General features: G+C 51.5%; 52 protein-coding genes and 1 pseudogene (1 of these 53 running past the window's edge). 33 read left to right on the top strand and 20 right to left on the bottom strand.

Going from position 1 to position 57,671, the window contains the following annotated elements:
• From murC to lpxC, 6 genes are all read left to right on the top strand, one after another.
• On the top strand, window positions 1-1,253 hold the 3' portion of the coding sequence (murC, locus tag J1778_RS19815) for a UDP-N-acetylmuramate--L-alanine ligase (RefSeq protein ID WP_217151556.1). It extends 223 nt beyond the left edge of the window; only the last 1,253 of its 1,476 coding nucleotides appear in the window; the start codon falls outside the window, past its left edge; its stop codon occupies window positions 1,251-1,253.
• The gene (locus tag J1778_RS19810; protein ID WP_217174619.1) at window positions 1,246-2,166 is read left to right on the top strand and encodes a D-alanine--D-alanine ligase; all 921 of its coding nucleotides are present in this window, start codon (window positions 1,246-1,248) and stop codon (window positions 2,164-2,166) included. The genes murC and J1778_RS19810 overlap by 8 nt, the downstream gene beginning before the upstream one ends.
• Window position 2,167: 1 nt before the next feature.
• Window positions 2,168-3,004 (top strand): cell division protein FtsQ, encoded by an 837-nt coding sequence (gene ftsQ, locus J1778_RS19805; RefSeq protein ID WP_217174618.1) that lies wholly within the window; start codon window positions 2,168-2,170, stop codon window positions 3,002-3,004.
• Window positions 3,001-4,257 carry a cell division protein FtsA gene (gene ftsA, locus J1778_RS19800; RefSeq protein WP_009634688.1) on the top strand — a complete coding sequence of 419 codons (1,257 nt, stop codon included), beginning with the start codon at window positions 3,001-3,003 and terminating at the stop codon, window positions 4,255-4,257. Before ftsQ ends, ftsA begins: the two co-directional genes overlap by 4 nt.
• Before the next feature lie 71 nt (window positions 4,258-4,328).
• The gene (gene ftsZ / locus J1778_RS19795; RefSeq protein ID WP_112286943.1) at window positions 4,329-5,483 is read left to right on the top strand and encodes a cell division protein FtsZ; all 1,155 of its coding nucleotides are present in this window, start codon (window positions 4,329-4,331) and stop codon (window positions 5,481-5,483) included.
• Between the two features lie 99 nt (window positions 5,484-5,582).
• Complete coding sequence (gene lpxC / locus J1778_RS19790) at window positions 5,583-6,500, top strand: UDP-3-O-acyl-N-acetylglucosamine deacetylase (protein WP_112286942.1); 918 nt, start codon at window positions 5,583-5,585, stop codon at window positions 6,498-6,500.
• Between the two features lie 12 nt (window positions 6,501-6,512).
• Here lpxC and J1778_RS19785 read toward each other — a convergent pair whose 3' ends face one another.
• Window positions 6,513-7,037 carry a DUF721 domain-containing protein gene (locus tag J1778_RS19785; protein ID WP_217174617.1) on the bottom strand — a complete coding sequence of 175 codons (525 nt, stop codon included), beginning with the start codon at window positions 7,035-7,037 and terminating at the stop codon, window positions 6,513-6,515.
• A 26-nt stretch (window positions 7,038-7,063) separates the two neighbouring features.
• On the opposite strand from J1778_RS19785, the gene secM reads away from it, so the two are divergent.
• From secM to mutT, 3 genes are all read left to right on the top strand, one after another.
• Window positions 7,064-7,591, top strand: a complete 528-nt coding sequence (secM, locus tag J1778_RS19780; RefSeq protein WP_217174616.1) for a secA translation cis-regulator SecM — start codon at window positions 7,064-7,066, stop codon at window positions 7,589-7,591.
• A gap of 80 nt (window positions 7,592-7,671) precedes the next feature.
• The gene (gene secA / locus J1778_RS19775; RefSeq protein WP_217174615.1) at window positions 7,672-10,389 is read left to right on the top strand and encodes a preprotein translocase subunit SecA; all 2,718 of its coding nucleotides are present in this window, start codon (window positions 7,672-7,674) and stop codon (window positions 10,387-10,389) included.
• A 112-nt stretch (window positions 10,390-10,501) separates the two neighbouring features.
• A complete protein-coding gene (mutT, locus tag J1778_RS19770) occupies window positions 10,502-10,903 on the top strand; it encodes an 8-oxo-dGTP diphosphatase MutT (protein ID WP_217174614.1) in 402 nt (133 codons plus the stop codon).
• 69 nt (window positions 10,904-10,972) lie between these two features.
• Here mutT and yacG read toward each other — a convergent pair whose 3' ends face one another.
• The 3 genes from yacG to coaE are packed head-to-tail and all read right to left on the bottom strand — an operon-like array spanning window position 10,973 to window position 12,554.
• On the bottom strand, window positions 10,973-11,170 hold the full coding sequence (gene yacG / locus J1778_RS19765; protein ID WP_217174613.1) for a DNA gyrase inhibitor YacG: 198 nt from the start codon (window positions 11,168-11,170) through the stop codon (window positions 10,973-10,975).
• Window positions 11,171-11,179: 9 nt separating this feature from the next.
• A complete protein-coding gene (zapD, locus tag J1778_RS19760) occupies window positions 11,180-11,932 on the bottom strand; it encodes a cell division protein ZapD (protein ID WP_113876347.1) in 753 nt (250 codons plus the stop codon).
• Window positions 11,925-12,554 carry a dephospho-CoA kinase gene (gene coaE, locus J1778_RS19755; RefSeq protein WP_217174612.1) on the bottom strand — a complete coding sequence of 210 codons (630 nt, stop codon included), beginning with the start codon at window positions 12,552-12,554 and terminating at the stop codon, window positions 11,925-11,927. The genes zapD and coaE overlap by 8 nt, the downstream gene beginning before the upstream one ends.
• A gap of 241 nt (window positions 12,555-12,795) precedes the next feature.
• Here coaE and J1778_RS19750 point away from each other — a divergent pair, with 241 nt between their 5' ends.
• Window positions 12,796-13,839 (top strand): GMP reductase, encoded by a 1,044-nt coding sequence (locus J1778_RS19750; RefSeq protein ID WP_112286935.1) that lies wholly within the window; start codon window positions 12,796-12,798, stop codon window positions 13,837-13,839.
• 68 nt (window positions 13,840-13,907) lie between these two features.
• Here J1778_RS19750 and hofC read toward each other — a convergent pair whose 3' ends face one another.
• From hofC to nadC, 4 genes are all read right to left on the bottom strand, one after another.
• The gene (hofC, locus tag J1778_RS19745) at window positions 13,908-15,128 is read right to left on the bottom strand and encodes a protein transport protein HofC (RefSeq protein WP_217174611.1); all 1,221 of its coding nucleotides are present in this window, start codon (window positions 15,126-15,128) and stop codon (window positions 13,908-13,910) included.
• Complete coding sequence (gene gspE, locus J1778_RS19740; RefSeq protein ID WP_217174610.1) at window positions 15,125-16,618, bottom strand: type II secretion system protein GspE; 1,494 nt, start codon at window positions 16,616-16,618, stop codon at window positions 15,125-15,127. The genes hofC and gspE overlap by 4 nt, the downstream gene beginning before the upstream one ends.
• Entirely contained in the window at window positions 16,615-17,064 is a 450-nt protein-coding gene (ppdD, locus tag J1778_RS19735) for a prepilin peptidase-dependent pilin (protein ID WP_217174609.1), read from the bottom strand. Before ppdD ends, gspE begins: the two co-directional genes overlap by 4 nt.
• 291 nt (window positions 17,065-17,355) lie before the next feature.
• Window positions 17,356-18,249: a carboxylating nicotinate-nucleotide diphosphorylase gene (gene nadC, locus J1778_RS19730; RefSeq protein WP_217174608.1), complete on the bottom strand. Its 894-nt coding sequence runs from the start codon at window positions 18,247-18,249 to the stop codon at window positions 17,356-17,358.
• A 94-nt stretch (window positions 18,250-18,343) separates the two neighbouring features.
• On the opposite strand from nadC, the gene ampD reads away from it, so the two are divergent.
• Together ampD and ampE are read left to right on the top strand one after the other, a co-directional pair.
• On the top strand, window positions 18,344-18,916 hold the full coding sequence (ampD, locus tag J1778_RS19725) for a 1,6-anhydro-N-acetylmuramyl-L-alanine amidase AmpD (protein ID WP_217174607.1): 573 nt from the start codon (window positions 18,344-18,346) through the stop codon (window positions 18,914-18,916).
• A gap of 61 nt (window positions 18,917-18,977) precedes the next feature.
• Complete coding sequence (ampE, locus tag J1778_RS19720; RefSeq protein ID WP_217174606.1) at window positions 18,978-19,832, top strand: beta-lactamase regulator AmpE; 855 nt, start codon at window positions 18,978-18,980, stop codon at window positions 19,830-19,832.
• Window positions 19,833-19,904: 72 nt separating this feature from the next.
• Here ampE and J1778_RS19715 read toward each other — a convergent pair whose 3' ends face one another.
• From J1778_RS19715 to aroP, 3 genes are all read right to left on the bottom strand, one after another.
• On the bottom strand, window positions 19,905-20,879 hold the full coding sequence (locus J1778_RS19715; RefSeq protein ID WP_217174605.1) for a glycoside hydrolase family 43 protein: 975 nt from the start codon (window positions 20,877-20,879) through the stop codon (window positions 19,905-19,907).
• Window positions 20,872-22,314 (bottom strand): glycoside-pentoside-hexuronide (GPH):cation symporter, encoded by a 1,443-nt coding sequence (locus J1778_RS19710; RefSeq protein ID WP_217174604.1) that lies wholly within the window; start codon window positions 22,312-22,314, stop codon window positions 20,872-20,874. Before J1778_RS19710 ends, J1778_RS19715 begins: the two co-directional genes overlap by 8 nt.
• Before the next feature lie 213 nt (window positions 22,315-22,527).
• Window positions 22,528-23,898, bottom strand: coding sequence for an aromatic amino acid transporter AroP (gene aroP / locus J1778_RS19705; protein WP_217174603.1), 1,371 nt, complete (start codon window positions 23,896-23,898; stop codon window positions 22,528-22,530).
• Window positions 23,899-24,326: 428 nt separating this feature from the next.
• On the opposite strand from aroP, the gene pdhR reads away from it, so the two are divergent.
• The 8 genes from pdhR (at window position 24,327) to J1778_RS19665 (ending at window position 36,582) form a co-directional block, all read left to right on the top strand.
• Window positions 24,327-25,097 carry a pyruvate dehydrogenase complex transcriptional repressor PdhR gene (gene pdhR, locus J1778_RS19700; protein ID WP_112286925.1) on the top strand — a complete coding sequence of 257 codons (771 nt, stop codon included), beginning with the start codon at window positions 24,327-24,329 and terminating at the stop codon, window positions 25,095-25,097.
• Between the two features lie 162 nt (window positions 25,098-25,259).
• On the top strand, window positions 25,260-27,923 hold the full coding sequence (aceE, locus tag J1778_RS19695; protein WP_112286924.1) for a pyruvate dehydrogenase (acetyl-transferring), homodimeric type: 2,664 nt from the start codon (window positions 25,260-25,262) through the stop codon (window positions 27,921-27,923).
• Window positions 27,924-27,936: 13 nt separating this feature from the next.
• On the top strand, window positions 27,937-29,844 hold the full coding sequence (aceF, locus tag J1778_RS19690; protein ID WP_217174602.1) for a pyruvate dehydrogenase complex dihydrolipoyllysine-residue acetyltransferase: 1,908 nt from the start codon (window positions 27,937-27,939) through the stop codon (window positions 29,842-29,844).
• Between the two features lie 212 nt (window positions 29,845-30,056).
• Window positions 30,057-31,481: a dihydrolipoyl dehydrogenase gene (gene lpdA / locus J1778_RS19685; RefSeq protein ID WP_165353190.1), complete on the top strand. Its 1,425-nt coding sequence runs from the start codon at window positions 30,057-30,059 to the stop codon at window positions 31,479-31,481.
• Between the two features lie 258 nt (window positions 31,482-31,739).
• Window positions 31,740-32,264, top strand: coding sequence for a fimbrial protein (locus J1778_RS19680; protein ID WP_217174601.1), 525 nt, complete (start codon window positions 31,740-31,742; stop codon window positions 32,262-32,264).
• Between the two features lie 96 nt (window positions 32,265-32,360).
• Window positions 32,361-33,074, top strand: a complete 714-nt coding sequence (locus J1778_RS19675) for a fimbrial biogenesis chaperone (protein WP_217174600.1) — start codon at window positions 32,361-32,363, stop codon at window positions 33,072-33,074.
• A gap of 8 nt (window positions 33,075-33,082) precedes the next feature.
• The gene (locus J1778_RS19670) at window positions 33,083-35,596 is read left to right on the top strand and encodes a fimbria/pilus outer membrane usher protein (RefSeq protein ID WP_217174599.1); all 2,514 of its coding nucleotides are present in this window, start codon (window positions 33,083-33,085) and stop codon (window positions 35,594-35,596) included.
• A gap of 8 nt (window positions 35,597-35,604) precedes the next feature.
• The gene (locus J1778_RS19665; RefSeq protein ID WP_217174598.1) at window positions 35,605-36,582 is read left to right on the top strand and encodes a fimbrial protein; all 978 of its coding nucleotides are present in this window, start codon (window positions 35,605-35,607) and stop codon (window positions 36,580-36,582) included.
• 115 nt (window positions 36,583-36,697) lie between these two features.
• On the opposite strand, the gene J1778_RS19660 is transcribed toward J1778_RS19665, so the two are convergent.
• Window positions 36,698-37,213, bottom strand: a complete 516-nt coding sequence (locus J1778_RS19660; RefSeq protein WP_113876366.1) for a hypothetical protein — start codon at window positions 37,211-37,213, stop codon at window positions 36,698-36,700.
• Between the two features lie 490 nt (window positions 37,214-37,703).
• Window positions 37,704-38,372, bottom strand: coding sequence for a helix-turn-helix domain-containing protein (locus J1778_RS19655; protein WP_217174597.1), 669 nt, complete (start codon window positions 38,370-38,372; stop codon window positions 37,704-37,706).
• 432 nt (window positions 38,373-38,804) lie between these two features.
• Here J1778_RS19655 and acnB point away from each other — a divergent pair, with 432 nt between their 5' ends.
• Window positions 38,805-41,402 carry a bifunctional aconitate hydratase 2/2-methylisocitrate dehydratase gene (gene acnB, locus J1778_RS19650; RefSeq protein ID WP_217174596.1) on the top strand — a complete coding sequence of 866 codons (2,598 nt, stop codon included), beginning with the start codon at window positions 38,805-38,807 and terminating at the stop codon, window positions 41,400-41,402.
• 77 nt (window positions 41,403-41,479) lie between these two features.
• A complete protein-coding gene (gene yacL / locus J1778_RS19645) occupies window positions 41,480-41,845 on the top strand; it encodes a protein YacL (RefSeq protein ID WP_217174595.1) in 366 nt (121 codons plus the stop codon).
• Window positions 41,846-41,847: 2 nt separating this feature from the next.
• On the opposite strand, the gene yddG is transcribed toward yacL, so the two are convergent.
• From yddG to J1778_RS19620, 5 genes are all read right to left on the bottom strand, one after another.
• A complete protein-coding gene (gene yddG / locus J1778_RS19640) occupies window positions 41,848-42,726 on the bottom strand; it encodes an aromatic amino acid DMT transporter YddG (RefSeq protein WP_217174594.1) in 879 nt (292 codons plus the stop codon).
• Window positions 42,727-42,828: 102 nt separating this feature from the next.
• Window positions 42,829-43,698 carry a hypothetical protein gene (locus J1778_RS19635; RefSeq protein WP_238484821.1) on the bottom strand — a complete coding sequence of 290 codons (870 nt, stop codon included), beginning with the start codon at window positions 43,696-43,698 and terminating at the stop codon, window positions 42,829-42,831.
• Between the two features lie 437 nt (window positions 43,699-44,135).
• On the bottom strand, window positions 44,136-44,930 hold the full coding sequence (speD, locus tag J1778_RS19630) for an adenosylmethionine decarboxylase (protein ID WP_217174592.1): 795 nt from the start codon (window positions 44,928-44,930) through the stop codon (window positions 44,136-44,138).
• A gap of 28 nt (window positions 44,931-44,958) precedes the next feature.
• A complete protein-coding gene (gene speE / locus J1778_RS19625; RefSeq protein WP_112286905.1) occupies window positions 44,959-45,834 on the bottom strand; it encodes a polyamine aminopropyltransferase in 876 nt (291 codons plus the stop codon).
• 199 nt (window positions 45,835-46,033) lie between these two features.
• Complete coding sequence (locus J1778_RS19620; protein ID WP_095924682.1) at window positions 46,034-46,381, bottom strand: YacC family pilotin-like protein; 348 nt, start codon at window positions 46,379-46,381, stop codon at window positions 46,034-46,036.
• Window positions 46,382-46,590: 209 nt separating this feature from the next.
• Between J1778_RS19620 and cueO the strand changes: the two genes are divergently transcribed.
• The 8 genes from cueO (at window position 46,591) to hpt (ending at window position 53,356) form a co-directional block, all read left to right on the top strand.
• Window positions 46,591-48,195: a multicopper oxidase CueO gene (gene cueO / locus J1778_RS19615; RefSeq protein WP_217174591.1), complete on the top strand. Its 1,605-nt coding sequence runs from the start codon at window positions 46,591-46,593 to the stop codon at window positions 48,193-48,195.
• Window positions 48,196-48,457: 262 nt separating this feature from the next.
• Complete coding sequence (gene srlA, locus J1778_RS19610) at window positions 48,458-49,006, top strand: PTS glucitol/sorbitol transporter subunit IIC (protein WP_217174590.1); 549 nt, start codon at window positions 48,458-48,460, stop codon at window positions 49,004-49,006.
• Window positions 49,007-49,052: 46 nt separating this feature from the next.
• Entirely contained in the window at window positions 49,053-50,036 is a 984-nt protein-coding gene (srlE, locus tag J1778_RS19605; protein ID WP_217174589.1) for a PTS glucitol/sorbitol transporter subunit IIB, read from the top strand.
• Window positions 50,037-50,045: 9 nt separating this feature from the next.
• Window positions 50,046-50,408: a PTS glucitol/sorbitol transporter subunit IIA gene (srlB, locus tag J1778_RS19600; RefSeq protein ID WP_217174588.1), complete on the top strand. Its 363-nt coding sequence runs from the start codon at window positions 50,046-50,048 to the stop codon at window positions 50,406-50,408.
• Between the two features lie 22 nt (window positions 50,409-50,430).
• Window positions 50,431-51,210, top strand: coding sequence for a sorbitol-6-phosphate dehydrogenase (srlD, locus tag J1778_RS19595; protein WP_217174587.1), 780 nt, complete (start codon window positions 50,431-50,433; stop codon window positions 51,208-51,210).
• Window positions 51,211-51,296: 86 nt separating this feature from the next.
• Window positions 51,297-51,659, top strand: a complete 363-nt coding sequence (gene gutM / locus J1778_RS19590) for a transcriptional regulator GutM (protein WP_217174924.1) — start codon at window positions 51,297-51,299, stop codon at window positions 51,657-51,659.
• Between the two features lie 79 nt (window positions 51,660-51,738).
• A complete protein-coding gene (gene srlR, locus J1778_RS19585; RefSeq protein WP_217174586.1) occupies window positions 51,739-52,512 on the top strand; it encodes a glucitol operon DNA-binding transcriptional repressor SrlR in 774 nt (257 codons plus the stop codon).
• Window positions 52,513-52,819: 307 nt separating this feature from the next.
• Window positions 52,820-53,356, top strand: a complete 537-nt coding sequence (hpt, locus tag J1778_RS19580) for a hypoxanthine phosphoribosyltransferase (protein WP_101075215.1) — start codon at window positions 52,820-52,822, stop codon at window positions 53,354-53,356.
• Between the two features lie 191 nt (window positions 53,357-53,547).
• On the opposite strand, the gene cspE is transcribed toward hpt, so the two are convergent.
• Window positions 53,548-53,760 (bottom strand): transcription antiterminator/RNA stability regulator CspE, encoded by a 213-nt coding sequence (cspE, locus tag J1778_RS19575; RefSeq protein ID WP_056779359.1) that lies wholly within the window; start codon window positions 53,758-53,760, stop codon window positions 53,548-53,550.
• Between the two features lie 1,120 nt (window positions 53,761-54,880).
• On the opposite strand from cspE, the pseudogene J1778_RS24650 reads away from it, so the two are divergent.
• Window positions 54,881-54,997: pseudogene (locus J1778_RS24650) on the top strand (phage integrase); the annotation flags it as partial.
• Between the two features lie 148 nt (window positions 54,998-55,145).
• On the opposite strand, the gene can reads toward J1778_RS24650, so the two are convergent.
• The gene (gene can / locus J1778_RS19570; protein ID WP_217174585.1) at window positions 55,146-55,802 is read right to left on the bottom strand and encodes a carbonate dehydratase; all 657 of its coding nucleotides are present in this window, start codon (window positions 55,800-55,802) and stop codon (window positions 55,146-55,148) included.
• Window positions 55,803-55,935: 133 nt separating this feature from the next.
• Between can and J1778_RS19565 the strand changes: the two genes are divergently transcribed.
• Window positions 55,936-56,859, top strand: coding sequence for an ABC transporter ATP-binding protein (locus J1778_RS19565; RefSeq protein WP_112286855.1), 924 nt, complete (start codon window positions 55,936-55,938; stop codon window positions 56,857-56,859).
• The gene (locus tag J1778_RS19560; protein ID WP_095924696.1) at window positions 56,859-57,629 is read left to right on the top strand and encodes an ABC transporter permease; all 771 of its coding nucleotides are present in this window, start codon (window positions 56,859-56,861) and stop codon (window positions 57,627-57,629) included. The genes J1778_RS19565 and J1778_RS19560 overlap by 1 nt, the downstream gene beginning before the upstream one ends.
• Window positions 57,630-57,671: the final 42 nt, after the last annotated feature.

Below are 57,671 nucleotides of genomic sequence, written 5' to 3'. Positions count from 1 at the left end.
ACGTGCTGGATGCCAGTGTGGTTGTGGTGTCTACGGCGATTTCTTCCGATAACCCGGAAATCGTTGCCGCACGTGAAGCGCGAATACCTGTGATCCGCCGTGCAGAAATGCTCGCTGAACTGATGCGTTTTCGTCACGGTATTGCTGTGGCAGGTACGCACGGTAAAACGACGACTACGGCGATGGTCACCAGTATTTATGCTGAAGCCGGTCTGGATCCGACATTCGTTAACGGTGGACTGGTCAAGGCTGCGGGTACCCATGCGCGTCTGGGTTCAAGCCGTTTTCTGATTGCGGAAGCTGATGAAAGCGATGCGTCGTTCCTGCATCTGCAACCGATGGTGGCGATTGTGACCAACATCGAAGCGGACCATATGGATACGTATCAGGGTGACTTTGAAATCCTGAAGCAGACGTTCATTAATTTCCTGCACAACCTGCCATTCTACGGACGTGCAGTGATGTGCATTGATGATCCGGTGATCCGCGAGCTGATCCCACGCGTGGGCCGTCATATGACGACTTACGGTTTCAGCGAAGACGCGGATGTGATTATCGAAAATTATCGTCAGGTCGGCGCACAAGGACACTTTACGCTGCGCCGTCAGGACTTGCCGCTGATCAGCGTTACGCTGAATGCGCCGGGTCGTCATAACGCCCTGAATGCTGCGGCCGCAGTAGCCGTTGCGTCAGATGAAGGGATCTGTGATGACGCCATTCTTCGCGCACTGGCAGGTTTCCAGGGTACGGGACGTCGTTTCGATTTCCTGGGCGAATATGCGCTGGATAACGTGAATGGCAAAACCGGCAGCGCGATGCTGGTTGATGACTACGGTCATCACCCGACAGAAGTCGATGCGACGATCAAAGCCGCGCGGGCAGGCTGGGCGAATAAGCGTCTGGTGATGATTTTCCAGCCACACCGTTACACGCGTACCCGTGATTTGTACGACGATTTTGCGAATGTGCTGTCTCAGGTTGATGTGCTGATTATGCTGGATGTTTATCCGGCCGGTGAAGCGCCAATTCCCGGAGCTGACAGCCGTTCACTGTGCCGCACCATCCGCGCGCGCGGGAAATTGGATCCGATTTTGGTTTCTGATATTGAAGCCGTGCCGGAAAGTCTGGCGCAGATCCTGGAAGGTGACGATTTAGTTCTGGTTCAGGGTGCCGGTAATGTCGGCAGAGTGGCCCGTAAATTGGCTGATCAAAAGCTGCAACCAGTGAAGAAAGGTGAAGAACATCATGTCTGAGAAAGTAGCAGTATTGTTGGGCGGTACTTCCGCAGAACGCGATGTGTCATTACAGTCTGGCGCTGCGGTGCTGGCTGGCTTACGTGAATCTGGCATTGATGCTCACGGCATCGATACCAAAACTTTTAATGTGGCGCTTCTTAAAGAAGAAGGCTTCAGCAAAGTCTTTATCGCACTGCACGGTCGCGGTGGTGAAGACGGGACGTTGCAGGGCTTGCTGGAACAAATCGGTTTGCCTTATACCGGCAGCGGTGTGATGGCTTCTGCGCTGACCATGGATAAATTCCGCACCAAACTGGTGTGGCAGGCGTCAGGTTTACCGGTCGCACCGTTTGTTGCACTGCATCGTTCACAAATTGAAGAAGCAGGGCAGGGCGCTCTGGCAGCAAAAATCGCCGAATTAGGTCTGCCGGTGATCGTCAAACCAAGCCGCGAAGGTTCCAGCGTCGGGATGAGCAAAGTGACAACGGAAAAAGAGTTGTTGCCCGCCCTGCAGGAAGGCTTCCGTCATGACGATAACGTACTGATCGAAAAATGGCTGAGCGGCCCGGAATACACGGTCGCCATCGTGGGTGACGAAGTGATGCCATCCATTCGTATCCAGCCAGCCGGAACATTTTATGACTACCAGGCAAAATATCTGTCTGATGAAACACAGTACTTCTGTCCGAGCGGTTTAAGCGAAGCACAGGAACAACAGCTTTCTGCACTGGCATTGCAGGCGTATCAGGCGCTCGATTGCAGCGGCTGGGGTCGTGTTGACGTGATGCAAGACAGCGACGGCAGCTTTAACCTGCTGGAAGTGAATACGTCGCCGGGCATGACCAGCCACAGTCTGGTGCCTATGGCAGCCAAACATGCCGGATTAAGTTTCCCGCAGCTCGTTTCCCGTATTCTGGCACTGGCGGACTGATATGTCTCAAGCCGCCCTGAATACCCGAGAGCGCGAGACGGTCGAAAACAACGGCCGTCGCAGTAACGGTGGCCAGCTGGCTGGGATCGTGTTTCTGTTGTTGGTAGTAGGAACGATTTTATGGAGTGCGTGGGCTGTTGTTGGCTGGATGCAGGATGCGAACCGATTGCCGTTGTCCCAGTTAGTGGTTACCGGGGAACGTCATTACACGACCAACGATGATATTCGTCAGGCGATTCTCTCCTTAGGGGCTCCGGGAACGTTCATGACGCAGGATGTAAACGTCATTCAGCAGCAGATTGAGCGTTTACCCTGGATAAAACAGGTCAGCGTTCGTAAGCAATGGCCGAATGAATTGAAGATACACCTGGTGGAGTATGTGCCGGTCGCACACTGGAATGATCTGCATATGGTGGATGCCGATGGCAAATCATTCAGCATACCCGCTGAACGTGTGGTCAAACAGAAAATGCCGTTGCTTTACGGTCCGGAAGGCAGCGAACAGGATGTTTTGCAGGGCTTTCAATCAATGAGCCAGGCGCTGGCCGCCGGTAAGTTTCAGTTGAAAGCAGTGGCAATGAGTGCACGTCACTCGTGGCAGTTAACTCTGGATAATGACGTCCGGCTGGAATTGGGCAGAGATGACCGGATGGGACGTTTACAACGTTTTATTGAGCTCTACCCGCGATTCCAGCAACAGGCAGAGGCCGATAAGAAACGCATCACTTATGTCGATTTACGTTATGACAGCGGTGCATCGGTAGGTTGGGCGCCAGAGTTTATTGACCAGCAAAACAGTAATCAGCAACAGAATCAGGCACAGGCTAAACAACAATGATCAAGTCGACGGACAGAAAACTGGTAGTTGGGCTGGAGATCGGTACGGCAAAGGTCGCCGCATTGGTGGGGGAAGTTCTGCCCGATGGCATGGTCAATATTATCGGCGTGGGCAGTTGCCCATCCCGTGGCATGGACAAGGGTGGCGTGAATGATCTGGAATCGGTGGTGAAATGCGTACAGCGCGCCATCGATCAGGCTGAACTGATGGCGGATTGTCAGATTTCCTCTGTTTACCTTGCTTTGTCTGGTAAACATATCAGTTGTCAGAATGAAATAGGGATGGTTCCTATTTCAGAAGAGGAAGTCACACAGGAAGATGTAGAGAACGTCGTGCATACCGCAAAATCTGTACGTGTGCGTGATGAACATCGGGTTCTGCATGTGATCCCTCAGGAATATGCCATTGATTATCAGGAAGGGATTAAAAACCCGGTCGGACTTTCCGGCGTGCGTATGCAGGCTAAAGTTCACCTGATTACCTGCCATAACGATATGGCGAAGAACATTGTTAAAGCGGTAGAACGCTGCGGCTTAAAAGTTGACCAGCTCATTTTTGCCGGTCTGGCCGCCAGTTATGCCGTTCTGACCGAAGATGAGCGTGAATTAGGTGTGTGTGTGGTCGATATTGGTGGTGGAACCATGGATATCGCGGTTTATACCGGCGGCGCACTACGTCATACTAAGGTTATCCCTTATGCAGGGAACGTGGTCACCAGCGATATCGCTTATGCGTTTGGTACACCACCGACCGATGCCGAAGCGATCAAAGTTCGCCATGGTTGTGCATTAGGTTCGATTGTCGGCAAAGACGAAAACGTCGAAGTGCCGAGCGTAGGTGGACGTCCACCACGCAGTCTGCAACGTCAGACACTGGCTGAAGTTATCGAGCCACGTTACACAGAATTGCTGAATTTAGTGAACGACGAAATTTTGCAATTGCAGGAGCAGTTACGTCAGCAAGGCGTAAAACATCATCTGGCCGCCGGTATTGTTCTGACAGGCGGTGCAGCACAAATTGATGGTCTGGCAGCCTGTGCGCAGCGGGTATTTCATACCCAGGTGCGTATCGGGCAACCCCTGAACATCACCGGGCTGACAGATTATGCGCAGGAACCTTACTACTCAACGGCTGTAGGGCTGCTGCACTACGGGAAGGAGTCTCACCTGAGCGGTGAGGCCGAAGTGGAAAAACGCGCCTCAGTGGGCAACTGGTTCAAACGAATCAACAGCTGGCTGAGAAAAGAGTTTTAATGGTTTAACAACGGGATCATGCTGTTATGGTTTTTGATCCCGACGCGACAGGCACAAAACGGAGAGAAACTATGTTTGAACCTATGGAACTGACCAATGACGCGGTGATTAAAGTCATCGGCGTCGGCGGTGGCGGTGGCAACGCTGTCGAACACATGGTGCGTGAGCGCATCGAAGGTGTTGAATTCTTCGCCGTTAACACCGACGCACAGGCGTTACGTAAAACGGCAGTAGGCCAGACTATTCAGATCGGTAGCGGTATTACCAAAGGTCTGGGTGCTGGTGCGAACCCGGAAGTGGGTCGCAATTCTGCAGAAGAAGACCGTGAAGCCCTGCGCGCTGCGCTTGAAGGTGCTGATATGGTCTTTATCGCAGCGGGCATGGGTGGTGGTACTGGTACCGGTGCTGCGCCAGTGGTTGCTGAAGTAGCTAAAGATTTAGGTATTCTGACCGTTGCTGTCGTGACTAAGCCTTTCAATTTCGAAGGCAAAAAGCGTATGGCATTCGCGGAGCAGGGTATCGCTGAACTGTCCAAACATGTGGACTCCCTGATCACTATCCCGAACGACAAGCTGTTGAAAGTTTTGGGTCGCGGTATCTCTCTGCTGGACGCTTTCGGTGCGGCCAACGACGTGCTGAAAGGCGCGGTGCAGGGGATCGCAGAGCTGATCACCCGTCCGGGTCTGATGAACGTCGACTTCGCTGACGTGCGCACCGTTATGTCCGAAATGGGTTATGCCATGATGGGCTCCGGCGTGGCATGTGGTGAAGACCGTGCTGAAGAAGCGGCTGAAATGGCGATCTCCAGCCCGTTGCTGGAAGATATCGACCTGTCAGGCGCTCGCGGCGTTCTGGTCAACATCACCGCTGGCTTCGACCTGCGTCTGGATGAGTTTGAAACTGTGGGTAACACTATCCGTGCTTTCGCCTCTGACAACGCGACCGTGGTTATCGGTACTTCCCTTGACCCGGAAATGAATGACGAATTGCGCGTCACCGTGGTTGCAACCGGTATCGGCATGGACAAACGTCCTGAAATCACTTTGGTGACCAATAAGCCAGCCGCACAGCCAGTGATGGATCATCGTTATCAGCAGCACGGGATGTCTCCGCTGCCGCAGGAAACGAAACCCGCTGCTAAAGTGGTCAATGATCAAAGCGCGCAATCTAATAAAGAGCCCGACTATCTGGACATCCCGGCCTTCCTGCGTAAGCAGGCAGACTAGTCCGAATTGTAGGATCTCCGCTCTTTGTGCTAAACTGTCCCGCCGACCTTAAGGTATGCTTAGGTCGGTTGGATGGATAAACATTGCGAGATAAAAACGATGATCAAACAACGTACATTAAAACGTATCGTTCAGGCGACGGGCGTCGGTTTACATACCGGCAAGAAAGTCACCCTGACTCTGCGTCCTGCACCGGCAAATACCGGGGTCATCTATCGTCGCACTGACTTGAATCCACCGGTTGATTTCCCGGCAGATGCAAAATCCGTGCGTGATACCATGCTCTGTACTTGCCTGGTTAATGAGCATGACGTACGTATCTCTACGGTTGAACACCTTAATGCGGCATTAGCTGGCCTGGGCATTGATAACATCGTTATCGAAGTCGATGCGCCTGAAGTGCCGATTATGGACGGTAGTGCTGCGCCTTTCGTCTATCTGCTGATGGATGCAGGGATTGAAGAGCTGAACAGCGCCAAGAAATTCTTGCGCATCAAAGAAACCGTGCGTGTTGAAGACGGTGATAAGTGGGCTGAGTTCAAACCATTCAATGGTTTCTCTCTGGACTTCACTATCGACTTCAATCACCCGGCGATCGATTCCAGCTCACAGCGCTACAAAATGAACTTCTCCGCAGAAGCATTTGTTCGCCAAATTAGCCGCGCACGTACTTTTGGTTTCATGCGTGATATCGAGTACCTGCAGTCACGTGGTTTGTGCCTGGGTGGCAGCTTTGATTGCGCTATCGTTGTGGATGATTACCGTGTGCTTAACGAAGATGGCTTGCGTTTTGAAGACGAGTTTGTTCGTCACAAAATGCTGGATGCTATCGGTGACCTGTTCATGTGTGGGCATAACATCATTGGTGCGTTTACCGCATTCAAGTCTGGCCACGCCTTGAACAACAAGTTATTGCAAGCGGTGCTGGCTAAGCAGGAAGCCTGGGAATTAGTTACCTTCCAGGATGAAGCTGAATTGCCACTGGCTTTTAAAGCGCCTTCCACAGTAATGGCGTAATCGATACTCGTATTACTTATTACGACTGGTTGTTTTGGCACCCTCTCCGGCCAGCTCAGCCAGTCGTTCTAATGCCTTCCTCAGTTTTTCCGGGCTACGACTCGCCAGCCCTCTTAATTCCTCAGCACTTTGCGCACTCAAATGTCTGACCGGCATGGATTCAGAAGCGATTGCTTTATTTTTAATCGCAATCTGCGAAGCATTTTCCATTTTCGCCATGAGCGAAGGATTAATCCTGATGTCGATTGATGACAATGATGGTAGAATTTGCGCTCGAAGTGCAGAGAGTAATGCAGGTTGTTCATAGCGTAATCGCATCATCCAGCTGGCATTAGCAATCTCGAGTACTAAAACACCCTGTCGATAATTACCGACACGACACCATGGTTGCATGGGCGCCGGTAACAGACCTTTGACTGCGCGGTTGAGTTTTAATAACGCCGCAGCACGCTGTTGAACAATGCGCAGCGGACTTTGCTCTGTGGAAGAAGCGTCATCGAACAGGATATCTAATAATTGTGGGCGACTATCGCGCATGACCAGCTCCGGCGGATTGTAAACTTGTGATTGGCATTCTAAATCGTTGGCGACAATTTGGCAGAAGGTATTTTTGGCCGCATCTCCTGTTGGGGATGGTCGCGGCCAGCCTTGGCGTGTCAACGAACCTTTCGCAAACGGAACTGCCTGCGGTTCCCAATACGTCCTCAAGTCTAAACCGTCTTAACATCGGTAGTACAGGGCTGAGTAATCTTGCATTGCTCCAGGCGAACCGCCGCCCGTCGTTCGGTGTGGATTACTGGCAGCAACATGCGTTGCGCACGGTCATCCGTCATCTCTCTTTTGCTCTGGCTCCGCAGGTGGTTTATACCGTTGCCGCGCCGGAAGTGGTCGCTGAAGAAGCCGGACCATTACACGTTCAGCAACTGGCCCTGCTGGTCACGCTGAATGCTTTACTGACCCATGAATCCAAACCACCGGTAATCATCCGTCAGACGCAACAACCTTTTCTAACCTTCTCTTTACCGCACAAAACCGGCCTGTGGTTAGCACAGGTACAAGGTATTCGTGCGGGTCCAGCCTCCCTGATTTAACAGACTGTAATTTTAAACTCTATCTATAAATCAATAAATTAGTGGCCATCCGACATGGCCTCCAAGAGATATTAAGCATAATGTTAATCAAATTATTGACCAAAGTTTTTGGTAGCCGTAACGATCGTACACTGCGTCGCATGCGTAAAGTTGTTGACCTGATCAACCGCATGGAACCTGAGATTCAAAAGCTGACCGACGAGCAGCTGCAGGCGAAAACCAACGAGTTCCGTGAGCGTCTGGCGAAAGGTGAAGTGCTGGAAAACCTGATCCCGGAAGCGTTTGCTGTGGTGCGTGAATCCAGTAAACGTGTATTTGGGATGCGTCACTTTGACGTGCAGTTACTGGGCGGTATGGTACTGAACGAACGTTGCATCGCGGAAATGCGTACCGGTGAAGGTAAAACGCTGACCGCAACGCTGCCAGCCTACCTGAACGCACTGAGCGGAAAGGGCGTTCACGTCGTGACCGTCAACGACTACTTAGCCCAGCGTGACGCCGAAAATAACCGTCCGTTGTTTGAATTCCTCGGTCTGAGCATCGGCATCAACTTGCCGGGTATGCCTTCACCGGCTAAGCGTGCTGCTTACGCTGCTGACATCACTTACGGCACAAACAACGAATACGGCTTTGACTATCTGCGCGACAACATGGCTTTCAGCCCTGAAGAACGTGTACAGCGTAAACTGCATTATGCGCTGGTGGATGAGGTTGACTCCATCCTGATCGATGAAGCACGTACCCCGCTGATCATCTCTGGTCCTGCCGAAGACAGTTCAGAAATGTACACCCGCGTGGACAAACTGATCCCTAAACTGATCCGTCAGGAAAAAGAAGATTCCGACACCTTCCAGGGTGAAGGCCACTTCTCTGTGGATGAGAAAGCGCGTCAGGTTCACCTGACCGAACGTGGTCTGGTGCTGATCGAGGAAATGCTGGTAGAAGCAGGCATCATGGAAGAAGGCGAATCGCTGTATTCTCCGACTAACATCATGCTGATGCACCACGTGACTGCGGCACTGCGCGCGCACGTGCTGTTCACCCGCGATGTCGATTACATCGTGAAAGACGGTGAAGTCATTATCGTCGATGAACACACCGGCCGTACCATGCAAGGTCGTCGCTGGTCCGACGGTCTGCATCAGGCAGTGGAAGCTAAAGAAGGCGTTGATATTCAGAACGAAAACCAGACGCTGGCATCCATCACCTTCCAGAACTATTTCCGTCTGTACGAAAAACTGGCCGGTATGACCGGTACTGCGGACACGGAAGCATTCGAATTCAGCTCAATCTACAAACTGGATACCATTGTTGTGCCAACTAACCGCCCTATGGTGCGTAAAGACATGGCCGACCTGGTGTACATGACTGAAATGGAGAAAATTGGCGCGATTATCGAAGATATCCGTCAGTGTACTGCTAAAGGCCAGCCGGTTCTGGTGGGGACTATCTCGATTGAAAAATCAGAAGTGGTTTCTAACGAACTGACGAAAGCGGGCATCGCGCACAGCGTTCTGAACGCCAAATTCCACGCCAAAGAAGCCGACATTGTTGCTCAGGCGGGTCAGCCAGGTGCGGTAACCATCGCTACCAACATGGCGGGTCGTGGTACCGATATCGTGCTGGGCGGCAGCTGGCAGGTTGAAGTTGAAAACCTGGGTGAAGAAGTCACCGACGAGAAAATCGCTGAAATTAAAGCCGCATGGCAGATTCGTCACGACGCGGTTCTGGCTTCAGGTGGTTTGCACATCATTGGTACTGAGCGTCACGAATCACGTCGTATCGATAACCAGCTGCGCGGACGTGCGGGTCGTCAGGGTGATGCCGGTTCATCCCGCTTCTACCTGTCTATGGAAGATGCCCTGATGCGTATCTTCGCGTCTGACCGTGTATCAAGCATGATGCGTAAACTGGGTATGAAACCAGGCGAAGCGATTGAGCACCCATGGGTGACCAAAGCGATTGCTAATGCGCAGCGTAAAGTTGAAAGCCGTAACTTCGATATTCGTAAGCAATTGCTGGAATACGATGATGTGGCGAGCGATCAGCGTCGTGCCATCTACAGCCAGCGTAACGAACTGCTGGACGTGTCTGATGTGAGCGAAACCATTGCCAGCATCCGTGAAGATGTGTTCAAAGCGACTATCGACAGCTACATTCCACCACAGTCTCTGGAAGAAATGTGGGATGTGAAAGGTCTGGAAGAGCGCCTGAAAAACGATTTCGAACTCGAAATGCCGATTTCTGAGTGGCTGGATAAAGAACCGGAACTGCATGAAGAAACCCTGCGCGAACGTATCATGGAACTCGCGAAAGAGTCTTACGCCCGTAAAGAAGAAGTGGTTGGCGCTGAAATGATGCGTAACTTCGAGAAAGGTGTGATGTTGCAGACCCTCGATTCCCTGTGGAAAGAGCATCTGGCGGCGATGGATTACCTGCGTCAGGGCATCCACTTACGCGGTTACGCGCAAAAGGATCCTAAGCAGGAATACAAACGTGAATCCTTCGCGATGTTTGCTGCGATGCTGGAATCCCTGAAATATGAAGTGGTCAGCGTGCTGAGCAAAGTTCAGGTGCGTATGCCTGAAGAAATTGAAGCGATGGAAATCCAGCGCCGTGAAGAAGCGGAACATCTGGCCCGTCAGCAGCAACTGAGCCATCAGGATCAGCAGGAAATTGAAGTGGCCGAGGCCGCGCGTCTGGCTGCTTCCGGTGAACGCAAAGTGGGACGTAATGACCTCTGCCCATGTGGTTCCGGTAAGAAATACAAACAATGCCATGGCCGCCTGCAAAAGTAAGATCTCAGGTTAAGTCATCGTGTTAATCTTAAAGGCGGCTAATCACCGCCTTTATTTTTTGTCTAAAAGTTCGTACAGGACAGTCTTTGCAGTCAGCGGATAGGTGGATACTGTGACGCTTAAACAACTGAATATCTCAGTCGGCATTATTCGTAATGCTCAGAAAGAAATCTTTATTACTCAGCGTGATGCGTCATCGCATATGGCTGGTTTCTGGGAGTTCCCCGGCGGGAAAATCGAAGCGGGTGAAACGCCGGATCAGGCGGTGATCCGCGAATTGCAGGAAGAAGTTGGTATTGATGTGAAATCACCAGTACTGCTGAAAACGCTGGAGCATCGTTTCCCCGACCGTATCATCACTTTGTATTTTTTCCTGGTGGAAGAGTGGCAAGGTGAACCCTATGGCAAAGAGGGACAGCCGAAGCGCTGGGTTGCTCAGTCTGATTTGAAAGAGGAAGAGTTTCCTCCGGCAAACGAAGCCATCGTGACTGCCCTTAAAAACAATCAGTACTGAATACCGCAGGATTAGATGACATGATCAAAAAAGGGGCCAAAGCCCCTTTTTGTTTACCCGTTATCTGACTTAAATCTCTTCTTCACTCCAGTCGTCCAGATCATTCACATCGCCCTTACTCGGGATGCGTTTCTCTTCGTCGGCCCATTCACCCAGATCAATCAACTGGCAGCGCTTGGAACAAAAAGGGCGAAAAGGGCTTTTCTCGCCCCAAACCACCGTTTTGCCACACGTCGGGCAATTTACTTCAATAATTTCAGGATCCATTTGCAACTCCTAGCAGCAGGCAAGTTCGAAATTCAGTCGCGCGGGAACCACGCCATGTTCGCTGTCCAGGGGTAAAAAGCGAATGGCATAACGGGTTTTATGCCCGGATACTTGCGGATAAAGTTGGTTTTCCATCGAGAGGCGCAATCGTAACAGATCTGCGCCTTCGGCGTTGTCCTGGAAAAAACCATTCAGGCTGATCTGATTACGGAACGCGCCAGACTGGCGGATCAGACCCAGAACCATGGTGAGTGAGTTATTCAGCGGGGCCAGCGTTTCGAGCCAGTTTTTTACTTCACTGTCACGCTGGGACTGAGCCAGATGCAGCCATATGTGCAGCGTCGGGAGATCAAAACTACAGCAGCCACCCGGAATACTCAGACGCTGGCGGACCAGAGCAATCAGGCGATCTTCCTTCAGCGCCTGCCCGATACGCGGGGCTTTCATCAGCACGGATGCGCACTGTTTGAGCTCGCTACGTAAGCCGTCAACTCTTGACAGATCAACGCCCGGAACGTCTTTCCATTGGGATAATTTTTGTTGCTGGCGTTCCAGTTCTTTCAGTAAATCAGTACGGACTTCCCCGCGTTCCAGTACGTCGAGCAAATCGGATGCGGTACGGAAAAATAACAGGGCAGAAGCAATGGAAGTGATCTGCGCATTAGAGTGCATCTGTTGCAACAAAAATTCGATACGCAGCCAGGTGCGCATCTTCTCATTCAGGGGATGTTCAAAAAGAACGGTTGCAGCTACATCAGTCATGCTTGGCAATATCCTGTCTGTTTACTGATGCCGCAAATTCCAGATAGCGGCAATGTAATAAGGCAACACGCGGTTCGATGGATTTCGGGTCACCGCTGTTATCAATGATGTCATCCGCACAGGCCAGCCGCTTTTCACGACTCACCTGCGCAGCAATAATATTTTCAGCCTGCTGACGACTAATTCCGTCACGAAGCATGGTGCGTGAAAGCTGAATCTGCGGTTCAACATCTACTACCAGTACGCGACTTACCTGCGTCTGTAATCCATTTTCAATCAGCAATGGCACTACCCAGAGTACATAAGGCGTATCGGCCTGTGCAAAAAGCTGCTGTGTTCTGGCGTAAATTATTGGGTGCAGTAACTGGTTAACCCATTCTTTATCAGGCGGATAACTGAATATCTTTTCCCGCAGAGCCGGGCGGTTCAGTGAGCCATCGGCAAGAATAATTTCGTTACCAAATCGCTGATGGAGCTGGTCTAGCGCAGGTTCTCCCGGCGCAACTACCTGACGGGCAATAACATCGGCATCGACAATGTTCACACCGTGGCGGGCGAAACTTTCGGCAACGGTACTTTTGCCACTCCCGATACCTCCGGTCAATGCAACGATATAGCTCATGCTGATGCTCTGATAAAATTAGACAGGTAAATGATAAAGAGATTGTGATTAAGTGCAAGCCGTCGTCGTCCCGCTTTTCATGCGAAAATTATTCAGCAGCACAATCAAAAGTCTGTGATGTTAGTTGCAAAAGCCATCTTGCCGTTGTCATTTTCCTGTGTATGATAAAACCACTGGAAAGGGTGTCTAAAAATTTGCTGTACACCCTAGCGACCCGTCGCCAAACCAGGACAAACCCGTCATGCGCATTGAAGAAGATTTGAAGTTAGGTTTTAAAGACGTACTTATCCGCCCTAAACGTTCTACTCTCAAAAGCCGTTCCGAAGTTGAACTGGAACGCACATTCACATTCAAACACTCTGGTATCAGCTGGTCTGGCACACCGATTATTGCCGCGAATATGGATACCGTCGGAACATTCCGTATGGCGACCGTTCTGGCTTCTTTCGGTCTTCTGACCGCGGTACATAAGCATTACACCGTAGAACAGTGGCAGGCATTTATCACGTCTTCGGATGAATCCGTCCTGCGCAATGTGATGGTTTCGACCGGAACATCAGAAGCGGATTTCGTTAAAACTCTGCAAATTCTGGCTCTGTCGCCGCTGTTGAAATTTGTTTGTCTTGATGTGGCGAACGGGTACTCCGAGCATTTTGTCGGTTTCCTGCAACGTGTTCGTGAAGCCTGTCCGGATAAAGTGATCTGTGCCGGTAACGTGGTCACGGGCGAAATGGTTGAAGAGTTGATCCTTTCAGGTGCAGATATCGTTAAAGTCGGTATCGGGCCTGGGTCGGTATGTACAACGCGTGTGAAAACCGGTGTAGGTTATCCGCAACTTTCTGCGGTTATCGAATGTGCTGATGCGGCGCACGGCCTGGGCGGACAGATTGTCAGTGACGGCGGCTGTGCTGTTCCTGGCGATGTGGCCAAAGCCTTTGGCGGCGGTGCTGATTTCGTTATGCTTGGCGGTATGCTGGCTGCGCATGATGAATGTGAAGGTACAGTCGTTGAAGAAAATGGCGAAAAATTCATGCTTTTCTATGGCATGAGCTCAGAATCTGCGATGAAACGTCACGTTGGTGGGGTTGCAGAGTACCGTGCGGCAGAAGGTAAAACGGTGAAACTACCTCTGCGTGGTCCGGTTGAAAACACTGTTCGCGATGTCCTCGGTGGCCTGCGTTCTGCCTGTACTTATGTCGGTGCTGAGCGCCTTAAAGAACTGACCAAACGTACGACCTTTATCCGCGTCGCGGAACAGGAAAACCGTCTGTTCGGCAGCAAATAATTTCGCGATGACTGATGCGGCGGGACTCGTTCTCGCCGCTTTCTGCACATTCTGCTTTATTCTTTTTCCTATCCCATCACTGATCCCAGCTGGAATATCGGCAGATACATTGCAATCACCAGCCCGCCCACAATGATGCCCATTACCGCCATCAGTACCGGCTCGATGGTTTGCGACAACGTATCCGCCAGTGAATTCGCTTTATGATTATGCAGCTGCGCCAGCTTTTGCAGTAACTCATCGAGAGAACCTGACTCCTCACCGATTTTAATCAGCTGATGGCATAAGGTCGGAAACAGCGGTGACTGGACAAAAGCTTTGTGTAACGGGATCCCTTGTATGATCTGCTCACGTATCTGACTCAGTGCGGCCTGAAAATGCAAATTGGATACAGACGCAGAGGCTGCCGCCAGCCCCGCGATTAATGTCATTCCGGCCTGTTGTGTCATGGCCAGTGTTTGAAAAATTTGCCCGAGACTGCTGTCTGTGACCAGGCGTGAAGTCAGGGGCAACCGCAGCAGAAGCCTCTGCTCACGGAGTTTCCAGTGAATGTGCGGATGCATTTTTTGCAGATATCCGAAACAGCAAAGCAGTAATCCTCCGGCTATCCACGGACCCGTTGTTATTAACGCTTCTGATGTGTTGATCAACATTTGTGTAAACCACGGCAACTTAGCATCAAAGGATGCATAGATTTTCGCAAACTCAGGTAACACCAGGGTCAGCATCAGCAGGGTAACAATCGTAGCGATCGCGCTGACAAGCAGCGGATAACGTAGCGCCTTTTTCACCTTGTCTCTTAATTCGGCCTGTTGCTCCTGCTGAGTCGCCAGTTGCAGGCAGCATTTGTCCAACTGTCCTGTCAGTTCACCAATCGAAATAATTTGCCGGTAAATATCAGGGAACGTGTCGGGATACTGACCGAGCATCTCCGAAAGAGGTTTTCCCTCACGAACCCCTTTGGCGATATTCAATAACACGCAGTTCCATGCTGGTTTCGTGTGCTCATTGCCCAGTAATGTCAGGCTGTTCATCAGAGGTAATCCAGCCTGCAGAAGCGTTGCCAGTTGTCTGACAAAGGCGACGCGCTCCTGATTCTTCCAAAAGTGTCGTCTCAGGCGTTGCTTCATCCTGATACTGACCGGCTGCAAACCAGCAGCAAAAAGCTGCTGGTAAATGATGTCTTTATTTATCTCTATGCTGTTACCTTGCTGAATGCTGCCCAGGGTATCGACAGCCTGCCATTGGTAAAGCCGCCACTCTTTAGATCCCGCCCCGGTGTCGCTCATAAGCCAGTCTCTTCGCCGGTGACTCTGTAAAGCTCCTCAAGCGATGTAATACCTTGCTCGACCAGCAACATTCCCGCTTCCTGCAAGGTTTTCTGCCCCTGCTCGCGGGCGATTTTACTCAGCTCAGTGACGCCCGCTCCCGCGACCAGTGCCTGCTGTAAACGGGGAGTGATATTAAGTATCTCGTAAATTCCCGTTCGCCCGTAGTAGCCGGAAAAACATTGATGGCAACCTGCAGCTAACCAAAGTGGCAACGTACAACTGCGGCCATCAGGGCCTTTTTCGACCAGTGACATATGCGCTTTGCGACAATGCGGGCATAGCTTTCGAACCAGCCGCTGTGCAATGACCAGACGTAAACTGGCTGCAATATGAAAACTCTCGATCCCCATTTGTCTCAGGCGGGTCAGGGTTTCGCAGGTGGAATTGGTATGCAGGGTGGAAAGCACCATATGCCCAGTCTGCGCCGCTTTTACGGCAATCTCGGCAGTTTCTTTATCCCGGATCTCACCGACCATAATCACATCAGGATCCTGACGTAATAAGGCCCGCAGGACACCGGCAAAACTCAGATCAGTTTTACTGTTGATCTGCGTCTGATTAATGCCGCTGACCGGGATCTCAATCGGATCTTCGACGCTGCAGATATTGCGGGTAATGGCATTCAGATGTCGCAGACCAGTGTAAAGCGTCACTGTTTTTCCGCTACCCGTCGGCCCCGTGACCAGAATTAATCCCTGCGGGTGTTTAAGCGCGGCCTTGAAATAATCGAGATCACGCGGCGTGAATCCCAGTTGTGACATCGACAGATCCTGCTGCGTCATATGGAGTATTCGCAGCACAATCTTTTCACCGTGCAGCGTTGGCAGTGACGAAACCCGCATGGAATATCGCTGATTTTGCAGCATTACCGAGAGCTGCCCGTCCTGTGGCAATCTGCGTTCTGCCACATTGAGCTGTCCCATGATTTTTAGCCGTGCGCATATACTGGCGGCCATTGAAAATTCAGGACCGGGGATTTCCTGTAATACGCCATCAATCCGGACACGAACCCGGAAGCTGTGCTCAAAAGGTTCGAAGTGAATATCTGAAGCACGACGGGTGATGGCGTGCCTGAGGATTTGGTTAAGTACATTGATGACCGGTGCATCACTTAGGGCGTCCAGTTCATTCTCATCACGAGGAAGTGAAGGAGTTAGCTCTTCCTGCGCGACATTTTGTTGCGAGCCTGAGTGGCCTTTTTCCATGACCTGTTCAAGCCGCGCCTGTGGCCAGCGTTCAAGCTGGACTTTTAATCCGGTGGCGAAACGCAGAACGTTGCTCAGTGATTCAGTGTCCGCCTCAGTTTCATGGCAGGCAACGCGAATTGTTTGCGGGTCACGATGCAAAATGACGGCTTTATAGCGCTGGCAAAGGGCTTCAAGCGATGCTTCGCTTTGCTGCCTGTCGTTATGTAACGGCGAAACAGGATCCAGTGGAGTATCGGTCATTGTGTCGCTCCCTGACTGTCAAAACGGAATACGCTTTCGCACGCCTCAACCATCGACGTGTTAGCGGCGTTCGTACAACTACGATTCCAGACAATTCCTCCGGCCAGATTATCGACCACCGGCGTCATGACGACGCTGAGCCCTTCCAGCGCCTGTTGCCCGGTGAGCGAGATGACTCCAGTGCTGACTTGTACCTGACTGACATATCGGCTGCTGGTGGCCGCGGGTATCCCCTGAGTGCCAGCGTTACAACCCGTCAGTGTGCCGGCATCAATCACACACAATTCGACGCCGGTTTTATACGGCACCATGGTTTGCAGCATGTCTGTCATGGCGGCTTTCTGGATATAACTCTGGTAAGCGGGTATGCCGATGGCACTGAGGATCGCAATAATCGCGATCACTACCATCAGTTCAATGAGGGTAAATCCTTGTTGCCGGTGCATGGCGTTCTCCGTTTCGTAAAACTGCGTGGGTTAAGCTCGGGCAGCAAACTAAACGCAGAAATAACCAGACTCCAGCCCCATTGTTGGCTTTTCCACGATGTCTTCCAGGATAAATATGTATGTCAGTCAGGTTGGCAAAACTTTTGCGCGATACGCCGCAACTGTGAAGATGAAATGAAAAAGGGGATGGCAGTCAGACCGGGAGAATGAGAGGGTAATGCGGCAAGATGAAATAGACCGGAAGAAGTCGTGTTGCCCCTGAAAAGGAAGTCAGGGGCAACAGCGGAGCGATTAGCTAAAACGCATGGAGAGATCCATTGCTCTGACATGTTTGGTCAGCGCGCCGACGGAAATGTAATCCACGCCGGTCTCCGCGAATTCACGCAGTGTTTTTTCCGTTACATTACCGGAGACTTCCAGCAGTGCACGGCCGGCAGTCAGCGCAACGCCTTCACGCATCATCGGCACGGTAAAGTTATCGAGCATGATGATGTCAGCTTTCGCATCCAGCGCCTGCTGAAGTTCATCAATGGATTCGACCTCCACTTCTACAGGCACGTCGGCATGGATCCACAACGCGCGTTCCACGGCCGCTTTGATGGAGCCGCAGGCAATGATGTGATTTTCTTTGATAAGAAATGCATCAGCCAGACCCAGACGGTGATTGCTTCCGCCACCGCAGAGCACAGCATATTTCAGTGCTGTACGCAGACCCGGCAGGGTTTTGCGGGTATCGAGCAACTGAGTTTTTGTGCCTTGCAGAATTTTCACGTAGTGATTCACTTCGGTTGCCACGCCGGAAAGGGTCTGCACAAAATTCAGGGCGGTGCGTTCGCCGGTCAGCAACATGCGGGCAGAGCCGGAAAGTTCGCATAAAGTCTGGTTTTCAGAAACTGCGTCGCCGTCTTTAACATGCCATTTAACGGTGATTTTATCTCCGGCCAGCTGCTTAAAGACTTCATCCAGCCAGCGTTGCCCGCAAAAAATACCGGTTTCACGGGTGATGATGGTGGCGGTCGCGTTTTTATCCTGTGGCAACAATTGCGCCGTTAAATCATTGTTAGCATTAGCTTCGCCGCCGAGGTCTTCGCCCAGGGCTTGAGTCACAAGAGCAGGAATATCATTCTGGATACGTTCGAGTAACTGTGCGCGGCGACTTTCAGGGCTGTAGCTGCGGGTAGACATACAAATACTCCGAAATGGCGGATAAGAAGGACAAAAAAACATGCTACCCTGTTGCTGTGATAAGTACCACACAAGCACATCATTGAGGTCTTTGATGCACTTAGAACAAGGCTGGATAGCCGAAGCCCAGCGGGTCGTTTCTCCCCATTTTGATCTCCGTCCTGACGATGAAATCCCCTCGTTGCTGGTTATCCACAACATCAGTTTGCCGCCCGGAAAATTCGGTGGTCCTTATATTGATCAATTGTTTACCGGTACGCTGAACCCGCAGGACGACCCTTATTTTGAAGGCATCCATCAACTGCGTGTAGCTGCACATTGCCTGATCCGCCGCGATGGCGAAATTGTTCAATATGTTCCTTTTGATAAACGAGCCTGGCATGCGGGTGTCTCCAGCTGGCAGGGGCGTGAACGCTGTAATGATTTCTCCATTGGCATCGAGCTGGAAGGCACGGATTTTGAGCCTTTTACGGACGTGCAATATCGCAGTCTGGCCGCTGTTACTGAGTTGTTAATCAAGCACTATCCCATTAATCTTGATGCCATTACCGGACACAGTGATATTGCTCCGGGGCGTAAGACCGATCCCGGCCCTGAATTTGACTGGGCATTTTATCGCAAGCTGATAGCCCTGCCGGTAGGGCAGAATAGTGCTTCTGACCAGTGAGTTATCGCGGTCTCTGGTGCGTGTTTTAAGCCTGTGATGTGTTGAGAGAGAGTGACAATCGATGACGTTATTTACTTTGCTGCTGGTGCTGGCTTGGGAACGGCTGTTCAAACTGGGTGAACACTGGCAGCTGGACCATCGGTTCGAGGTGATATTCCGCCGCGGGCGGCAGACTTCCTTAGTGAAAACGCTGGCTATCATGGTTATCTGGATGGCAGTGATCTGGGTCGTCCTGCGAGCGCTGCAGGGGATATTCTTTGGCGTACCCACGCTGATTTTGTGGGTGATTTTATGTCTGCTGTGCATTGGCGCGGGCATTAAACGTAAGCATTATCGCGCTTATCTTAAATCAGCCCGTCAGGGGGATGCTGATGCCTGCAAGGAAATGGCCGAAGAGCTCGCACTGATCCACGGTCTGCCAACGGATTGCACGGAAGAAGCCCGTTTGCGGGAACTGCAAAATGCGCTGTTATGGATTAACTACCGCTACTATCTCGGCCCTTTATTCTGGTTTGTGGTGTGCGGTCCTTTCGGACCGGTAGCATTAGGTGGATACGCAGTTTTACGCGGTTATCAGACCTGGCTGGCGCGCCATATGCCGCCTTTAAAACGTGCTCAGTCCGGCGTTGATGCCTTGTTGCATATTCTGGACTGGATCCCGGTTCGTCTGGCTGGTGTGGCATATGCCTTACTGGGGCATGGTGAGAAGGCTCTGCCGGCCTGGTTCGCTTCACTGGGTGATATTCACTCGTCGCAGTATCAGGTGTTAACACGTCTGGCGCAGTTCTCACTGGCTCGTGATCCGCATACCGATCCGGTACAGACGCCGCGTGCCGCGGTGAGTCTGGCACGTAAAGTGACAATGATTATTCTGGTCGTTGTAGCGCTTCTGACGATTTACGGTACTTTGATTTAATTCTTTTTTCTGAAAAAGAAAGCGCAATAAAAAAGCCCGGTACATTTCTGTGTCCGGGCTTTTTGCTTTTCGTCAGTGCTGCTTTTGGAAGGTAAGCTGACGGTTATCGGCGGCCGGCTCGCCGAAGTCTGGCATGCCGTTTTCATCCCAGCGGAAGGTTTTGATGCGCGTATGCCTGTTCGGGTCATACAGCGGATCACCTTCGATTTCCGTGTAATTTCGGGCGTGATATACCAGAACATCTTCGCCCTGTTCGTTGCGGGTAAAGCTGTTGTGGCCGGGACCGAACTGTTTGTTCTGTGCCTGAGTGGTGAACACCGGATGCTGTGATTTGTGCCAGCTCGCCGGATCCATCAGGTTGCTGTTGAGATCCGCCCAAAGCAAACCGATACAGTAATTTTCGTCGGTGGCGCTGGCGGAATAGGTGATGAAAATTTTATCACCATGTGTAATGACAGCAGGACCTTCATTGACCCAAAAACCGATGATTTCCCAGTCCAGTTCCGGTTTGCTGACCATGACTGGCGGTGATTTCAGCGTCCACGGGTCTTCCATTTCAGCCAGATACAGATTCGAGTTTCCACGAATTGCCGGGTCTTTCTGCGCCCAAAGATAATAACTTTTGCCCTGATGCTCAAAGTGCGTGGCATCGAGGGAGAAACTGTCGATCGGCGTCTGGATCCGGCCTTTCTCCTGCCATTTCCCCGTGAGCGGATCTGCATCTTCGCAAACCAGCGCATACATACGATGCTGGAATAATCCGTCCACAATCTCCTGCGATGGCGCAGCGGCGTAATAGATGACCCATTTTCCGTCGATGAAATGCAGCTCCGGTGCCCAGATCAGCGCGCTCATCGGGCCCGTTCGAGGTTTATACCAGACGACGGACGCTGGCGCGTCGGCAAGGCCGGTCAGCGTTGGCGAGCGGCGGATCTCCAGCCTGTCGTATTCAGGAACCGACGCAATAAAGTAATAATTTCCGTCGCTGTGCAGCCAGATATGCGGGTCTGCGCGTTGCTCAATCAGCGGATTAGGGTAATTACTCATGTTTCAGCTCCTTGCTGTTCAGTGGGACGCTGGGGATATCCGCGTCCTGTGCATTTTTCGCGTTGTGATATTCATTCAGTTCGCGGTAATTACGGCGGCGAATTTCGAGATCAGCCTGAATGGTACGCATGGTTTCGCGATCCACTTTCAGTAAGCGCACAACACCGGCAGTAATCAGATAACCCACGCCCGGAATGATAGTGAACAGCAGCATAATCCCGTTGATCGCGTGATCACTTTGCTGTGTTGCTCCGGCATTGTAGCCATAAGCTGACAACAGGAATCCGACCATCGCACCGGCTACCGCCAGCCCGCATTTGAGGAAGAACAGGTTGCCGGAGAAGCTGATGCCGGTCACGCGTTTACCTGTTTTCCATTCGCCGTAATCATCCACATCGGCCATCAGTGACCAGTGCAGCGGGGAAGGGAGCTGGTGCATGATGTTCAGGATGAAGTACGCCACAAGAATCAGCGTTGTCGCGTGCGGATCAAGGAAATAGAAGCCGCAGGAGAAAATGGTCAGGATAATGTTGGCCCAGAAGAACACTTTCAGTTTGCAGTATTTATCGGTCAGTGGTTTTGCCAGCGCGCTGCCGATCATCATGCCGACTACGCCAAGGCTGATGAACATACTGGCGAACGAGGTGGATTTTTCCATGACCCATGTGACGTAATACATGGTGGCTGCCATACGGATGAAACCCGGGCACACGTTGCAGAACGTCAGCAGCAGGATGCGTACCCACTGGTCGTTTTTCCATACATCTTTCAGGTCAGACTTTAAGGCATGTTTAGAAGGTACTGCCGGCTGGATACGTTCTTTCACTGAGCTGAAGCAGAACAGGAACATAAACAGCGCGATAATCGCCATTACGCCCATCGACATCTGGTAGCCCTTGGCCTTGTCCGCGCCGCCAAAAAAGTCTGCCATTGGCAGAAGCGTTGATGACAGGATAAGTGTCGCAATCCCCACCATAAAGAAGCGGTAAGACTGGCAGGCCACGCGTTCGTGCGGATCGGCAGTAATAACCCCACCGAGCGAGCAATAAGGAATGTTTATGGCGGTGTAAGTCAGGGACATCAGGAAGTAAGTTACAAAAGCATAGATAACCTTGCTGTTGTAGCTCCATTCCGGCGTGGTGAACATCAGCACGCTGAACAGAACATAAGGCACCGAAACCCATAACAAATACGGGCGGAACCGTCCCCAGCGGGTGGTCGTTCTGTCGGCAATCGCACCCATGATCGGGTCGGTAACCGCGTCAATGACGCGCACAGAAAGCAGTAAAACGCCGACCAGCGCCGGGGCTAATCCGAATACGTCCGTATAAAAATAATTAAGAAACAACATGATGGCGCCGCCAATCATATTGCAGCCCGCATCCCCCATGCCGTACGCCACTTTCTCTTTGAACGACAGCGCGCCTTCCTTCATGGATGTTCTCTCCGGATAGATGTCAAAAGGACAGTTGTTAAAAAACTGTGTGATAGCCCAGAGTATTGGCTTAGAAAGGCAATAAGAGTCAGGAGTTAAGAGTCATGAAGATGGACGATTTGGTCATCTCAGAAAAAGTGTGACCTGTATAACAGGACGCCCCGGCAAGTGACTTAACCGGGGCGTCTGAGGATTTTAAATGATTACTCTTGCTTAAGCGTTAACGGATTTCCCGCTTTGCTGATTCTTGATCCAGTAACCAATGCCCAGAACCACCAGCCAGACAGGGATCAGCCATACGGAGATCGCCATGCCAGGAGTGATCGCCATGATCACCAGAATCGCCGCCATAAAGAGCAGGCAGATGTAGTTACCCACCGGATACAGCAGCGCTTTGAACTTAGGTTCCACGCCTTCACGACGCTTCGCCTGACGGAATTTAATGTGTGCCAGGCTGATCATCGCCCAGTTGATCACCAGTGCAGAAACCACCAGCGCCATCAGCAGACCAAATGCTTCGGCTGGCATTAGATAGTTAATCAAAACGCACAGCGCTGTGGTGGCAGCAGAGACAAGAATAGACGTTACCGGCACGCCGCGTTTGTCCACTTTCATCAGGGATTTCGGTGCGTTGCCTTGCTGCGCCAGACCAAACAACATGCGGCTGTTGCAGTAAACACAGCTGTTGTAGACCGACAGCGCGGCAGTCAGGATCACCACGTTCAGTGCGTTGGCGACCAGTGCATCACCCAGTTCATGGAAGATCAGGACGAACGGGCTGGTGTCCGGCCCGACGCGGGTCCACGGCATCAGGGAAAGCAGCACGGCCAGTGAGCCCACATAGAAAATCAGGATGCGGTAGATAACCTGGTTGGTCGCTTTAGGAATGCTGACTTCAGGATTATCAGCTTCTGCCGCTGTAATCCCTACCAGCTCAAGGCCACCGAACGAGAACATGATGATTGCCATCATCATCACCAGCCCGGTCATACCATGCGGCAGGAATCCGCCTTGCTCCCACAGGTTACGTACTGTCGCCTGAGGACCGGCAGTATCGCTGAACAGCAACCAGCCACCGAACAGGATCATCGCGACTACCGCAACCACTTTGATGATCGCGAACCAGAATTCCATCTCACCGAAGACTTTAACGTTAGTGAGGTTGATGGCGTTGATCAGCACGAAGAAGGCCGCAGCAGAAACCCAGGTAGGAATTTCCGGCCACCAGAATTGAATATATTTACCCACTGCGGTCAGTTCTGCCATCGCCACCAGCACGTACAGAACCCAGTAGTTCCAGCCGGAAGCAAAACCCGCAAATCCACCCCAGTATTTGTAAGCAAAGTGGCTGAATGAGCCTGCAACCGGCTCTTCAACAACCATCTCACCTAACTGGCGCATAATTAAAAAGGCAATAAAACCTGCAATGGCGTAGCCAAGAATAATCCCCGGCCCCGCGGACTGAATGACGGAAGCGCTGCCCAGAAACAGCCCTGTACCGACGGCCCCACCTAGTGCAATCAGCTGAATATGGCGGTTTTTGAGGCCGCGCTTTAGCTCATCGCCTTGTTGTTGATCAACCATTTACCTGTCCTCTGTCATTGGGGCAAAACCCATAACATTCTGTGTGTTAGAGAGAATGTAAGGCGATAATTACACTTTTTGTATCTAATTATTTACGGCTGGATTGTACCTAAAAAGCAGGATCATCTACCGTTCGGGCAAGAATAATGTTATGCGCAAAAGTTTGCACGGGGTTTATGCATCATCTGCATAACAAATAGCCAAATTGACTGTAAATTTGTTCAGGATCCATAAAATGTGAGCTGAGGCTGGGTAAAAAAGATAAATGATAAAAATTTGTTAAATTGTGCGGGGTCGACGCATTTACTGGGTAGCCATATGGACACAAGGTGAATACTTTGTTACTTTACGGCCACGTTTTTTAAATTGGTATTACCAATTGACTCCGGCAACTTACAGAGTCGCTACTCGCAGAGAACAGCACATATATGGCTTACAGCAAAATCCGACAGCCTAAGTTATCCGATGTGATCGAGCAGCAACTTGAGTTCCTGATCCTCGAAGGCACCTTGAGACCCGGGGAAAAGCTTCCGCCAGAGCGCGAACTGGCCAAACAATTTGATGTATCGCGACCTTCTCTCAGAGAGGCAATCCAAAGCCTGGAAGGGAAGGGGCTACTCCTGCGCCGTCAGGGTGGTGGCACTTTCGTACAAAGTAACTTGTGGCAAAGCGTGAGTGACCCGCTGGCTGAGTTACTGGCCGACCATCCTGAATCACAATTCGATCTCCTTGAAACACGCCATGCCCTTGAAGGGATCGCTGCGTATTACGCGGCGCTTCGTGGCACAGAGGAAGATTTGCAGCGCATTCGCGATTGTCACGTGGTCATACAGACTGCACAAGACAGCGGAGACCTGGACGCAGAAGCCGACGCGGTAATGCAGTATCAGGTTGCTGTAACAGAAGCAGCGCATAATGTCGTGCTGCTGCATCTGGTTCGCTGTATGGGACCGATGCTCGAGAAAAATGTTCGACAGAACTTTGAATTGCTTTACTCCCGCCGCGAAATGCTGGCGATGGTAAGCAACCACCGCGCCAGTATTTTCGAGGCGATTGTTGCACGGGAACCAGAAAAAGCGCGTGCCGCATCTCACCGTCACCTGGCGTTCATTGAAGAAGTTTTGCTGGATCTCAGCAGGGAACACACCCGGCGGGATCGGTCTTTACGACGGCTCCAGCAACGAAAAGATGAAAGTTAACCCACGAGGTTAATTTTTAGAGCCTTCATTTGAGGGTTCACGGCAACTACATGACGGGCCTGTCTTCGTGTGCTTTCTCATCACGAAGACCGTTTTAGAAAGAGCGCAGGAAGACAGGCTCCAGATAAACCAACGTATTAGATACAGATAAGGAAAAGCACCATGTCAGAACGTGTAAATAATGACGTGGATCCGATCGAAACTCGCGACTGGCTACAAGCGATCGAATCGGTCATCCGTGAAGAAGGTGTTGAGCGTGCACAGTTCCTGATCGACCAGGTTCTTAGTGAAGCGCGTAAGGGCGGCGTGAGCGTCGCTGCTGGTGCTGCCAGCCGTAACTACGTCAATACCATCGCTGTTGAAGACGAACCTGAATACCCGGGTAACCTGGAGCTGGAACGTAACATTCGTACCGCTATCCGCTGGAACGCCATCATGACCGTTCTGCGTGCGTCCAAGAAAGACCTGGAACTCGGCGGCCACATGGCATCCTTCCAGTCTTCTGCGACCGTGTACGAAGTGTGCTTCAACCACTTCTTCCGCGCACGCAACGAAAAAGACGGCGGCGATCTGGTTTACTTCCAGGGCCACATCTCTCCGGGCGTGTATGCGCGTGCTTTCCTTGAAGGCCGCCTGACTGAAGACCAGATGAACAATTTCCGTCAGGAAGTTCACGGTAAAGGTCTGTCGTCTTATCCGCACCCTAAACTGATGCCTGAATTCTGGCAGTTCCCGACGGTATCTATGGGTCTGGGCCCGATCGGTGCCATCTATCAGGCTAAATTCCTGAAATATCTGGAACACCGTGGTCTGAAAGACACTTCCGCACAGCGCGTTTATGCGTTCCTGGGCGACGGTGAAATGGACGAACCAGAATCCAAAGGTGCGATCACCATCGCGACCCGCGAGAAACTGGACAACCTGTGCTTCATCATCAACTGTAACCTGCAGCGTCTTGATGGCCCTGTCACCGGTAACGGCAAAATCATCAACGAACTGGACGGCATCTTCGCAGGCGCTGGCTGGAACGTGATCAAAGTGATCTGGGGCAACCGTTGGGATGAACTGCTGCGTAAAGACACCAGCGGTAAACTGATCCAGTTGATGAACGAAACCGTCGATGGCGACTACCAGACCTTCAAGTCCCGTGACGGTAAGTACGTTCGTGAACACTTCTTCGGCAAATACCCAGAAACCGCTGCGCTGGTCAAAGACATGACCGACGATGAAATCTGGGCGCTGAACCGTGGTGGTCATGATCCGAAGAAAGTCTTCGCTGCACTGAATAAAGCACAGAACACCAAAGGCCAGCCGACGGTTATCCTTGCGCATACCATTAAAGGTTATGGCATGGGCGACGCTGCCGAAGGTAAAAACATTGCTCACCAGGTGAAGAAAATGAACATGGATGGCGTTCGCTATATCCGTGATCGTTTCAGCGTGCCAGTGACCGATGAAAATCTGGAAAAACTGCCGTACATCACTCTGGAAAAAGACTCTGCAGAATACAAATACCTGCATGAGCGTCGTGCTGCGCTGAAAGGCTACCTGCCGACTCGTCTGCCAAACTTCACTCAGAAGCTGGAAATGCCGAAACTGGAAGACTTCTCCCAACTGCTGGAAGAGCAGAAGAAAGAGATTTCTACCACTATCGCTTTCGTGCGTGCCCTGAACGTGATGCTGAAGAACGACTCCATTAAAGACCGTCTGGTGCCGATTATCGCCGACGAAGCGCGTACATTCGGTATGGAAGGTCTGTTCCGTCAGATTGGTATTTACAGCCCGAACGGCCAGCAGTACACCCCGCAGGACCGTGAGCAGGTTGCTTACTATAAAGAAGACGAGAAAGGTCAGATCCTGCAGGAAGGTATCAACGAACTGGGCGCCGCTTCTTCATGGCTTGCTGCAGCGACATCTTACAGCACCAACGATCTGCCAATGATCCCGTTCTACATCTACTACTCCATGTTCGGTTTCCAGCGTATCGGCGACCTGTGCTGGGCAGCGGGTGACCAGCAGGCGCGTGGCTTCCTGATCGGCGGTACTTCAGGTCGTACTACCCTGAACGGCGAAGGTCTGCAACACGAAGATGGTCACAGCCACATTCAGTCTCTCACTATCCCGAACTGTATTTCTTACGATCCGTCTTACGCGTACGAAGTTGCTGTCATCATGCATGACGGTCTGGTTCGTATGTACGGTGAAGCGCAGGAAAACATTTATTACTACATCACCACGCTGAACGAAAACTACCACATGCCAGCCATGCCGGAAGGCGCGGAAGAAGGCATCCGTAAGGGTATCTACAAGCTGGATACGCTGGAAGGCAGCAAAGGTAAAGTGCAGTTGCTGGGCTCCGGTTCTATTCTGCGTCACGTACGTGAAGCGGCTGAGATCCTGTCCAAAGACTACGGTGTGGGTTCTGACGTTTACAGCGTAACGTCCTTCACTGAACTGGCCCGTGATGGTCAGGACTGTGAGCGCTGGAACATGCTGCACCCGACTGAAACCCCACGCGTTCCGTACATCGCCCAGGTGATGAGCGATGCGCCAGCGGTTGCGTCTACCGACTATATGAAACTGTTTGCTGAACAGGTTCGTACTTACGTTCCGGCCAGCGATTATCGCGTACTGGGTACTGACGGCTTCGGTCGTTCAGACAGCCGCGAAAACCTGCGTCACCACTTCGAAGTGGATGCTTCCTACGTTGTGGTTGCTGCGCTGGGTGAATTGGCTAAACGCGGTGAAATCGAAACATCTGTAGTGGCTGAGGCCATTAAGAAATTCGATATCAACCCGGAAAAAGTTAACCCGCGTCTGGCATAAGAGGTAAAGACAGATGGCTATTGAAATTAACGTACCGGACATCGGTGCAGATGCAGTGGAAGTCACCGAAATTATGGTGAAGGTGGGCGATAAGGTTGACGTTGAACAATCGCTGATCACCGTTGAAGGCGATAAAGCTTCTATGGAAGTGCCTTCTCCACAAGCTGGCGTGGTCAAAGAAATTAAAGTTGCGGTCGGCGATACCGTCGAAACCGGCAAACTGATCATGATCTTTGAAGCCGCTGACGGTGCTGCTGATGCAGCACCAGCGAAACAGGAAGCCAAAGCAGAAGCGAATGTTCAAGAGAGCGCTGCTGCTGCCCCTGCTTCCAGCGAAAGCAAAGAAGTGAACGTACCTGATATCGGTGGCGACGAAGTTGAAGTCACTGAAATCATGGTCAAAGTAGGCGACACCGTGACAGCTGAACAATCGCTGATCACCGTAGAAGGCGACAAAGCCTCTATGGAAGTCCCTGCGCCGTTCGCGGGCAAAGTTAAAGAAATCAAAATCGCTGCGGGCGACAAAGTCAGCACCGGTTCTCTGATCATGGTCTTCGAAGTGGCTGGTTCTGGTGCAGCCGCACCTGCCGCTGCTGCAGAAACCAAATCAGATGCGGCACCTGCGGCTCCGGCTCAGTCCGGCAGCAAAGAAGTGAACGTGCCTGATATCGGTGGCGACGAAGTTGAAGTCACTGAAATCATGGTGAAAGTCGGCGACAAAATCAGTGCAGAACAGTCACTGATCACCGTTGAAGGCGACAAAGCCTCAATGGAAGTCCCGGCACCGTTCGCGGGTACCGTGAAAGAAATCAAAATCGCTGCGGGCGACAAAGTCAGCACCGGCTCTCTGATCATGGTCTTCGAAGTAGAAGGCGCTGCGCCTGCTGCTCCTGCGGCTAAGAAAGAAGAAGCGGCTGCTCCTGCGAAACAGGAACAGAAAGCGGCGGCTCCGGCAGCAGCTAAAGCTGAAAGCAAAGGCGAATTTGCAGAGAACGACGCTTACGTTCACGCCACGCCGGTTATCCGTCGTCTGGCCCGTGAGTTCGGCGTTAATCTGGCGAAAGTCAAAGGGACTGGCCGTAAAGGTCGTATCCTGCGCGAAGACGTTCAGACTTACGTGAAAGACGCGGTCAAACGTGCTGAAGCCGCGCCGGCAGCAGCAACGGGTGGCGGTCTGCCAGGCATGCTGCCTTGGCCGAAAGTTGACTTCAGCAAGTTCGGTGAGATTGAAGAAGTCGAACTGGGCCGTATCCAGAAAATCTCTGGTGCGAACCTGAGCCGTAACTGGGTAATGATCCCGCACGTTACGCACTTCGACAAAACCGATATCACTGAGCTGGAAGCGTTCCGTAAACAGCAGAACGATGAAGCCGCTAAACGCAAACTGGACGTGAAATTCACCCCGGTGGTCTTCATCATGAAAGCCGTTGCCGCTGCCCTTGAGCAGATGCCACGCTTCAACAGTTCACTGTCCGAAGATGGTCAGAAACTGACGCTGAAAAAATACATCAACATCGGTGTGGCGGTTGATACGCCAAACGGTCTGGTTGTTCCGGTCTTTAAAGACGTGAACAAGAAAGGCATCGCCGAGTTGTCCCGTGAGCTGATGGCTATCTCCAAGAAAGCCCGTGACGGTAAGCTGACTGCTGGCGAAATGCAGGGCGGTTGCTTCACTATCTCCAGCCTCGGTGGTATCGGGACGACCCACTTCGCGCCAATCGTCAACGCGCCGGAAGTGGCTATCCTCGGTGTTTCCAAGTCTGCTATTGAGCCAGTCTGGAACGGTAAAGAGTTCACACCGCGTCTGATGATGCCAATGTCGCTCTCCTTCGACCACCGCGTCATTGACGGTGCCGATGGTGCGCGCTTCATTACCATCATCAACAACGTGTTGTCTGACATCCGCCGTCTGGTGATGTAAGTGAAAAGCCGGCCAGTCGGCCGGCTTTTTTCTGATAATCTCTTCATGCTGTTTGGGATTTTCGGGCGCTAAGCACAAATCGTATGCCGTTTGTTGTTTCAAATTTGTTAACAATTTTGTAAACTGCGGGCGGATAGAACGACCCGGTGGATGATGGGCGTTGCGACATAAGAATGACGTCAGACCCGCCGGACATAAATTAAGAGGTCATGATGAGTACTGAAATTAAAACTCAGGTCGTGGTACTTGGGGCTGGCCCTGCGGGCTATTCTGCTGCTTTCCGTTGCGCTGATTTAGGTCTTGAAACCGTTCTGGTTGAGCGTTATTCCACTCTCGGTGGCGTGTGCCTGAACGTTGGCTGTATCCCTTCTAAAGCTCTGCTGCACGTCGCGAAAGTGATCTCTGAAGCAAAAGCACTGGCAGAACACGGTATTGTTTTCGGTGAGCCGAAAACTGACATCGACAAGGTTCGTGTCTGGAAAGAAAAAGTCATCAACCAGCTGACCGGTGGTCTGGCAGGTATGGCGAAAGGCCGTAAAGTCAAAGTCGTGAACGGCTTGGGCAAATTTACTGGCGCAAATACTCTGGTTGTTGAAGGCGAAAACGGTCCAACGACCATCACTTTCGACAATGCCATCATTGCGGCGGGTTCCCGTCCAATCAAACTGCCATTCATTCCACATGATGACCCGCGTGTATGGGATTCTACCGATGCGCTGGAACTGAAAACCGTCCCTGAGCGTCTGCTCGTTATGGGTGGCGGCATCATCGGTCTGGAAATGGGCACCGTTTACCACGCGCTGGGTTCTCAGATTGACGTGGTAGAAATGTTCGACCAGGTTATCCCTGCCGCTGATAAAGACGTGGTGAAAGTCTTCACCAAAAAAATCAGCAAGCAATTCAACCTGATGCTGGAAACCAAAGTGACCGCGGTAGAAGCCAAAGAAGACGGCATCTATGTCACGATGGAAGGCAAGAAAGCCCCGGCTGAACCACAGCGTTACGACGCCGTGCTGGTGGCTATCGGCCGTGTTCCTAACGGTAAACTGCTGGAAGCAGGCGCGGCAGGCATTGAAGTTGACGACCGTGGTTTCATCCACGTCGACAAACAAATGCGTACCAACGTGCCACACATCTTTGCCATCGGCGATATCGTCGGTCAGCCAATGCTGGCGCACAAAGGTGTTCACGAAGGCCATGTGGCTGCCGAAGTTATCTCCGGCAAGAAACACTACTTCGATCCGAAAGTCATTCCATCCATTGCCTACACTGAGCCAGAAGTTGCCTGGGTTGGCCTGACTGAGAAAGAAGCGAAAGAAAAAGGCATCAGCTACGAAACCGCCACCTTCCCGTGGGCAGCTTCCGGCCGTGCTATCGCTTCCGATTGTGCAGACGGCATGACCAAACTGATCTTCGACAAAGAATCTCACCGTGTTATCGGTGGTGCGATTGTGGGTACCAACGGCGGCGAGCTGCTGGGCGAAATCGGTCTGGCAATCGAAATGGGTTGTGATGCAGAAGATATCGCGCTGACCATTCATGCTCACCCGACTCTGCATGAGTCCGTGGGTCTGGCAGCAGAAATCTACGAAGGCAGCATTACCGACCTGCCAAACCCGAAAGCGAAGAAAAAGTAATTTCTCCTTTGCTGATAAACGCCTCTCCGGAGGCGTTTTTTTTTCCTTTTGTTTCTGTGTGGCACCCTCCGTGCCGGTTCTCATTTATCTCATTACATCTCATTCATTTATTTTCTGACGCTCAATGTTATCGATAAAATAATGTGAGGGGATGTGATTACCTCAAATATACCTGCTTGTTTAAAGTGAATGTATGTCGCCAGTATTGATAACTCAATCTGGTGAAGTTTGTTTAATTTTAATCTCAGGTATTATTTCATGAATAAGCGTAATTCTTTTATTTTACTTGTCGGCACGGCGTTGTGTTTGAGTCATACCGTAGTACACGCAGCCGATGGCACTATTAATTTCACCGGGCAAATTGTTGCGACGACGTGTGATGTGAATGGCGGAAGTACCGCAGCCATTAATGTGGATTTAGGCACCGTCGCCGCGACCTCATTTACGGCAGCCGGTGACACCTCTTCGCCGACCGCGTTTACGATTTCACTCACCAACTGTCCGACAACCTTCACGGCTGCGGCCGTAAAATTTGATGGTACTGCTGATGCGGTGGATAACCAACTGCTGGAAGTGACCGGTGGTGCAACCGGTGTAGGCATTGAAATTGCGGATAATCAGGGGACGCCAATTCCTCTTTATACGGCCTCACGTTTTTATCCTATTGATGCGACTGCCGAAGCGGTGGATATGAACTTTATCGCCCGCTACAAAAGTACGCAGGCAACCGTAGGCGAAGGTGCGGCGAATGGGACCTCTCAGTTCACTATTAATTATCAATAATAAGAATCAAAAATAATCTCTTTAAACTGGCAAGGATGCCAGAGATTCAGACGCGGATGTCTTTTATTTTTATTGACGGAAATATGAGAGGGATATATGCAGCGTCTTATTATTATTTTATCAGGGATGTTAATTATTCTCTTTTCTGTACCTCCGCTTTATGCGGGTGTGATTACAGAAGCGACACGGGTGATATATCAGGGCAATAAAAAAGAAGCCTCTCTGACCGTCAGTAATCAGGGAACCCAAGCCGAGCCCTTTCTGATCCAATCCTGGGTAGATAATAACGGACCTGACGGGACACAAAAATCCTCCGTTCCTGCACCTTTTGTTGTGACTCCCCCTTTATTCCGGCTGAATGCCGGGGAAGATAACAGCCTGCGGATTATCCGCACAGGTGGCCTGCTGCCGGAGGATCGCGAATCCCTGTTCTGGCTAAATATCAAATCTATCCCACGTGTGCCTGAAAACGCTCCCGCCGGTTTATTGCAAATTGTGGTGAAGACGCGTCTGAAGCTTTTTTTCCGGCCCGCAGCGTTGCTCACACCCGCAGGGCAAAGCGCCTGGCGGCAGTTGCAGTTCTCCCGTCAGGGCTCAAACCTGCGGGTGACCAATCCCACACCTTATTACTTCACATTTTTCAGGCTGAACCTCGGCAGCAATCGTGTGGCGACAGGCAACACTATGGTTCCGCCTTTTGGGGAAGCCCGCTATCCGTGGCCTCAGGGTGCGGTCACTGGCGAAGTCAGCTGGCAGGTCGTCAATGATTATGGTGGCGCCAGCGCAGTGGAAAAAAACCGGCTGCGCTGAGGCATGTTATGAATAAAAATCATGTCGTTACGCATCTTTCATCTTCCCTATTACGGTCATGGCTTGTGGCGGGGGTTGTTTTGGGAGCATGTGAAACACGCGCGGATGACCGCTTTAACGTGCAGGCACTGGAAATAGAACATCCGGGGGCGCCGGTGGATATCTCGCAATTTTCCCGGGCAGGCGGGCAGACACCCGGTGTCTACCGTGTGGATGTGCTGGTAAACAATGTGCCGAAAGGGCGGCAGGATGTCACATTTATTGCCCTGCATGACCAGACGCTTTCTCCACTTTTCACGCCGATCCAGTGGCAAAATCTGGGGCTCAGAACCCGCAGTATTCCGGCATTGCGTGACTGGCCCGTACAAAAACCGGTTGAGGATTTCACGCCGCTCATGCCCGGTGTGGTGAGCCAGTTTGACTTTTCCCGCCAGAAACTCCTGATCACCATCCCTCAGGGATTGCTCGACACGCTGGCAAGGGGCGCGGTCAGCCCGGAATTATGGGATGAGGGAACGCCGGCATTACTGCTTAATTACAACCTCAGCGGTGCCCGCACCTGGCAAAATTCTGGCGGCAGCGATCAGAGCCAGTTTCTGAGTCTGAGAAGTGGTGCTAACTGGGGCGGCTGGCGGCTGCGCAACTACAGCACCTGGCGTTACAGCCGCAACATTGACGGGCAATCGCAGCAGGACTGGGACTCGGCGTACAGTTTCCTCCAGCGCGATGTGCCGGTGCTCAAGGGGCAATTTATCGCCGGAGAAAGTACGACACCTGCGGATATCTTTGACAGCTTTTCGTTTCGTGGTGTACAGCTCTCCTCCGATGACAACATGTTGCCGGACAGCTTACGCGGCTTCGCCCCCGTGATCCGCGGCATTGCCAGAAGCAACGCGCAGGTGACGATCAGGCAAAACGGCATGGTGATCTACCAGACCTATGTACCGCCCGGCGCTTTCAGCATTAACGATTTATACCCGACGTCTGCCTCCGGAGATCTGGATGTGACGGTCAGGGAAAGTAATGGCGAGGAACGCCATTTTACACAGGCATTTTCCGCTATCCCGATAATGCAGCGCGAAGGCCGGTTGAAATATGCCCTGACAATGGGGAAATACCGCACTTATCAGTCCGGTGGGGATGAGCCGGAATTTCTTCAGGGATCGCTGATTTACGGGCTGGGTCATGGCGTGACGCTGTTCGGCGGCAGTCAGCTGGCGCAGAACTATAAAGCGGCGAATGCCGGTGTTGGTAGTATGGTCGGGGATTTTGGATCCCTGTCGCTTGATACCACGCTGGCCCACAGCGAACTGTCGGATAACCGGCGGGAAAAGGGAGTGGCGTACCGGCTGCAATATGCCAAAAGTGTGGCCGCTACCGGCTCAACGCTGTCGCTGGCCGGGATCCGCTTTGCCGGGGATTTTTATCGTTTCAGTGATGCCAGTAACTGGCGACAGGATGAAAGCAACGGCACCTATTACGGCCAGCCACGGGAACAGTATCGCCTTAACCTGACCCAGATGATTAACAACGGGCAGGGAGGATCGCTTTCCCTTTCCTGGTATCAGCAAAATTACCGTGAGTCGCAAATTAATCAGCGCAGTCTTGGGATCAGTTACAACGTCAATATTGCCAGTATCGATTACGCCTTATCGCTATCAGATAACCGTACTTACGGCACTGAGAGCGATAAACAGATCGCCTTTAATGTCAGTATTCCCCTGGCGCGCTGGCTGCCAAATGCCTGGGCCACGGCTAACGTCAACAGCGCGAGCCACGGACCGACGCTTTATCAGACCGGTATCAACGGTATGCTGCTTGAGGATAACAATCTCTCTTATGCCGTCAGTGAAGGCTATGGCACTCACGGGCAGGGAAACAGCGGCAGCGCCAGCCTGAATTATCTGGGCAGCGCCGCTCAGCTCAGCGGGGGCTACAACTACAATCAGGACACTCATCAGGTCAATTACGGCTGGCAGGGCGCGGTTGTGGGCCATCCCTTCGGTGTCACTTTCGCGCAGCCTCTTGCCAGCGATCTCTCCGCCATTGCCATTGTCCGCGCGCCGGGGGCGGCGGGAGTGAAATTGCAAAACAATACCGGTGTGTATACCGACTGGCGCGGCTACGCGGTGGTGAATTATCTCAGCCCTTATAAGCGAACCCGCGTGGCGCTGGATACCACATCGCTTAATGAGAACGTGGATATTGACGACAACATCCTTTCTGTTGTTCCCACTGCCGGTGCTGTTGTTATGGCGTCCTTTACTACCCGCTCAGGCAGCCGGTTATTACTCAATCTTACCTATCACGGGCAGCCTGTGCCTTTCGGTGCAGAAGCCTCGGTCGTGGGCGATGAGCAGAACCGCGCCATTGTCGGAGACAACGGGCAACTCTATCTCAGCGGCTTGCCGGAGCAGGGTGTAGTGCGGGTGACGTGGCGCGGGGGACAGTGCGAAGCACCGTTTACATTATCCGGTACACAGAAAGTGGCGGTCTCACAGGCCACCAGCGTATGTCGATGAGGCATTTTATGAAAATGATGATACTGATTGCCTTCCTGCTCTTATTTTCCGGAAAGGGCTGGGCATCCTGCTCTGCCACACCGACCATGCCGCAGTCATGGGATTTAAGTTCTATTGCTGTTACGTCTTCTTTACCACTCGGCAGCGACGTTCCCGGCAGTCAGCACACCTTCAGTGTCAGCGGGCAATGCGGGACCGGTGGAAGTAGCGAACTCCCCGGAGACCCTATCATCGCCTGTTATTACGGTAACGGCTCAGAGATCGCCGGATTTCCAGGGGTTTACTCCACCGGCGTCGAAGGGATTGGGATTGCACTGACCAATTCCAGCGGCCAGCGGGTGGTGGGAGCCACCGTAGCCTGTGATACCCGCAATACCTCACTGGGAAATCTCGATGCCAGTAAGGGCTATCAGATATCCGTTACGCTCTCGCTGGTAAAAACCGCTAACGACATTTCGGATACGGCATTGCAACAAAGTCAGACGCGTTTCGGCTTGGGGGTTTATGGCAAATCCGGCCTGGGCGCGGGGAATTCTATTTCCTACACGGGTAACGTCAATATCAGAACGGAAAGCTGTGATGTACTGAATAACACCATTAATGTCTCTCTGGGTACGGTCTGGCCGGGGCTTTTCTCCGGTGCCTCCGTGGGCGGTGTTACGCCGGATGTGCCGTTTTCCATTGAACTCAATTGTGATGCCGGGGCGAATGTGAATATCCGTATCGACGGCACAGCCGATGATTCGCTGGCCGCTGGCGTAATCAAAATCAGCAGTGGCGCAGAGGGGCAGGCGACCGGAGTGGGGATTCAGATACTCAAAGGTGATACGTCACCCGTGGGCATCGGACAGGAATGGGCAATCACACCCTCGGCCAGTGAAGGAAACCTGAGTATTCCCTTTTTTGCCCGCTATTATCTCAACGGACAAACACTCAGCAGCGGAAGTGCGAACGGCACAGCGACGTTTACGATGATCTATTATTGAAAAAGGTCGCCCTGACAGACGACCTCAATTGAGATTTTTCAAAAAACGGTCTGATGTAGACGATGACGTCTTAGTCCGATCACACATTAAGCGCCGTTATTAAGCCGTTATTAACTTATTGGTCATCAAAATCATACTGTGGGGCGCTTTGGAATGAGGGATAGGATCTGAGATTTTTATTTTTTAAGCGAGCTTCCAGCTCAGTTCTGATTTTTAAGGGAAAGCTCTCATATTCCCTTTCTAATCTTATATTTCCCGCTGGTAAAAGAGCAAAAATATTATCCTGAAGTGTTTTAATTTGTTGGCTGTAGATGCTGACTTCTGTTAGTGCATCGTAGTAATCGAATGCCCTGATCATATACTGATGATGCTCATTCCCGGTGCATTGATCGATTTGAACTGTGCCAAGGTATACAACGGCAATGTTAACCGTTCGTTTATCAAAACCCTCAATATCAGATGAAGTAATAAATGGCCTGGATTTCATTTCTGATAAGCATTTCTCAAGTTTAGTGTTGAGATTATTGTAAGCTAAAAGATATTTTTCACGGCTGTATTCGATATCTTCATTTATATGCGCAAGGCAAGGGAATGTCAGCGCGAGGATAAGTACCAGGAGGATTTTCTTCATACGGAACGTTCCTTGTTATTTAAAGGTTTTTTCCATGCATTTCCAGAACTCATGTTCTGTACCATGCGTGGCCGAAAATATCATTTGTCTGTTTATTGAAAGGTAAATTTGGTTTTTGGCGTACTGGTCAAATGCTTCGGCTGAATGAAAGAAAGTGCTGAAATCTGTCTGATTTATAAAATAACTGCTTGCTAACGCTCCATTTTTGGCAAAAATGGAATACATGACGCCAGATGTAAGTAAATATCTTCCTAGGTTGTAGAGCTCAAATTGCTTTCTGATAATCTGAATGGTTTTCTGACTTTCATAACCAAAAGTTACATTGCCATTGCATCCCAATATTTTAACTCTCCTTAATATTCATATTAAATATAGATGATTTAATTTATTTCATAGCTTCCGTGAATTAAGTAAACCTGTAATTAGTAAATAAATTAATGCGCGAAAAAATATAGCGAAGTTTTATTTTTTAAGCAATGCCTGTTACCTGTCAGTATTCGTCTGGAAAACGCTTATTGATGGTGATCAGTTTCCCGTTCTGAATATCGATATAATCCCCTGTCCGTAAATCCGCCAGAATCTTCATGACGCCGCTGCGCGCTAAATTCGAACGTTCCAGAATAAAGTTTACCACGCTGCTTTTGCTGCGGACTTCTTGTGGTAACCGTTCTATTTCGAGTAACAGACCACAAATAATGTCATATGCGGTGCGGTTGATCATCAGGTCGGAATGATAGTTGCGGTAATCGGTAAAGCGGGTGGTACAGGCGATAACTTCTCTTACCAGTCCATTTTCTGCAATCAGGTCGATAGCCCTGTCGCGCGGCAGCACGCTGATCTTACTTTCCTTATTTCCTTTAAAGATAAAAGAGGCACTGCTGTATTCAGAGGTCATCAACCCAAGCATCGTGGGCGCGTTGGCAATCCCGTACAGCAAATTGTCTGAGGTGCGAAAGCATTTTATTTCGCCTTCAAGCAGCAAAATGATTTGCTGCCTGCCGTCTTCAGCGCGCAGGGTGATGGGGATATTGGGGTTGTCTGTTATCACCGGCGTGGCGTGGGGTAAACAGACTTCAACCAGGCGTGTGATGGCCTCCAGTGGCTTCTGGCCCAGTGGCGACTCTTTGCCATTGCTTGAGAGATTAATGTTTGTCTTCATAGGCGATCAGTATCTCGTCAGAGGGGCAGAACTTCGCTTCATGCGACCAGGTTTAACAGCAGCTTGCAGATGAATTATAAACAGTAAATTTTTACTCCACACGCTTGTCTTTGCTGGCTTCACAAGGCAGTAAGCAGATGTCTGAACGCCATATCGGAAAGGATTATTTTGCCCTTAACGATTCAGCAAGAATTTAATGTTGCTTTTTTGTAAACAGATTAACACCCCCCCAAAATCCTGCTATGCTGCTTCGGCGCTAAAGGACACTGTGCTCCGGTTCAGGAAGTGTCGTATACCGACAAAGAAACAATCATACCCGCAGTGTCCCCGACTCATCAGACAATCCGATATTCCGCTGTCCCTGCAGGATTACTAGCGGTCTGATGAGGGAAGCCAGGCATAATAAATGACAATGAGAGCGAGGAGAATGTCGTGCTAGAAGAATACCGTAAGCACGTAGCCGAGCGTGCTGCAGAGGGCATCGTCCCTAAGCCACTTGATGCTTCACAGATGGCAGCGTTGGTTGAGTCCCTGAAGAATCCGCCACAAGGCGAAGAAGATACTCTGTTAGACCTGCTGATTAATCGTGTTCCACCGGGCGTCGACGAAGCCGCCTACGTTAAAGCCGGATTCCTGGCTGCAGTCGCCAAAGGCGAAACTACCTCTCCGTTGGTCACTCCTGAAAAAGCCGTTGAACTGCTCGGTACCATGCAGGGTGGTTACAACATTCATCCGCTGATCGACGCACTCGATAGCGCAACGCTGGCACCTATCGCCGCCAAAGCGCTGTCTCATACGCTGCTGATGTTTGATAACTTCTACGATGTGGAAGAAAAAGCACACGCCGGTAACGAATACGCGCAAAAAATTCTGCAGTCATGGGCTGATGCCGAATGGTATCTGTCGCGTCCGCAACTGGCTGAAAAAATCACCGTCACTGTGTTTAAAGTGACTGGCGAAACCAACACCGATGATTTGTCACCGGCTCCGGATGCCTGGTCCCGTCCAGATATTCCGTTGCACGCGCTGGCCATGCTGAAAAACGAACGCGAAGGTATCCACCCGGATCAACCTGGCAGCGTCGGTCCTATCAAGCAAATCGAAGAACTGAACAAAAAAGGCTTCCCGCTGGCCTACGTAGGTGACGTAGTCGGGACCGGATCCTCACGTAAATCAGCCACCAACTCCGTGCTGTGGTTCATGGGCGATGATATTCCTCATGTGCCGAACAAACGCGGTGGCGGTGTGGTTCTCGGCGGTAAAATCGCGCCAATCTTCTTCAACACTATGGAAGATGCCGGTGCGTTGCCGATCGAAGTGGACGTTTCTGACCTGAACATGGGCGATGTCATCGACATCTACCCGTACAAAGGCGAAGTGCGTAACCACGAAACCAACGAAGTGATTGCGACATTCGAACTGAAAACCGACGTACTGCTCGACGAAGTGCGCGCCGGTGGCCGTATTCCGCTGATCATTGGCCGTGGATTAACCACCAAAGCCCGTGAGTCACTGAAACTGCCTCAGAGCGAAGTCTTCCGTATCGCGAAGCCAGTGGCTGCAAGCAACAAAGGTTTCTCGCTGGCACAGAAAATGGTGGGCCGCGCCTGTGGCGTTGCCGGTATTCGTCCGAACGAATATTGCGAACCAAAAATGACGTCAGTGGGTTCTCAGGACACCACCGGTCCGATGACCCGTGATGAACTGAAAGACCTGGCGTGTCTGGGCTTCTCAGCGGATCTGGTGATGCAGTCATTCTGTCATACCGCTGCTTATCCTAAGCCGGTTGACGTGACCACGCACCATACGCTGCCTGATTTCATCATGAACCGTGGCGGTGTTTCACTGCGCCCTGGCGACGGCATCATCCACTCGTGGCTGAACCGTATGCTGCTGCCTGACACTGTCGGCACCGGCGGTGACTCCCATACCCGTTTCCCGATCGGGATTTCCTTCCCTGCGGGTTCCGGTCTGGTGGCATTTGCTGCGGCGACCGGCGTGATGCCTCTTGATATGCCGGAATCTGTTCTGGTGCGCTTCAAAGGTAAAATGCAACCGGGGATCACCCTGCGTGATCTGGTGCATGCGATCCCTTATTACGCGATTAAAGAAGGTCATCTGACCGTCGAGAAGAAGGGTAAGAAAAACCTCTTCTCCGGCCGTATTCTGGAAATCGAAGGCTTGCCGGAACTGAAAGTAGAACAGGCATTTGAACTGGCGGATGCGTCAGCAGAACGTTCAGCGGCAGGTTGTACGATCAAACTGGATCAGGCGCCGATCAAAGAATACCTGAGCTCTAACATTGTGCTGCTGAAGTGGATGATCTCTGAAGGTTACGGCGATCGTCGTACCATCGAGCGCCGCATTAAAGGTATGGAAGAGTGGCTGGCGAATCCGACCCTGCTGGAAGCCGATGCCGACGCGGAATACGCGGCGATCATCGAAATCGATCTGGCGGATATCAAAGAGCCAATTCTTTGTGCGCCAAACGATCCGGATGATGCACGTCTGCTGTCTTCCGTGCAGAACAGCAAAATCGATGAAGTGTTTATCGGTTCCTGTATGACCAACATCGGTCACTTCCGTGCGGCGGGTAAATTGCTCGACAGCCACAAAGGCGCGTTGCCAACCCGTCTGTGGGTTGCGCCACCGACCAAAATGGATGCGGCTCAGCTGACGGAAGAGGGCTACTACAGCGTCTTTGGTAAGAGCGGTGCGCGTGTAGAAATTCCAGGCTGTTCACTGTGCATGGGTAACCAGGCGCGAGTGGCCGACGGTTCTACCGTGGTATCCACCTCTACCCGTAACTTCCCGAACCGTCTGGGTAACGGTGCCAATGTCTATCTGGCATCGGCAGAACTGGCAGCGATTGCATCCCTGCTCGGACGCCTGCCAACGCCGGAAGAATATCTGGGTTATATGGCTGAAGTGGATAAGACCGCGGTGGATACTTACCGTTATCTGAACTTCGACAAGCTGAGTGAATATACCGACAAAGCTGACGGCGTGATCTTCCAAACCGCAGTCTAAATCGTTATATTTGCGCCAGTGTTGAAAAGGGAGCTTCGGCTCCCTTTTTTATTGTGATTTTTTCAGAGGGCTGCACCATGGATTACGATTTTTTGCGCGACATCACCGGTGAGGTCAAAGTGCGTTTTTCAATGGGCCATGAAGTGCTTGGTCACTGGCTCAATGAAGAAGTGAAGGGCGATCTGAGCGTGCTCGATAACGTCGAAGCCGCGCTGAGTGAGCTGAAAGGCAGCGAACGCCAGACACAAATGGTCGGCCACGAATACACGCTGCTGTTAGCCGACGATGAAGTGATGATCCGCGCCAATCAGCTGGATTTTGACGGCGATGAGATTGAAGAAGGCATGAGCTACTACGACGAAGAAAGCCTGGCGTTTTGCGGCGTCGAGGACTTTCTGCAAGTCCTCGCCAAATACCGTTCTTTTGTCACGACCTATCGCTAAACTTACTTGCCCCGTGAGGCGGTCCAGCACAGCAGCGAACCGCCGACCACCATCAGCACGCCCGGCCAGAAACTGGCACCCGGCAGCGTATGCAGCCACAATCCGGCAATCAGAATCGACGAAAGTGGCGTGAAATAGGACAGCGCGGCGACCAGCGTTGCATTGCCTTTTTTCATCGCAATATCCCAGCACTGATACGAAATGGCCGTCACCGCGCCCATCGCCAGCAATTCAATAATAGCCGGCAGCGTCAGGCTGATGCGGTTCGATGAATAGGTAAAATACAGCACCCACAGCACGGCACCGGTTGCCAGCAGAAACAACGGCAGCACGCCTTTGCCCTTACATAACACGCGAACCAGGTTGGAATAGAGCGCCCAGGAAACGGCAGCGCCCAGCGCCAGACCATAGGCCACGGGATTGCCCCGTACATTACGCAGCAGCTGATGGATGTCCAGCCCGTGACCGCCGCTGATCGCCCACAGCACACCGGCAAATGCCAGCACCACGCCCGGCCAGATCCACCAGCGTACGCGTAATTTCAGCAGCGGAACTGCAAAAATCAGTGTCAGGCTTGGCCACAAATAATTGATAAGTCCCAGTTCCAGGGTTTGCTGACGGGTGTGCGCCAGACCAATGGCCAGCGAAAACGCCACCATATAAAAGATAAACAGCAGACCGCAGACGATCAGATAAGCGGGCGATTCTCCGCGCAGGGAGGGTTTTCCACCGACCATCCAGACCATAATTCCACTGACCGTATAAATCGATGCGGCGGCGCCAAAAGGCCCCAGAGATTCAGACAAACTGCGGGTGAGCGCCACGCTCATGCTCCACAATAAAATGGCGAGAACGCCAGACAGCGTTGCGAAACGATCCATATGAAAGGTAAGCCTCTGGAAAAGGAGGCTTTTAAGATAAGCGATTGTCCCGGCGATTTACACCGGAACAATCCGCTTGAGGACGCTTATTCACTGACATCATCAGAAGTAGAAACCGACTTCTAATCCCAGCGTGGAGGTGGTGGTCGCTGGCTGATAATAGCCGACGGTGCTTCCGTTCAGGTTACCTTGTTTCTCGTCAGACTTGCCGTATTTCTGGTGCACATAGCTGGCTTTCACAAACACATCTTTGTTGATATTCCAGGTCAGGCTGGTGAATGGCGAGAGCTTAGATTTCGGCTCCAGCCAGACTGAACCCTGATTACTGTGCGTCCAGGTTTTAATCGGATACAACGCACCGCCTTCCAGACTCAGACGTGAATCTGCAGTCATCTGCCAGTTTGCACCCAGTGACGCTTTAGCATAAGGCTGCAGCGTGACTTCCACCGCGTTGTAATTGCGGGTGGTATTTTCCGACGCAATATACACATCGTCAGAGCGGATGTTTCGCAACCATGCCTGACCGCCGAGTGCGCCTTTCATATCGAAAGAGACGCTGTCGGATGCGCGGTAACGGTAGCCGCGCGTCAGGTCTGCACTGTAGCCGGTGTAATAGGTTTTGCCTTTCAGCGTTCCGTTCGGCACATTGGCCTGATCGTCCAGCGTACTGCCTTTATAACGGACGATCCCGAACATCACGCTCATGTCCCAGGCTTTTAATAAGCCGCTTTGGGTATCGAGATAATTATTGGATCCGAAATTAACGCGCAGGCGCGGGCCATGTTCAGCAACATATTTACCGTCCATATTATCGACGGATTCGTCCCACTTATAATATTCAGCACCGTAACTCACATAGTGCCGCATCCCTTCAGTATTGCTGCCTAACAAACTTTCCCCGGCCCGGGAAACCCCGGAAACCAATAAAGAACTCGCGACCAGCAGGCTGGATACGGTCTTTAATTTACTCATTGTCATTTTATATTTCTGCTTGCAGGTGGATGGAGCTGGTTGCTTAGTAAGCAATGACGCGATGCTAATGGTCGGGAGGGGATATTTAAAGTGATTTATCTGTTTTTAAGAAAAAAGCGATCTTTTGATCTGCCATAAGCTAAATTATTGGTTATTCATGGATTCTATTTGATTTACAGGCTGTGTATTATTTTTGAAATTTGACTTAATTGTTAGATCGATTGGCGATAAATTTGAGTTAAATAAGAATTTAATCACTCTTTAAATATTAATTTGCCTTAAGGAGTATAGACGTCTTTTATTCCGGGCAGGATATTTTACTTAAGTAATGCTTATTGAGTTTCAGGTTGGGGGAATATTCCATATCGGAATTTGTCTATACAAAAAAAAAGCCGGCCAGGTTAACCCTGTCCGGCTTTTTTCTTTTTCAGCGCTGATCAGACGGAAGGCAGATTGCGTCCGTAATAAATTTCCTGCATTTCTTTGTACAGCAAATCGGTGATTTCCTTACGCTCCTGCGCGCTCAGTTCATCCGGTTTGGCATTGAAAAGATAATGTTTAAGATCGAACTCTTTCAGCAACATCTTGGTGTGGAAGATATTTTCCTGATACACGTTGACGTCCATCATGTCGTACAGCGATTTCATATCCTGCGACATGAAGTTCTGAATCGAGTTAATGGAATGGTCGATGTAATGTTTCACGCCGTTCACGTCGCGGGTAAAACCACGAACGCGGTAATCGATGGTAACGATGTCCGATTCGAGCTGGTGGATCAGATAGTTCAGCGCTTTCAGCGGTGAAATTACGCCACAGGTCGAGACTTCGATATCAGCGCGGAAGGTGCACAGCCCGCCTTCGGGATGACTTTCGGGGTAGGTGTGCACACAGATATGACTTTTATCCAGATGCGCGACCACAGAATTCGGCAACGGCCCCGGATGTTCAGTGTTATCAACATCGCGCGGATCCATCGGCTCTTCACTCACTAAAATCGTGACGCTGGCGCCCTGTGGTTCGTAATCCTGTCGCGCCACATTGAGGATATTGGCACCGATAATGGAGCAGGTTTCGGTGAGGATCTCCGTTAACCGGTTGGCGTTATATTCTTTGTCAATGTAGGCAATGTAGCCATCACGATCGTCTGCGGTTTTAGCGTAGCAGATATCGTAGATACAAAAACTCAGGCTTTTGGTCAGGTTGTTGAAGCCATGCAGTTTCAGCTTTTGCAATTTAGTTCACCCCCTTATGGATGCAGTATCAGCGCGCGGCTGACAGGGCATTCAGTAAATATTGCGGCAGGGCAAAGCTGCCGTGATGAATCGCCGGATTGTAATAACGACAGGTGATATCTGCGGCGTCAAAGCGTGCCTGCAAGGTTGCGCTGTCGATCTGGCGATATTCCGGGCTGTTGGTCGCCCAGGCAAAGGTCATGATGCCGCCGTAATAGGTCGGGATCGCGGCCTGATAGAAACTGACGTCACTGAAATAGTGGCTCAGTTTTGTGTGGCTGTTGACCGCTTCATCCTGCTGAAGGAAGCACACGCCATTTTGCGCCACGAAAATGCCGCCCGGTTTGAGACAACGGGCACAGCCTTCGTAGAACGCCGACGTAAACAGACTTTCTCCGGGACCGATCGGATCGGTGCAGTCAGAAATGATCACATCATAGGTTTCAGCGGTCTGATTGACGAAGTTCACACCGTCGTCGATCACCAGGTTGAAACGCGGATCGTCATAGGCTCCGGCATTATGGTTGGGCAGATACTGGCGGCAAAACTCCACCACGCCGGCATCAATTTCCACCATCGTCACCGATTCCACACCTTTGTGGCGGCACACTTCGCGCAGCATTGCGCCGTCGCCACCGCCAATGATCAGCACCTTTTTCGCGTTACCGTGGGCGAACAACGGCACGTGGGTCAGCATTTCGTGATAGATGAATTCATCACGCTCAGTGGTTTGCACCACACCGTCGAGCGCCATTACGCGGCCCAGCGCGGCATTCTCGAAAATCACCAGGTCCTGATGTTCGGTTTTGTCTCGGTACAACTCTTTATCGACGCTGAAGTACTGGCCAAAATGTGCGTGCAGCGTCTCATACCATATTTCTTTGGATGACGAGCTCTGGGACATGTTGTTGTTTCTCCTGATCAATCGCAGCCATAAAAATGGGCGCACATGATAGCTAACTCTGCCGGTCCATGCACGGTTTCAGACAAACCCATTTAGGTTAAGTGTAGCTGAGGCAGGCATGGTGCGGATAACTGAGGGGAGGAGAAGCGGCTCCGGCAACAAAATGCCGGAGCGCCAGGCCCGTAAACAGGCTTAAAAATTAGTTGGTGTAGGCCAGCAGACTCAGGGAATCACGCGCCAGAGATTTGCATTTGGTCGGTTTAGGCACGGCAATCCCGCTGAGATCGCGGTAGCTGTCTTCGCCCATCGACTGCATATTAAAGCTGTTGTAATTGCTCAGATCCCAGCGGTTTTGCTGGGCAAAAAATACGATAGCCCGTTTGATTTGGGTATTCGGCAGCTGTTCGTAACCGCAGTTGTTTTTCAGATAAACGAAAACGGCAGTCAGATCCGCCAGATCTTCCGCTTCTGATTCACTCAGCGCCTGACTGGCGGAGGAGAAGCCAAGCAGCGACAGTAATAGCAAACACAATGTTGTTTTTTTCATCGGCGTGTTCTTGTTCTTTTAGATAGAAAGTCAGAAAGACTTGGCTCACAAACAGTTAAAAGGACGTTACCATATTTGCACTGAGCGGCACCAAATTTCTTTTCCCGCTGAGCCGCTTGACCTTCCCCTTAGGGGAAGGGTTAGGCTGTCGTACTATTATGGCACGCTTACGCCATCCGTCTGGCAATTGCCCTCATAAGGACTGAAAAATGAACCGTCGTGATTTCGTGAAGTGGACAACCCTGATGGGGGCCGCCAGTACGCTGCCCGGCTGGAGCCGCTTCGCGCTCGCCGCAGACCGCCCCGCATTGCCCATTCCCGCGCTGCTTGAACCGGATATCCGCAACGGCATTATGCTGACGTTGCAGCGCGGCAAGAGCCAGTTTTTGCCCGGTGTTAGTACCGCAACCTGGGGCGTAAACGGGGATCTTCTCGGCCCTGCGCTGCGTATCCGTCGCGGTAAACAGGTCGATGTCACCGTTAATAATCGTCTGGATGTCGCCAGCACCGTTCACTGGCACGGGCTGGAAATCCCCGGTGACGTCGATGGTGGCCCTCAGGCATTGATCGCTCCTGGTGAGAAACGCAAAGTCAGTTTCACGCTCGATCAGCCAGCCTCGACCTGCTGGTTCCACCCGCACCCGCATCAGACCAGTGGTTATCAGGTGGCGATGGGACTGGCCGGTATGGTGCTGATTGAAGATGAAGCCAGCGACCTGTTGCAGATCCCGAAACGCTGGGGCGTGGATGATATTCCGGTCATTTTGCAGGATAAACGCCTGAATGATGCCGGACAGATTGATTATCAGATGGACGTGATGACCGCCGCCGTGGGCTGGTTCGGACAACACATGCTGACCAACGGCGCAGTGTATCCGCAGCATGGTATTTCCCGCGGCTGGGTGCGTTTCCGTTTACTCAATGGCTGTAATGCGCGCTCGCTGCACATTGCTACCAGTGATAAGCGGCCGATGTACGTCATCGCCAGTGACGGGGGTTTTTTGCCAGAGCCGGTGAAAGTCAGCGACTTGTCATTGCTGATGGGCGAGCGTTTTGAAGTGCTGATCGATTGCAGCGACGGCAAAGCTTTTGATCTGGTCACGCTGCCGGTGAAACAGATGGGCATGACGCTGGCACCTTTTGACAAACCTTTACCGGTGCTGCGTATTCAGCCGACGCTGACACAAAGCGGCAGTTCACTGCCGGACACGCTGGTGCCGCTGCCGGCGCTGGTTTCCGTCGATAATCTGCCGACCCGCTGGCTGCAACTAATGATGGATCCGCAGCTGGATCAGCAGGGCATGGCGGCGCTGATGAAACGCTATGGTCACAAGGCAATGGCTGGCATGAGCATGGATCACGGCGGCGGCGATATGGCGGCGATGCCGGGTATGTCGGGTTCAGAGCATGACGGTCACGGCAGTATGGCGGGTATGGATATGAGCAAATCATCCGCCGGTTACGACTTCATGCAGGGCAACAAAATCAACGGTAAAGCCTACGACATGAATGTGCCCGCTTTCGATGTGAAACAAGGTCAGTACGAAAAGTGGACCCTTTCCGGCGAAGGCGACATGATGCTGCATCCTTTCCATATCCACGGCACGCAGTTCCGTATTCTTTCTGAAAATGGTCAGCCTGTGCCGCCGCATCGTCAGGGCTGGAAAGATATCGTGCGCGTTGAAGGTGCCCGCAGCGAAGTGCTGGTGCGCTTTAACCATCTGGCCGATAAACAACATGCTTATATGGCGCACTGTCATCTGCTGGAACACGAAGATACCGGTATGATGCTTGGATTTACGGTGTCCGCGTAACGGATTTTCCTTCCTGTAGTTTCTTAATCATTTCTGAAAATAAGCTGGCCTGAGACGCTTCTCCGGCCAGTGTCGTCACTCTTTTCTCCTGTTCCCTTCTTCTTCCTGGGGAGCCCCTTACGTATCAATCTTTCAAATTGAAAGGTTAAACTTTCAAAATGTGATCAATATATAATTAATATAAACTCATAATGATTATATTTTCAGCGTGGAGTAACAAAACATGAAAGCTTAAACCCACGTTCCCCTACAGGAGAAGATGATGATCGATGTGATAACGCACGGTGCTGAGTGGTTTATCGGCCTGTTTCAAAAAGGCGGGGAGGTGTTTGTCGGGATGGTCACCGGCATCCTGCCTCTCTTAATCAGTTTGCTGGTGATAATGAACGCGCTGATTGTTTTTGTCGGACAACGGCGGATCGAACGTCTGGCACAGCGCTGTGCAGGTAATCCGATTTCGCGCTACCTGCTGCTGCCGGTGATCGGCACCTTTGTTTTCTGTAACCCGATGACCCTCAGCCTCGGGCGCTTTATGCCTGAAATCTACAAACCCAGCTATTACGCGGCGGGCTCTTACAGCTGCCACTCTATGAACGGCCTCTTCCCGCACATTAACCCCGGCGAACTGTTTGTCTATCTGGGCGTCGCCAGCGGGCTGACCACGCTGGGACTGCCGCTCGGGCCACTGGCTGTCAGCTATTTTCTGGTGGGCATGATGACCAACTTCTTCCGCGGCTGGATAACGGATCTCACCACCCGCATCTTCGAACGCAAGATGGGCATTCAGCTCGATCGTCAGGTTCAGTTGTAGGCAGGTTCCATTTATTCAAATCCAATTCTAAAAATCGGAGCAGAAAATGAGCGTTACGATCCGTATTAACCGGGGTGAAGGTGGCTGGGGCGGTCCGCTGTTGATTGACGCGGTGCCCGGCAAAAAAGTGGTGTATATCACGGCGGGCACGCGCCCGGCGATTGTCGACAAGCTGGCGGAGCTGACCGGCTGGGAAACGGTGGACGGTTTCAAGGAAGGCGAGCCCCCGGCGGAAGAAATCGGTGTGGCGGTCATCGACTGTGGCGGCACGCTGCGTTGCGGCATCTACCCAAAGCGGCGCATTCCGACCGTAAACATTCATTCGACCGGCAAGTCTGGCCCGCTGGCGCAGTTTATTACCGAAGACATTTACGTCTCCGGCGTGCGTGAGCATGACATTGTTATTGAAAGCACAGACGCCGCGGAACCGGTAAGCGCGGCGGCGAAACCCGCTGCGGCAGGACGCGACTACGACACCACCAAAAAAATCACTGAACAGAGCGACGGCTTGCTGGCGAAAGTCGGTATGGGTATGGGCTCCGGCGTTGCCGTGCTGTTCCAGGCCGGACGCGACACCATTGATACGGTACTCAAAACCATCCTGCCATTTATGGCCTTCGTGGCGGCGCTGATCGGCATCATTATGGCCTCCGGGCTGGGTGATCTGGTGGCGCACGGGCTGACGCCGCTGGCGAAAAGCCCGGTCGGACTGGTGATGCTGGCGCTGATCTGTTCCTTCCCGCTGCTTTCTCCCTTCCTCGGCCCCGGCGCGGTCATCGCGCAGGTTATCGGGGTGCTGGTGGGGGTACAGATCGGACTGGGTAATATCCCGCCACATCTGGCGCTGCCTGCACTTTTCGCCATCAACGCTCAGGCGGCCTGCGATTTCATTCCCGTCGGATTGTCGCTGGCCGAAGCCAAACAGGACACCGTGCGCGTGGGCGTGCCTTCGGTGCTGGTCAGCCGTTTTCTGACCGGCGCACCGACGGTACTTATCGCCTGGGCCGCTTCCGCTTTCATCTATCAGTAAGGAGTTATCGTGCAAACCATCTATCAAACCACTATCACGCAAATCGGCGACTTCGCGCGTGAGGCGCTGACCGACCAGATGTTGATCACTTTCCGTGAAGGCGCACCGGCAGACATTCAGGATTACTGCTTCATTCATCAGCACGGGAAAACCGAAGGGGAATTGCATCGCGGCGCTTACATGGAACTGGCCGATGTGCGTTATCCGGTGACCGCCGTGGGCGACGTGGCGATGCAAAATCTGCGTGAGCTGGGGCATATCACCCTGCGTTTTGACGGCAGTGCCGAGGCAGAGTTTCCCGGCAGCGTCCATGTAAAAGGCACCACGCCCGACGATATTCCGCTGGGCAGCATATTGAAATTTATCGATTAATTATCTGAATCAGGAGTCAGTTATGGAACAGGTTGCAGTGGTGATCGGCGGAGGGCAGACGCTGGGCGCATTTCTCTGTCAGGGGCTGGCTGAATCCGGCTATCGCGTGGCGGTGGCGGATTTGAATGAGAAAAATGCCGCGTCGGTGGCAGAACAGATTAACCGGCAGTTTGGTGAGGACCGGGCATTTGGCTTTACCGTCGATGCCACCAATGAAGCCAGCGTAGAGCAACTGGCGAAAGCGGTGGATCAGACATTCGGCAAGGTCAGTTTGCTGGTGTACAGCGCGGGAATGGCGAAAGCATCGCCGATCACGGATTTCGCTCTCAACGACTTTGATCTCTCTTTGCAGGTCAATCTGGTGGGGTATTTCCTTTGTGCCCGCGAGTTTTCCCGTCTGATGATCCGCGACCGTGTGCCGGGAAGGATTATTCAGATTAACTCCAAATCCGGCAAAGTGGGCAGCAAACACAACGCCGGTTACAGCGCGGCCAAATTTGGCGGCGTGGGGCTGACGCAGTCACTGGCGCTGGATCTTGCGGAATACGGCATCACCGTGCATTCGCTGATGCTCGGTAACTTGCTCAAATCACCGATGTTCCAGTCATTATTGCCGCAGTACGCCAAAAAACTCGGCATCAAGGCCGATGAAGTCGAGCAATATTACATTGATAAAGTGCCGCTGAAACGCGGGTGCGACTATCAGGACGTGCTGGATATGCTGCTGTTTTACGCCAGCGATAAAGCCTCATATTGCACCGGTCAGTCGATCAATATCACCGGTGGTCAGGTGATGTTCTGATGCCATCCGCCCCTGTCTTGCAGGGGCGGATGGCAATTTTAATGAGCAAACCATGTTAATAAGAAAATCACATTAAGGAGAACATGATGACCCCGACTTCGGCATTAATCCTCTGTGCGGTACTGGCCTGGGTGGCGCAAATCGCGCTGGGCTGGTGGCAGTTGCAACGCTTTAACCGGGCATTCGACAAGTTGTGTTTGCAGGGAAACGTCGGCGTCGGGCGTTCCGGCGGGCGTTTCAAACCCAGAGTGGTGCTGGCGCTGGCGTTCGATCAACAGGAGAAAGTCTGTGACGGATTTTTACTGCGCGGCCTGACGATCTTCGCTCGCCCTCAGCCGGTTTCATCGCTTAATGGCATGAGCCGGGAACAATTGATGACAGGTGTGATCTTCCCGAAAGATCCGAATATTCAAACTGCACTATCATTAGCGATTGAACCGAAATCATGATATTTTCACTTTAAAAGCTATTATCTTTCAAAGAGAATGATGGCAGTGAATTTATCTTAAAATTTGAGCGAAAATCGTGATGAAACCTAAGCAACGGCAGGCGGCGATACTGGAGCACTTGCAGCAATATGGAAAGACGGCGGTGGACGATCTCGCCGCGCATTTCGCCACTACCGGCACCACTATCCGCAAAGATCTCACCCTGCTGGAAGAAGAGGGCGCAGTGATCCGCACTTACGGCGGCGTGGTGCTGAGCCGTGAAGAAGGCGATCAGCCCATCGATCGTAAAACTCACATCAATACCGGCAAAAAACTGCGCATCGCCCGCGCGGCCATTCAGGAAATTCAGGACGGGGACTCGCTGATTTTTGATGCGGGCAGCACCGTGATGCAGATGGTACCTTTTCTCAGCCAGTTCAATAACATCACTGTGATGACCAACAGCCTGCATATCGTCAGTGCGCTGGTGGAACTGGATAACGACCAGACAATCCTGATGCCAGGCGGCACCTACCGCAAAAAATCCTCTTCCTTCCACGGCAGTCTGGCCGAAAGCGCCTTCGATAAATTCAACTTCGATAAGCTGTTTATTGGTGCCGATGGCGTCGATCTCGACGGCGGCGTCACCACTTTCAACGAAGTTCACGGTGTCAGTCAGGCGATGTGTAAAGCGGCTGAACGTATTTTCCTGCTGGTGGACTCGTCAAAATTTGGCCGTAAAAGCCCGAATGTGGTGTGTCATTTAAGCAAGGTCGATACGTTAATCACGGACAGCGGGTTAAGCCAGCAATATCGTGATGCCATCGAAAAGCTGGGGATCCGCATTATTTTAGTCGGGGAAGACGATGAGTGACGCGGCTGAATGATAATTTCCGCAGCGCCCGGGCAACGGCCTTCAGAACATCCGTCTTTTCCCCTGCAGGGGCCCAGATGCCAGCTCAATGGCGGAATGCACGGGTTACATATCTGAAAAATGGTGCTTTTGGGATAAAAAAATATCGCGGTAACTAATGACTAAGTTGAGCTGACCCGGTTGCATCGGAAGCTGACACCGGCGTTACTCATCGGCGGGTTCTTTGGTATAATCCTTTCCACTATATGGTCGCTGCTTTTCTATAAAGCAGCGATAAATATTCTTAAATCAGGTGGTTAGTCTTTATATGAAACATCGCGTTGACGTCATGATTTCCGAACAGGAAGTCAAAACCCGAATTGCCGAGTTGGGCCGTGAAATCACCGAGCATTACCGTGACAGCGGCAGTGAAATGGTGCTGGTTGGATTGCTGCGCGGTTCATTCATGTTCATGGCTGACCTGTGTCGCGCCGTGGATGTGCCACACGAAGTGGACTTCATGACCGCCTCAAGCTACGGCAACGGCATGTCTACCACCCGCGACGTTAAGATCCTTAAAGATCTCGACGAAGACATTCGTGGTAAAGATGTACTGATCGTTGAAGACATCATCGATTCCGGTAATACACTCAGCAAAGTGCGTGAAATTCTGCAACTGCGCGGCCCGAAATCTCTGGCCATTTGCACCCTGCTGGATAAACCAGAACGCCGGGAAGTTGACGTTAAAGTCGAATACGTCGGTTTCCCGATCCCGGATGAATTCGTTGTCGGTTACGGCATCGACTACGCTCAGCGTTATCGCCATCTGCCGTATGTAGGTAAGGTCGTAATGCTGGACGAGTAGAGATTCACAATTAGCATTTTTTGCAACGGCTTCCTAATGGAAGCCGTTTTTATATATCTTTTTCCGATTAGAAGAACCACTGCTGCCAGGTAATAAAAAACCCGCTCAAGGCGGGTTTTTTATCACTTTCACTTATCTGCTCAGGCTCAGGCCTTCATCGCTGTCGTAAGTGTTAGCGCAATTATCGGCAATTAAAGCGCGATAACATTAGCTGCTGACGGGCCTTTAGCGCCGTTCTCGATAGAGAACTCCACTTTTTGGCCTTCGTCTAAGGTTTTAAAATCGCTGCTCTGAATGGCGGAGAAGTGAACGAACACGTCTTTGCTGCCGTCTTCAGGAGTGATGAAGCCGAAGCCTTTTTCAGGGTTAAACCATTTTACTAAACCAGTCATTTTGTTAGACATAGATACTTCCTTTCATTTTTTTGAGCCGCTTGTGCAGCTAAGATGGCCTGTTTTGCAGAGTTTTACTTATTGGGCACTTAGGAGGAGGCTCATGAAGAAGGGTATCTGAGGATAACGCTTGAACTGAGGACTGCTTTACTAAAACTGCTTTCATAAGGTCTGTGTTCCAAACCGATGCAATCATATTAGTCATGGAACGATTCAATAAGCAAGGATTAATTTTACTGATGGTAAGGTGTATAAAAAAGCACCTGCAATCCCTGCGACTTAACATAAGAACGAGATTAATGAGATAATTCCCTTGCCACATATACAATAAAAGCCCTGACCGTTGCAGTCAGGGCTTTTAAGGTACTACAGACTTCAGATTTAACATTAATGAACTTAATAATAATTACTGCTAATGATACTTCTTTTAAATGTACACGTTTACCACAGTTAATATTGGGTGATAATTAAAAATTTCCCTCCAGTTAACGTATGAATGTATTCCGCCAAACTTCTGTACAACTCAAGAATGGCACTTTAAACAAGTACACTTCCCCTGCGACATTTACTTTTGATGCGTGGCCTTACTTTCGTTGCGATAATACCCAACTCTTTTAAATCAAATCGCAACAACAACTTCTTTTACATCATGACCTTACATCGTCGCGTTTACTTACTTACTTACTTACTTACTTACTTACTTACTTACTTACTTACTTACTTACTTACTTACTTACTTACTTACTTACTTACTCTTGCGATGTTAGAACAACTACATGGCCTTAAAGCATTGTTGATATAATAAAACCGAAAATCTCATATCAACTATCCCATACAAAAAACTTCGTGGCCTTTATCGCAAATAACATATAAACCTGACAAACTTCCTATTTCTAAACAGCAAACTGCAATAACACCGCTGTTGAACGCTAATTTACGGATTTCTAAAATAGTGTCAATACTGTTTTTTAAAACATGTTTTTATTAACAGGCTAAACAAGCCAGCAAACAAGAAAATTCTTATTTTCCCAACCTCCTTTATCGCTCCCAACAAGCCTATTTTTGGCTTGTTTCTTTCCACCTAACCCCCAGTTATTGACAGGACTCCGAGGCGCGCCGGAGGCGCTTTAATATTAACCAGACAATGGTCTACGCTCACTTCGCGCCGGACTTCCTGCAGGACGCCATTTCTTTCAATCCACTGAGAGGAAAAGCGGGGCTGGAGTGTCCACATAGTGTCCACGTCTAAACATCTTTTAGGGGCTTGTCGCTGCTTACACCGCATATAACTCATTGATTAATAGCGATCGCGTTGTAAGTGCAGGAAAAATAAATGGTAAAAAAGGCACATTTTTGTGCCTTTTGTTTTTTGAAATTCGGTAGAGTAGTGCGGCTGGTTATTGCGGGTCGCCGTTCAGCAAGGCGGAGACGCCCTGACGGTAGCGCTGTTCCAGCGTTTCGCGGCTGGTGGCGTCAACTTGCAGGTTGCGCAAACGTCCGTCCTGAATGCCGTAAACCCAGCCGTGCAGCGTGACTTTCTGGCCGCGTTTCCAGGCCGATTGCATCACCGTGGAGTGACCGAGGTTGTAGACTTGCTCAACCACATTCAGTTCACACAATTTATCGAGACGTTTTTCTGGCGACAGTTCGCCCAGCAGAGAACTGTGTTTGTACCAGATGTCCCGGATATGCAACAACCAGTTATTAATCAAACCCAGTTCAGGGTTTTCAACCGCCGCCTGCACACCGCCACAGCCGTAGTGACCGCAGATAATCACGTGTTCGACTTCCAGCACGTCGATAGCATATTGCACAACGGACAGGCAGTTAAGGTCGGTGTGGATGACCAGGTTGGCGACGTTACGGTGAACGAAAAGTTCGCCCGGCTCAAGACCTGTCAGGCGCTCGGCGGGGACACGGCTATCGGAACAGCCAATCCACAAGAAACGGGGTTTTTGAGACTGGGAAAGGCGTTCAAAGAAACCAGGATCTTCGTCAATCATGGTTTTGGACCAGGCTGCGTTGTTACTGATGAGTCTTTCTATGTCATTCATGGAGGTCAATAGCCTGTAACGAGCTCACTGCGATGGGGTAATATAGGGCAATGCCCCGACTTTTCAAACTGATTCGGTATCTCCACTTACTCATTCCTACAACAGGGTTTTCACAAGAAGGTACGCTCCCTTTATGAATTATGCATTGGAACTGGAAAAGTTAACCAAAACTTACGCCGGTGGTGTACAGGCTTTGCGTGGAATCGATCTGCGCGTCGAAGCTGGCGATTTTTATGCCCTGCTTGGGCCGAACGGTGCGGGTAAATCCACCACCATTGGTATCATCAGTTCACTGGTCAACAAAACTGCCGGCAAAGTGCAGGTGTTTGGCTACGACATCGATAAAGATATCGTCAACGCTAAACGCCAGTTAGGTCTGGTGCCGCAGGAATTCAACTTCAACCCGTTTGAAACCGTCATGCAGGTGGTGGTCAATCAGGCCGGCTATTACGGCGTGCCGCGTCCTCTGGCGCTGCAACGTGCGGAAAAATATCTCACACAGTTGGATCTGTGGGGCAAACGCAACGAGCGTTCGCGCATGCTCTCCGGCGGGATGAAACGTCGTCTGATGATCGCCCGTGCGCTGATGCACGAGCCAAAACTGCTGATCCTCGATGAACCAACGGCGGGCGTGGATATCGAACTGCGCCGCTCCATGTGGGGCTTCCTGAAAGAGCTGAACGCGCAGGGCACCACTATCATTCTGACCACGCACTATCTGGAAGAAGCGGAAATGCTGTGCCGTAATATCGGCATTATTCAGGGCGGCCAGCTGGTGGAAAACACCAGTATGAAAGAGCTGTTGTCGAAGCTGAAATCCGAAACGTTCATTCTGGATTTAGGCGCAAAAAGCCCGCTGCCGGTGCTCGAAGGCTATCGTAGCCAGCTGACGGACACGTCAACGCTGGAAGTGGAAGTCATGCGCGAGCAGGGACTGAATTCCCTGTTCAGCCAGCTGAGCAAGCAGGGCGTGCAGGTATTGAGTATGCGTAACAAGGCGAACCGTCTGGAAGAGCTGTTTGTCACGCTGGTGAACGGCAGTGAGGAAAAGAAATAATGTCGCAATTGTACTGGGTGGCACTCAAAAGTATCTGGATGAAAGAGATCAACCGTTTTGGACGGATCTGGATCCAAACACTGGTTCCGCCGGTCATCACCATGACCTTGTATTTCATCATCTTCGGTAACCTGATCGGTTCACAGATCGGCAGCATGCACGGCTTCACCTACATGCAGTTTATCGTGCCGGGGCTGATCATGATGGCGGTGATCACCAACTCCTACGCTAACGTGGCGTCGTCGTTCTTCAGCGCTAAATTCCAGCGCAACATTGAAGAACTGCTGGTAGCACCCGTACCGACGCACGTGGTGATCGCCGGTTATGTCGGCGGCGGCGTGGCGCGCGGGATCTGCGTGGGGATCCTGGTCACGGCGATCTCGCTGTTCTTCGTCCCGCTGGTGATCCACTCCTGGTGGATCATCGCGCTGACCTTACTGCTGACCGCGATCCTGTTCTCGCTGGGCGGTTTACTGAACGCGGTGTTTGCGACAACGTTTGACGATATCAGCCTGATCCCGACGTTCGTGCTGACGCCGCTGACCTATCTTGGTGGTGTGTTCTACTCGCTGTCGCTGCTGCCGCCAATCTGGCAGGCTGTCTCTAAGCTGAACCCGATCGTTTACATGATCAGCGGCTTCCGCTACGGATTCCTGGGGATTTCAGACGTGCCGCTGGTGTTTACCATGAGCGTGCTGGTGGCGTTTATTGCGGTGTTTTACTTGCTGGCGTGGTACTTGATCGAACGCGGCAGAGGTTTACGTAGTTGATATTTCTGTGCTCCCTCCCCTGCGAAGGGGAGGGGTGGGGTG

The sequence above is a fragment of the Rahnella bonaserana genome (genome assembly GCF_019049675.1).
GTDB lineage: Bacteria > Pseudomonadota > Gammaproteobacteria > Enterobacterales > Enterobacteriaceae > Rahnella > Rahnella bonaserana.
Note: the sequence above shows the minus strand (reverse complement) of the source record. Positions and strands in the feature narration are given on the sequence as shown.

Bases quoted from the DNA above. Each gene is read 5' to 3' on its own strand.
- J1778_RS19810 (WP_217174619.1), top strand. From the start codon at position 1,246: ATGTCTGAGAAAGTAGCAGTATTGTTGGGCGGTACTTCCGCAGAACGC.
- ftsQ (WP_217174618.1), top strand. From the start codon at position 2,168: ATGTCTCAAGCCGCCCTGAATACCCGAGAGCGCGAGACGGTCGAAAAC.
- ftsA (WP_009634688.1), top strand. From the start codon at position 3,001: ATGATCAAGTCGACGGACAGAAAACTGGTAGTTGGGCTGGAGATCGGT.
- ftsZ (WP_112286943.1), top strand. From the start codon at position 4,329: ATGTTTGAACCTATGGAACTGACCAATGACGCGGTGATTAAAGTCATC.
- lpxC (WP_112286942.1), top strand. From the start codon at position 5,583: ATGATCAAACAACGTACATTAAAACGTATCGTTCAGGCGACGGGCGTC.
- J1778_RS19785 (WP_217174617.1), bottom strand. From the start codon at position 7,037: ATGCGCGATAGTCGCCCACAATTATTAGATATCCTGTTCGATGACGCT.
- secA (WP_217174615.1), top strand. From the start codon at position 7,672: ATGTTAATCAAATTATTGACCAAAGTTTTTGGTAGCCGTAACGATCGT.
- yacG (WP_217174613.1), bottom strand. From the start codon at position 11,170: ATGGATCCTGAAATTATTGAAGTAAATTGCCCGACGTGTGGCAAAACG.
- zapD (WP_113876347.1), bottom strand. From the start codon at position 11,932: ATGACTGATGTAGCTGCAACCGTTCTTTTTGAACATCCCCTGAATGAG.
- coaE (WP_217174612.1), bottom strand. From the start codon at position 12,554: ATGAGCTATATCGTTGCATTGACCGGAGGTATCGGGAGTGGCAAAAGT.
- J1778_RS19750 (WP_112286935.1), top strand. From the start codon at position 12,796: ATGCGCATTGAAGAAGATTTGAAGTTAGGTTTTAAAGACGTACTTATC.
- hofC (WP_217174611.1), bottom strand. From the start codon at position 15,128: ATGAGCGACACCGGGGCGGGATCTAAAGAGTGGCGGCTTTACCAATGG.
- gspE (WP_217174610.1), bottom strand. From the start codon at position 16,618: ATGACCGATACTCCACTGGATCCTGTTTCGCCGTTACATAACGACAGG.
- ppdD (WP_217174609.1), bottom strand. From the start codon at position 17,064: ATGCACCGGCAACAAGGATTTACCCTCATTGAACTGATGGTAGTGATC.
- nadC (WP_217174608.1), bottom strand. From the start codon at position 18,249: ATGTCTACCCGCAGCTACAGCCCTGAAAGTCGCCGCGCACAGTTACTC.
- ampD (WP_217174607.1), top strand. From the start codon at position 18,344: ATGCACTTAGAACAAGGCTGGATAGCCGAAGCCCAGCGGGTCGTTTCT.
- ampE (WP_217174606.1), top strand. From the start codon at position 18,978: ATGACGTTATTTACTTTGCTGCTGGTGCTGGCTTGGGAACGGCTGTTC.
- J1778_RS19715 (WP_217174605.1), bottom strand. From the start codon at position 20,879: ATGAGTAATTACCCTAATCCGCTGATTGAGCAACGCGCAGACCCGCAT.
- J1778_RS19710 (WP_217174604.1), bottom strand. From the start codon at position 22,314: ATGAAGGAAGGCGCGCTGTCGTTCAAAGAGAAAGTGGCGTACGGCATG.
- aroP (WP_217174603.1), bottom strand. From the start codon at position 23,898: ATGGTTGATCAACAACAAGGCGATGAGCTAAAGCGCGGCCTCAAAAAC.
- pdhR (WP_112286925.1), top strand. From the start codon at position 24,327: ATGGCTTACAGCAAAATCCGACAGCCTAAGTTATCCGATGTGATCGAG.
- aceE (WP_112286924.1), top strand. From the start codon at position 25,260: ATGTCAGAACGTGTAAATAATGACGTGGATCCGATCGAAACTCGCGAC.
- aceF (WP_217174602.1), top strand. From the start codon at position 27,937: ATGGCTATTGAAATTAACGTACCGGACATCGGTGCAGATGCAGTGGAA.
- lpdA (WP_165353190.1), top strand. From the start codon at position 30,057: ATGAGTACTGAAATTAAAACTCAGGTCGTGGTACTTGGGGCTGGCCCT.
- J1778_RS19680 (WP_217174601.1), top strand. From the start codon at position 31,740: ATGAATAAGCGTAATTCTTTTATTTTACTTGTCGGCACGGCGTTGTGT.
- J1778_RS19675 (WP_217174600.1), top strand. From the start codon at position 32,361: ATGCAGCGTCTTATTATTATTTTATCAGGGATGTTAATTATTCTCTTT.
- J1778_RS19670 (WP_217174599.1), top strand. From the start codon at position 33,083: ATGAATAAAAATCATGTCGTTACGCATCTTTCATCTTCCCTATTACGG.
- J1778_RS19665 (WP_217174598.1), top strand. From the start codon at position 35,605: ATGAAAATGATGATACTGATTGCCTTCCTGCTCTTATTTTCCGGAAAG.
- J1778_RS19660 (WP_113876366.1), bottom strand. From the start codon at position 37,213: ATGAAGAAAATCCTCCTGGTACTTATCCTCGCGCTGACATTCCCTTGC.
- J1778_RS19655 (WP_217174597.1), bottom strand. From the start codon at position 38,372: ATGAAGACAAACATTAATCTCTCAAGCAATGGCAAAGAGTCGCCACTG.
- yacL (WP_217174595.1), top strand. From the start codon at position 41,480: ATGGATTACGATTTTTTGCGCGACATCACCGGTGAGGTCAAAGTGCGT.
- yddG (WP_217174594.1), bottom strand. From the start codon at position 42,726: ATGGATCGTTTCGCAACGCTGTCTGGCGTTCTCGCCATTTTATTGTGG.
- J1778_RS19635 (WP_238484821.1), bottom strand. From the start codon at position 43,698: ATGAGTAAATTAAAGACCGTATCCAGCCTGCTGGTCGCGAGTTCTTTA.
- speE (WP_112286905.1), bottom strand. From the start codon at position 45,834: ATGTCCCAGAGCTCGTCATCCAAAGAAATATGGTATGAGACGCTGCAC.
- J1778_RS19620 (WP_095924682.1), bottom strand. From the start codon at position 46,381: ATGAAAAAAACAACATTGTGTTTGCTATTACTGTCGCTGCTTGGCTTC.
- cueO (WP_217174591.1), top strand. From the start codon at position 46,591: ATGAACCGTCGTGATTTCGTGAAGTGGACAACCCTGATGGGGGCCGCC.
- srlA (WP_217174590.1), top strand. From the start codon at position 48,458: ATGATCGATGTGATAACGCACGGTGCTGAGTGGTTTATCGGCCTGTTT.
- srlE (WP_217174589.1), top strand. From the start codon at position 49,053: ATGAGCGTTACGATCCGTATTAACCGGGGTGAAGGTGGCTGGGGCGGT.
- srlD (WP_217174587.1), top strand. From the start codon at position 50,431: ATGGAACAGGTTGCAGTGGTGATCGGCGGAGGGCAGACGCTGGGCGCA.
- gutM (WP_217174924.1), top strand. From the start codon at position 51,297: ATGACCCCGACTTCGGCATTAATCCTCTGTGCGGTACTGGCCTGGGTG.
- srlR (WP_217174586.1), top strand. From the start codon at position 51,739: ATGAAACCTAAGCAACGGCAGGCGGCGATACTGGAGCACTTGCAGCAA.
- hpt (WP_101075215.1), top strand. From the start codon at position 52,820: ATGAAACATCGCGTTGACGTCATGATTTCCGAACAGGAAGTCAAAACC.
- cspE (WP_056779359.1), bottom strand. From the start codon at position 53,760: ATGTCTAACAAAATGACTGGTTTAGTAAAATGGTTTAACCCTGAAAAA.
- can (WP_217174585.1), bottom strand. From the start codon at position 55,802: ATGAATGACATAGAAAGACTCATCAGTAACAACGCAGCCTGGTCCAAA.
- J1778_RS19565 (WP_112286855.1), top strand. From the start codon at position 55,936: ATGAATTATGCATTGGAACTGGAAAAGTTAACCAAAACTTACGCCGGT.
- J1778_RS19560 (WP_095924696.1), top strand. From the start codon at position 56,859: ATGTCGCAATTGTACTGGGTGGCACTCAAAAGTATCTGGATGAAAGAG.